Origin of the sequence: Sutcliffiella horikoshii, from assembly GCF_044809035.1 — a bacterium.
GTDB classification, from domain to species: Bacteria; Bacillota; Bacilli; order Bacillales; family Bacillaceae_I; genus Sutcliffiella_A; species Sutcliffiella_A horikoshii_G.
Genome location: NZ_CP085237.1, coordinates 3325196 through 3382866 on the forward strand (window position 1 = coordinate 3325196; position 57671 = coordinate 3382866).

General features: G+C 41.6%; 59 protein-coding genes and 1 other annotated feature (2 of these 60 running past the window's edge). Of the genes, 11 read left to right on the forward strand and 48 right to left on the reverse strand.

From position 1 onward, the window contains the following. Positions 1-867, forward strand: partial view of an aminopeptidase gene (locus LG307_RS17270; RefSeq protein ID WP_404444577.1) — the 3' portion only. The gene continues 249 nt to the left of window position 1, outside the view; only the last 867 of its 1116 coding nucleotides appear in the window; the start codon falls outside the window, past its left edge; its stop codon occupies positions 865-867. Between the two features lie 195 nt (positions 868-1062). Here LG307_RS17270 and murC read toward each other — a convergent pair whose 3' ends face one another. The 5 genes from murC to LG307_RS17295 all read right to left on the reverse strand — a co-directional run bounded on the left by murC (position 1063) and on the right by LG307_RS17295 (position 8069). Continuing rightward, positions 1063-2373, reverse strand: a complete 1311-nt coding sequence (gene murC / locus LG307_RS17275) for a UDP-N-acetylmuramate--L-alanine ligase (RefSeq protein ID WP_404444579.1) — start codon at positions 2371-2373, stop codon at positions 1063-1065. A gap of 326 nt (positions 2374-2699) precedes the next feature. After that, entirely contained in the window at positions 2700-3785 is a 1086-nt protein-coding gene (locus tag LG307_RS17280) for a nicotinate phosphoribosyltransferase (protein WP_404444581.1), read from the reverse strand. A 129-nt stretch (positions 3786-3914) separates the two neighbouring features. After that, positions 3915-6344: a DNA translocase FtsK gene (locus LG307_RS17285; protein ID WP_404444584.1), complete on the reverse strand. Its 2430-nt coding sequence runs from the start codon at positions 6342-6344 to the stop codon at positions 3915-3917. A 118-nt stretch (positions 6345-6462) separates the two neighbouring features. Continuing rightward, complete coding sequence (gene ytpR / locus LG307_RS17290; RefSeq protein WP_404450490.1) at positions 6463-7074, reverse strand: YtpR family tRNA-binding protein; 612 nt, start codon at positions 7072-7074, stop codon at positions 6463-6465. A gap of 185 nt (positions 7075-7259) precedes the next feature. Then, entirely contained in the window at positions 7260-8069 is an 810-nt protein-coding gene (locus tag LG307_RS17295; protein WP_404444587.1) for a DUF1444 domain-containing protein, read from the reverse strand. A gap of 661 nt (positions 8070-8730) precedes the next feature. Here LG307_RS17295 and LG307_RS17300 point away from each other — a divergent pair. Then, the gene (locus LG307_RS17300; RefSeq protein WP_404444590.1) at positions 8731-13116 is read left to right on the forward strand and encodes a S8 family serine peptidase; all 4386 of its coding nucleotides are present in this window, start codon (positions 8731-8733) and stop codon (positions 13114-13116) included. 57 nt (positions 13117-13173) lie between these two features. Here the strand turns inward: LG307_RS17300 and LG307_RS17305 are convergent, their stop codons facing one another. Both LG307_RS17305 and LG307_RS17310 read right to left on the reverse strand, forming a co-directional pair. Beyond that, positions 13174-13485, reverse strand: coding sequence for a thioredoxin family protein (locus LG307_RS17305; protein WP_404352112.1), 312 nt, complete (start codon positions 13483-13485; stop codon positions 13174-13176). 5 nt (positions 13486-13490) lie between these two features. After that, a complete protein-coding gene (locus LG307_RS17310; RefSeq protein WP_404444592.1) occupies positions 13491-14504 on the reverse strand; it encodes a PTS transporter subunit IIC in 1014 nt (337 codons plus the stop codon). 112 nt (positions 14505-14616) lie between these two features. On the opposite strand from LG307_RS17310, the gene LG307_RS17315 reads away from it, so the two are divergent. Next, complete coding sequence (locus LG307_RS17315) at positions 14617-16746, forward strand: methyl-accepting chemotaxis protein (RefSeq protein ID WP_404444595.1); 2130 nt, start codon at positions 14617-14619, stop codon at positions 16744-16746. 147 nt (positions 16747-16893) lie between these two features. Here the strand turns inward: LG307_RS17315 and LG307_RS17320 are convergent, their stop codons facing one another. Then, on the reverse strand, positions 16894-17412 hold the full coding sequence (locus tag LG307_RS17320; RefSeq protein WP_404444598.1) for a hypothetical protein: 519 nt from the start codon (positions 17410-17412) through the stop codon (positions 16894-16896). Between the two features lie 169 nt (positions 17413-17581). Between LG307_RS17320 and LG307_RS17325 the strand changes: the two genes are divergently transcribed. Further along, entirely contained in the window at positions 17582-18022 is a 441-nt protein-coding gene (locus LG307_RS17325) for a YtoQ family protein (RefSeq protein WP_404444601.1), read from the forward strand. Positions 18023-18033: 11 nt separating this feature from the next. On the opposite strand, the gene LG307_RS17330 is transcribed toward LG307_RS17325, so the two are convergent. Both LG307_RS17330 and LG307_RS17335 read right to left on the reverse strand, forming a co-directional pair. Beyond that, entirely contained in the window at positions 18034-18570 is a 537-nt protein-coding gene (locus tag LG307_RS17330) for a DUF84 family protein (RefSeq protein ID WP_404444603.1), read from the reverse strand. Positions 18571-18842: 272 nt separating this feature from the next. Beyond that, on the reverse strand, positions 18843-19913 hold the full coding sequence (locus tag LG307_RS17335) for a M42 family metallopeptidase (protein ID WP_404444606.1): 1071 nt from the start codon (positions 19911-19913) through the stop codon (positions 18843-18845). Between the two features lie 247 nt (positions 19914-20160). Here LG307_RS17335 and LG307_RS17340 point away from each other — a divergent pair, with 247 nt between their 5' ends. After that, positions 20161-20472 carry a PepSY domain-containing protein gene (locus LG307_RS17340; RefSeq protein WP_404444608.1) on the forward strand — a complete coding sequence of 104 codons (312 nt, stop codon included), beginning with the start codon at positions 20161-20163 and terminating at the stop codon, positions 20470-20472. A gap of 37 nt (positions 20473-20509) precedes the next feature. Here LG307_RS17340 and LG307_RS17345 read toward each other — a convergent pair whose 3' ends face one another. Then, positions 20510-21358 (reverse strand): MBL fold metallo-hydrolase, encoded by an 849-nt coding sequence (locus LG307_RS17345; protein WP_404444610.1) that lies wholly within the window; start codon positions 21356-21358, stop codon positions 20510-20512. Positions 21359-21452: 94 nt separating this feature from the next. Further along, a complete protein-coding gene (gene trmB / locus LG307_RS17350) occupies positions 21453-22094 on the reverse strand; it encodes a tRNA (guanosine(46)-N7)-methyltransferase TrmB (RefSeq protein ID WP_404444613.1) in 642 nt (213 codons plus the stop codon). Positions 22095-22237: 143 nt separating this feature from the next. Between trmB and LG307_RS17355 the strand changes: the two genes are divergently transcribed. Beyond that, a complete protein-coding gene (locus tag LG307_RS17355) occupies positions 22238-22516 on the forward strand; it encodes a YtzH-like family protein (protein WP_404444615.1) in 279 nt (92 codons plus the stop codon). Here LG307_RS17355 and LG307_RS17360 read toward each other — a convergent pair. The 6 genes from LG307_RS17360 to thpR form a co-directional block, all read right to left on the reverse strand. Further along, entirely contained in the window at positions 22511-23311 is an 801-nt protein-coding gene (locus LG307_RS17360) for a phosphotransferase (protein WP_404444618.1), read from the reverse strand. The genes LG307_RS17355 and LG307_RS17360 overlap by 6 nt on opposite strands. A 169-nt stretch (positions 23312-23480) precedes the next feature. Next, the gene (pulA, locus tag LG307_RS17365; RefSeq protein WP_404444621.1) at positions 23481-25631 is read right to left on the reverse strand and encodes a type I pullulanase; all 2151 of its coding nucleotides are present in this window, start codon (positions 25629-25631) and stop codon (positions 23481-23483) included. A gap of 105 nt (positions 25632-25736) precedes the next feature. Further along, on the reverse strand, positions 25737-26678 hold the full coding sequence (locus LG307_RS17370) for an NERD domain-containing protein (protein WP_404444624.1): 942 nt from the start codon (positions 26676-26678) through the stop codon (positions 25737-25739). Between the two features lie 15 nt (positions 26679-26693). Continuing rightward, complete coding sequence (locus LG307_RS17375) at positions 26694-27380, reverse strand: LrgB family protein (protein WP_404444627.1); 687 nt, start codon at positions 27378-27380, stop codon at positions 26694-26696. Next, on the reverse strand, positions 27377-27760 hold the full coding sequence (locus tag LG307_RS17380) for a CidA/LrgA family protein (RefSeq protein ID WP_404444629.1): 384 nt from the start codon (positions 27758-27760) through the stop codon (positions 27377-27379). The genes LG307_RS17375 and LG307_RS17380 overlap by 4 nt, the downstream gene beginning before the upstream one ends. Positions 27761-27784: 24 nt before the next feature. Beyond that, positions 27785-28342, reverse strand: a complete 558-nt coding sequence (gene thpR / locus LG307_RS17385; protein WP_404444632.1) for an RNA 2',3'-cyclic phosphodiesterase — start codon at positions 28340-28342, stop codon at positions 27785-27787. Between the two features lie 183 nt (positions 28343-28525). Here thpR and cysK point away from each other — a divergent pair, with 183 nt between their 5' ends. Next, positions 28526-29464, forward strand: coding sequence for a cysteine synthase A (gene cysK, locus LG307_RS17390; RefSeq protein ID WP_404444634.1), 939 nt, complete (start codon positions 28526-28528; stop codon positions 29462-29464). A 210-nt stretch (positions 29465-29674) separates the two neighbouring features. Here cysK and LG307_RS17395 read toward each other — a convergent pair whose 3' ends face one another. From LG307_RS17395 to LG307_RS17415, 5 genes are all read right to left on the reverse strand, one after another. Continuing rightward, the gene (locus tag LG307_RS17395; RefSeq protein WP_404444637.1) at positions 29675-30874 is read right to left on the reverse strand and encodes a collagen-like protein; all 1200 of its coding nucleotides are present in this window, start codon (positions 30872-30874) and stop codon (positions 29675-29677) included. Positions 30875-31087: 213 nt separating this feature from the next. Continuing rightward, positions 31088-32266 (reverse strand): MFS transporter, encoded by a 1179-nt coding sequence (locus LG307_RS17400; RefSeq protein ID WP_404444638.1) that lies wholly within the window; start codon positions 32264-32266, stop codon positions 31088-31090. A 108-nt stretch (positions 32267-32374) separates the two neighbouring features. Then, on the reverse strand, positions 32375-33790 hold the full coding sequence (pepV, locus tag LG307_RS17405; protein ID WP_404444639.1) for a dipeptidase PepV: 1416 nt from the start codon (positions 33788-33790) through the stop codon (positions 32375-32377). Between the two features lie 4 nt (positions 33791-33794). Beyond that, complete coding sequence (locus LG307_RS17410; RefSeq protein ID WP_404444642.1) at positions 33795-34007, reverse strand: hypothetical protein; 213 nt, start codon at positions 34005-34007, stop codon at positions 33795-33797. A gap of 124 nt (positions 34008-34131) precedes the next feature. Next, positions 34132-34263 (reverse strand): hypothetical protein, encoded by a 132-nt coding sequence (locus LG307_RS17415; protein ID WP_404444645.1) that lies wholly within the window; start codon positions 34261-34263, stop codon positions 34132-34134. 297 nt (positions 34264-34560) lie between these two features. Here LG307_RS17415 and LG307_RS17420 point away from each other — a divergent pair, with 297 nt between their 5' ends. Beyond that, on the forward strand, positions 34561-34782 hold the full coding sequence (locus tag LG307_RS17420; protein WP_010195377.1) for a DeoR family transcriptional regulator: 222 nt from the start codon (positions 34561-34563) through the stop codon (positions 34780-34782). A gap of 69 nt (positions 34783-34851) precedes the next feature. Here the strand turns inward: LG307_RS17420 and LG307_RS17425 are convergent, their stop codons facing one another. The 3 genes from LG307_RS17425 to LG307_RS17435 form a co-directional block, all read right to left on the reverse strand. After that, positions 34852-35565, reverse strand: coding sequence for a pseudouridine synthase (locus LG307_RS17425; protein WP_404444647.1), 714 nt, complete (start codon positions 35563-35565; stop codon positions 34852-34854). Positions 35566-35614: 49 nt separating this feature from the next. Then, positions 35615-37234 carry an oligosaccharide flippase family protein gene (locus tag LG307_RS17430; RefSeq protein WP_404444649.1) on the reverse strand — a complete coding sequence of 540 codons (1620 nt, stop codon included), beginning with the start codon at positions 37232-37234 and terminating at the stop codon, positions 35615-35617. Between the two features lie 77 nt (positions 37235-37311). Further along, positions 37312-37692: a hypothetical protein gene (locus LG307_RS17435; RefSeq protein ID WP_404444651.1), complete on the reverse strand. Its 381-nt coding sequence runs from the start codon at positions 37690-37692 to the stop codon at positions 37312-37314. A 127-nt stretch (positions 37693-37819) separates the two neighbouring features. On the opposite strand from LG307_RS17435, the gene LG307_RS17440 reads away from it, so the two are divergent. Continuing rightward, complete coding sequence (locus tag LG307_RS17440) at positions 37820-39097, forward strand: NAD(P)/FAD-dependent oxidoreductase (protein WP_404444653.1); 1278 nt, start codon at positions 37820-37822, stop codon at positions 39095-39097. Here the strand turns inward: LG307_RS17440 and LG307_RS17445 are convergent. Together LG307_RS17445 and LG307_RS17450 are read right to left on the reverse strand one after the other, a co-directional pair. Then, positions 39083-39205 (reverse strand): hypothetical protein, encoded by a 123-nt coding sequence (locus LG307_RS17445; protein ID WP_262372513.1) that lies wholly within the window; start codon positions 39203-39205, stop codon positions 39083-39085. The genes LG307_RS17440 and LG307_RS17445 overlap by 15 nt on opposite strands. Positions 39206-39368: 163 nt before the next feature. After that, positions 39369-39548, reverse strand: a complete 180-nt coding sequence (locus LG307_RS17450; RefSeq protein WP_404444655.1) for a sporulation protein Cse60 — start codon at positions 39546-39548, stop codon at positions 39369-39371. Positions 39549-39765: 217 nt separating this feature from the next. On the opposite strand from LG307_RS17450, the gene LG307_RS17455 reads away from it, so the two are divergent. Further along, positions 39766-40254 carry a hypothetical protein gene (locus LG307_RS17455; RefSeq protein WP_404444657.1) on the forward strand — a complete coding sequence of 163 codons (489 nt, stop codon included), beginning with the start codon at positions 39766-39768 and terminating at the stop codon, positions 40252-40254. Positions 40255-40332: 78 nt separating this feature from the next. Here LG307_RS17455 and LG307_RS17460 read toward each other — a convergent pair whose 3' ends face one another. The 7 genes from LG307_RS17460 to LG307_RS17490 form a co-directional block, all read right to left on the reverse strand. Beyond that, positions 40333-40971 carry a hypothetical protein gene (locus tag LG307_RS17460; RefSeq protein WP_404444660.1) on the reverse strand — a complete coding sequence of 213 codons (639 nt, stop codon included), beginning with the start codon at positions 40969-40971 and terminating at the stop codon, positions 40333-40335. Between the two features lie 67 nt (positions 40972-41038). Then, a complete protein-coding gene (locus LG307_RS17465; RefSeq protein ID WP_404444662.1) occupies positions 41039-42028 on the reverse strand; it encodes a nuclease-related domain-containing protein in 990 nt (329 codons plus the stop codon). A 424-nt stretch (positions 42029-42452) separates the two neighbouring features. After that, complete coding sequence (locus LG307_RS17470; protein ID WP_404429019.1) at positions 42453-42758, reverse strand: rhodanese-like domain-containing protein; 306 nt, start codon at positions 42756-42758, stop codon at positions 42453-42455. A gap of 107 nt (positions 42759-42865) precedes the next feature. Continuing rightward, positions 42866-45283 carry a leucine--tRNA ligase gene (gene leuS / locus LG307_RS17475; RefSeq protein ID WP_404444665.1) on the reverse strand — a complete coding sequence of 806 codons (2418 nt, stop codon included), beginning with the start codon at positions 45281-45283 and terminating at the stop codon, positions 42866-42868. Between the two features lie 52 nt (positions 45284-45335). Next, positions 45336-45582: a binding site (T-box leader), on the reverse strand. Between the two features lie 104 nt (positions 45583-45686). Then, complete coding sequence (locus LG307_RS17480; RefSeq protein WP_404444667.1) at positions 45687-46463, reverse strand: 3-hydroxybutyrate dehydrogenase; 777 nt, start codon at positions 46461-46463, stop codon at positions 45687-45689. Positions 46464-46491: 28 nt separating this feature from the next. Beyond that, positions 46492-47814, reverse strand: a complete 1323-nt coding sequence (locus LG307_RS17485; protein WP_404444670.1) for a GntP family permease — start codon at positions 47812-47814, stop codon at positions 46492-46494. Between the two features lie 234 nt (positions 47815-48048). Beyond that, positions 48049-49425 carry a sigma-54 interaction domain-containing protein gene (locus LG307_RS17490; RefSeq protein ID WP_404444672.1) on the reverse strand — a complete coding sequence of 459 codons (1377 nt, stop codon included), beginning with the start codon at positions 49423-49425 and terminating at the stop codon, positions 48049-48051. 133 nt (positions 49426-49558) lie between these two features. On the opposite strand from LG307_RS17490, the gene LG307_RS17495 reads away from it, so the two are divergent. Further along, positions 49559-51328, forward strand: a complete 1770-nt coding sequence (locus tag LG307_RS17495; protein WP_404444675.1) for a dihydroorotate dehydrogenase — start codon at positions 49559-49561, stop codon at positions 51326-51328. An 81-nt stretch (positions 51329-51409) separates the two neighbouring features. Here the strand turns inward: LG307_RS17495 and gvpU (LG307_RS17500) are convergent, their stop codons facing one another. From gvpU (LG307_RS17500) to gvpQ, 13 genes are all read right to left on the reverse strand, one after another. Then, entirely contained in the window at positions 51410-51805 is a 396-nt protein-coding gene (gene gvpU / locus LG307_RS17500) for a gas vesicle accessory protein GvpU (RefSeq protein ID WP_404444678.1), read from the reverse strand. 50 nt (positions 51806-51855) lie between these two features. Further along, positions 51856-52545, reverse strand: a complete 690-nt coding sequence (gene gvpU / locus LG307_RS17505) for a gas vesicle accessory protein GvpU (RefSeq protein ID WP_404444680.1) — start codon at positions 52543-52545, stop codon at positions 51856-51858. Between the two features lie 21 nt (positions 52546-52566). Then, a complete protein-coding gene (gvpT, locus tag LG307_RS17510) occupies positions 52567-53313 on the reverse strand; it encodes a GvpT/GvpP family gas vesicle accessory protein (protein ID WP_404444683.1) in 747 nt (248 codons plus the stop codon). 27 nt (positions 53314-53340) lie between these two features. Beyond that, complete coding sequence (gene gvpJ, locus LG307_RS17515) at positions 53341-53673, reverse strand: gas vesicle protein (RefSeq protein ID WP_223490830.1); 333 nt, start codon at positions 53671-53673, stop codon at positions 53341-53343. 31 nt (positions 53674-53704) lie between these two features. Further along, positions 53705-53989, reverse strand: coding sequence for a gas vesicle protein K (locus LG307_RS17520; protein WP_404444686.1), 285 nt, complete (start codon positions 53987-53989; stop codon positions 53705-53707). Further along, positions 53955-54230: a gas vesicle protein gene (locus tag LG307_RS17525; RefSeq protein ID WP_223490831.1), complete on the reverse strand. Its 276-nt coding sequence runs from the start codon at positions 54228-54230 to the stop codon at positions 53955-53957. The genes LG307_RS17520 and LG307_RS17525 overlap by 35 nt, the downstream gene beginning before the upstream one ends. A 16-nt stretch (positions 54231-54246) precedes the next feature. Beyond that, the gene (locus LG307_RS17530; protein ID WP_404444688.1) at positions 54247-55053 is read right to left on the reverse strand and encodes a GvpL/GvpF family gas vesicle protein; all 807 of its coding nucleotides are present in this window, start codon (positions 55051-55053) and stop codon (positions 54247-54249) included. A gap of 10 nt (positions 55054-55063) precedes the next feature. Continuing rightward, positions 55064-55318 carry a gas vesicle protein GvpG gene (locus tag LG307_RS17535; RefSeq protein ID WP_404444690.1) on the reverse strand — a complete coding sequence of 85 codons (255 nt, stop codon included), beginning with the start codon at positions 55316-55318 and terminating at the stop codon, positions 55064-55066. Then, positions 55319-56086, reverse strand: a complete 768-nt coding sequence (locus LG307_RS17540; RefSeq protein WP_404450491.1) for a GvpL/GvpF family gas vesicle protein — start codon at positions 56084-56086, stop codon at positions 55319-55321. A gap of 17 nt (positions 56087-56103) precedes the next feature. Continuing rightward, the gene (gene gvpN, locus LG307_RS17545; RefSeq protein WP_404444692.1) at positions 56104-57018 is read right to left on the reverse strand and encodes a gas vesicle protein GvpN; all 915 of its coding nucleotides are present in this window, start codon (positions 57016-57018) and stop codon (positions 56104-56106) included. Positions 57019-57043: 25 nt separating this feature from the next. Further along, positions 57044-57310 carry a gas vesicle protein GvpO gene (gene gvpO, locus LG307_RS17550; protein WP_404444695.1) on the reverse strand — a complete coding sequence of 89 codons (267 nt, stop codon included), beginning with the start codon at positions 57308-57310 and terminating at the stop codon, positions 57044-57046. 67 nt (positions 57311-57377) lie between these two features. After that, positions 57378-57638, reverse strand: a complete 261-nt coding sequence (gene gvpJ / locus LG307_RS17555) for a gas vesicle protein GvpJ (protein WP_404444697.1) — start codon at positions 57636-57638, stop codon at positions 57378-57380. 27 nt (positions 57639-57665) lie between these two features. Continuing rightward, positions 57666-57671 carry the 3' portion of a gas vesicle protein GvpQ gene (gvpQ, locus tag LG307_RS17560; protein WP_404444699.1) on the reverse strand. The gene runs 444 nt beyond the window's last position, so the window shows 6 of its 450 coding nt (coding positions 445-450); the start codon falls outside the window, past its right edge — the gene reads right to left on this strand; the stop codon is at positions 57666-57668.

Genomic DNA, 57671 nt, shown 5'->3' on the forward strand with positions numbered 1-57671 from the left:
GTCATGAAAAACATGGATGCATATATCGGCCTTCGTTCAGGAGACAATATCGCTGAACTTTCCGATGTTCCTGATGACAAGCAAAAAATCCAGGGCAGTACGGTTGGAAAGAAGGTTCACCGTGACATACGTGTACCAAAAACCAAATGGGTGGTTCTGCGCTATCCAAATGCCAGCATGGCACAGCTTGCAAAAATGAGTACCGAAGGGTTTGAGAACTTCTATTTTGATGTATGTAATCTTGATTATGGAAAGATGAGCAATGCCATGGATGCCCTTGTGGGATTAATGAATAAAACAGACAAGGTAAGAATTACTGGTGAGGGTACTGATTTAACGTTCTCTATTAAAGATATCCCTGCCATCAAATGCGCAGGCGAGATGAACATTCCAGACGGTGAAGTTTATACGGCACCTGTGAAGGATTCTGTTAACGGAACGATTACGTATAATACTCCATCTCCATACCAAGGCTTCACATATGAAAATGTGAAATTGACTTTCCGCGACGGCAAAATTGTGGAAGCAACTGCCAATGATTCCGATCGTATCAATAAGATTTTTGACACCGATGAAGGTGCACGTTTTATTGGGGAGTTTGCTATCGGTGTTAACCCATATATCCAACATCCGATGCAGGATATTCTTTTTGACGAAAAGATTGATGGAAGCTTCCATTTCACACCTGGTCAGGCTTATGAAGATGCTTGGAACGGCAACAATTCCGATATTCACTGGGATATGGTTATGATTCAGCGTCCCGAGTATGGTGGAGGAGAAATCTACTTTGATGATGTTTTAATTAGAAAAGACGGCAAGTTTGTCATTTCAGAGCTTGAAGGATTGAATCCGGAGAATTTAAAATAAACTTTTACCTTAAAACCATTCACATGGAAGTGTGGATGGTTTTTTGATTATTGCGTTAGACATCTTTATTGATTTGTCCCCTTCTCAAGACCTCTCTCTATCCATTTTCACGTAACTGAGGTCTTCATTTCCATTCGCCAAAATAAAAAACCGGCTTCCCCTCTACATAGAGGAATGCCGGTTTTCAATACTTTCTTATTCCACTTCGTGCTGAAGTGACTTCTCATACGCTTCCTGGAACTTCGTGATATCACCGGCACCCATGAAAATAATGACGCTGTTTTCATGCTTTGCCAATAACGCTGTTCCTTCTTCTGACAGGATTTCTGCACGATCTATCTTCTCTAAAAGATCATTAATCGTCAGTTTCCCTTGATTCTCGCGGGCTGAACCGAATATATCGCAAAGGTATACTTGATCCGCACCGCTTAAGCTTTCCGCAAATTCAGTCAAAAATGTCTGTGTTCTTGTAAAGGTGTGCGGTTGGAATACAGCAATGACATCGCGGTCAGGATACTTCTGGTTGGCAGCATCGATTGTCGCCCGAATCTCAGTCGGATGGTGGGCATAATCATCAATCAATACTTGCGTGCCTATTACTTTTTCAGAAAATCTTCTTTTAACCCCTTCAAAAGTAAGCAACTGACTTTGAATGACATCTACAGGGATTTCCTCATAGTGACACAAAGCAATTACAGCCAGGGAGTTCATGATGTTGTGGTCGCCATACCCATTAATTTTAAAAGTAGCATAATGGTTGTTGCGTACATATACATCAAATGTGGTACCTTCTGTCGACTTTTCCACATGACGTGCTTGAAAGTCATTTTCTTCCCCGAAACCATAATAGATTACTGGTACTTTTGCTTGAATTTTTTGCAGGTACTCATCATCTCCGCAAGCGATGATTCCCTTCTTCACTTGCATGGCCATCTCTTGGAAAGCGGAAAATACGTCATCAATACTGCCGAAATAATCCGGGTGATCAAAATCGATGTTCGTCATGATCGTGTAATCAGGGAAGTAGGATAAGAAATGTCTTTTGTACTCACATGCTTCAAATACAAAATATTCACTGTCTTCTACTCCACGGCCTGTGCCATCACCAATAAGAAAAGATGTAGGCTTTGCACCTTGAATAACATGAGAAAGCAACCCAGTAGTAGATGTTTTCCCGTGTGCTCCAGTAACGGCGATACTGGTATACTTCTCCATAAACTGACCCAGAAATTGAGGATAGCGAATAACAGGTATATTTCGTTCTTTAGCCGCTTCAATCTCCTCATGCGTGTCAGGAAATGCATTACCGGCGATAACCGTCATATCTTCCGTAATATTGTTCTTATCAAAAGGAAGGATCGGAATCCCTTTTTCTTCGAGTCCCTTTTGTGTAAAGAACCTCTTTTCAATATCTGAACCTTGTACTTGTAGGTGCATATCGTCCAAAATTCCGGCAAGTGCACTCATTCCTGATCCTTTAATACCAACAAAATGATAAATGGTCATGAAAAAACCTCCAACATTTATCTATATATAATTCGATTACTTTACTTCTGCAAACGAACTGAATAATAGTTTTTTATTTTTGTGCCCACGTAGTTTTCTCCGCATAGATAATCCATTATATGATTAGCGTCTAAAAATGCTAATTCCAATATTCCCTTAAGTAATAGGATTCAAACCATATGTAGAAAAGACTTTTCGTAACAACGACCTATTATAGCACTATTTATAGATTTCCTCTACCGCAGTGCCATGAAACGGTCAAGCAGAGGAAAAACTGATAGAACTTTTTTCTATCAGTTTCTCCATATATCATATCCTGATATACGTTAATCCACTTTTTCCAGTCGTTCATTAAAGCGGTATTTTCTTCCGGCCTTCGCTTGAGGTTCACCGTTCAGCACAACATTATCACCAGTAAATCCGATATGTATTTTAAGCAGGCTTCCACCTACACCATAGATATCGACTGGTACTTTCTGTTCTTCAAATTCCGCAATGCGTTGCTCGCTGAAGCCACCGCTTACCACAATCTTCACATGGGTGAAGCCTTCTTTATCCAATGCCTCACGCAATGCAAAAACAAGCGGTGCATTTACCCCGCGCGGGTCAAAGGTTCCGAGTACATCCTGATGACGGATGAAATGCTGGTCGATCATGGTTCTAGATGTATCAACCCGGACTCCCTTCAGCTTGTCTCCAAACTCTCTTGCCACTCGTAACGCATCCGTAATGACATCGTTGTTGTAATCGACTAATACCAACAAGTCATCTTCGGGGAATTTTGCATGATAAGCTTTAGAAGCTTCTACCACATCCCCATTAAATAATTGGATAAGGGCATGCGGCATGGTACCCATCCCTTTTTTGCCCCACCATTCATTCATCGCGTGGGTTGCTTGCGCTGTCGAACCACCAATATGCGCAGCATACCCGTCTCCAGCTTGTTGCGTAAAATGGTCATCACGGTCTCCCATGAAAATGACTGGCTTTTGGCCTGCAGCTTTTACTACATTATAGACATTCGTAGACACCGACGTTCTTCTGGCCAGGATACCATCAATAACTCCTTCTAAGAATCCAAAGTTTTGATAAGGACCTGTTATGGTTAGAACCGTTTCAAACGGCGCAATTTTATCTCCATCTTTCAAGGAGTAAATTTCCAGTGATTCCGGATCATCTGCGAAAGTCTTGATTAATGCAATTACTTCGTCTGTTCCGCATAAGACAGCATGATCTTTTTGAAAAAATTGCATGGTCACAATGTTATCTGGTTTAAATTCTTTAACGATTTCTCGTGTTTTTAAAAAATAGACTGCTGAGAACCAACCTTCTTTGACACGTTCATCAAATTTAAACGTACGGTTGGTCAGCCTTTTAATTTTACCTTGCAGCTTTAACTCAATTTCTTTCATCCTCTTAAAAGCTCCTTAAGACCCTGGTTTTGGGTTACTGTCTTGCCGGATATACCGACTCCTATTGTTTACTAGTATTAATAATAATAGAAGATTGTATCCATTTACAACAACTTCAGGTCTGGAGCATTAAAAGTCAGAATCTTGCATACTGACAAGCTCCTCTTCTGAAACAAGTACATCTCTTGGTTTACTGCCCTTTGGACCGGATATCACACCTTGGTCCTCCATCATTTCCATTAAGCGGGCAGCTCGGTTATAGCCAATCCGGAATCTTCTTTGTAAACTGGAAGTGGACGCTCCGCCTTGATCGATTACATATTGGCACGCCTCGATAAAAAGCTCATCTTCCTCTTGAATGGTGCTCTCTTTTAGCAATTCGCTCTGCTCAAATAAGTAATTGGGTTTTTGTTCTTTTCGAACGTGATTAACCGCTCTCTCTATCTCATCATCTGATACAAAGTTTCCTTGTACCCTGATAGGTTTTGGAGCACCATTTTCAAGCAACAGCATATCTCCGCGCCCCAGAAGACGTTCAGCCCCTCCAATATCGATGATAGTTCTCGAATCGACCTGGGAGGAAACGGAGAATGCAATCCTTGTTGGAATATTTGCCTTGATAAGTCCTGTTATCACGTCTACCGACGGACGTTGTGTCGCAATTAATAAATGCATCCCGCAAGCACGTGCTTTTTGGGCAATACGGCAAATCGCCTCTTCCACATCACTCGGAGCGACCATCATTAAATCAGCCAATTCATCGATGATGATGACCATATACGGCAATGTTTCCTGGTTATGCTTTTTCGCAGTTTCATTGTACTTTGCAATATCTCTAACGCCTGCATGGACAAATAATTCATAGCGCCGTTCCATCTCTTCCACTGCCCATTTAAGCGCCGCAGTTGCTGCCTTTACATCTGTGATAACCGGGCTTACCAGATGGGGAATGTGGTTGTAAGGTGTTAGTTCTACCATTTTTGGGTCAATTAATAAGAGCTTTACTTCATCTGGTGTACTCTTATATATCAAACTCATAATGATAGAGTTAACACAAACGCTTTTTCCCGATCCCGTAGCACCTGCAATCAATCCGTGCGGCATTTTCTGCAGATCCAACACGACAGGTTGACCTGAAATATCCAACCCTAATGCTACCGTCAATGGAGAGGTATTCTGGATAAAAGAAGGGTGTCGGATAATCTCCCTTATAAATACCGGCTTGCTCACACGATTTGGCACTTCTATGCCAATCGTGTTTTTCCCTGGAATAGGTGCCTCCATCCGGATATCCCGTGCAGACAGGCTCAGTTTGATGTCATCACTTAGATTGGTAATCTTATTTACCTTCACCCCAGGTTCTGGTTGCACTTCAAATTGGGTTACAGAAGGCCCTTGTGTAGCTTTTACCACTTTTGCCCCGACTCTGAAGTGATGCAAGGTTTCATCAAGCAATTGTTTTTGCGCTTCGACCCAGTCCTGGTCTCCCTGAGAATGTTGCGGCGGGATGGCAAGCATCGTAATAGGCGGCTTTCTGTAGTAGGGTTGGGTTACTTCCTCTTTGGGCATCACTTGCTGTTTTCTTTCTAAAGATCGTTTGTCCTGTTTGAGCATGATTACATTAAATGGAATGTTCTGTTTGGAGGAAGTCTCCTTTTTCAGATTCACTTCCGTTTTTTGTATTACTTTTTCTTCCTCTTTAGGTTCAGGTTCGATGTATTCCAAAGTTGCAGCGGATTCCTGTTTAGATGAAGCGACATCTTCCTCCGCTACATTAATACCATCCAATTCTTCCTTTACTTCAAGAACTGCAATTTCTTCAATATCTTCCATTTCTTGAATATCTTGAAGTTCTTCCCTTACTTCTTCCAATGAATCTACATGGATAGCTCTGTCAATCATCGAGCTAATTGGATTACCATTTTCAGCTCTATCCTCTAAAGAATCATTCTCTTCTATTAACTCATCAGTGAATGCCTGTACTTTTAGAGTATCTCTGTCGGTAAATGCTTCATCATTCACAGTAGAATAGCCAGCAAGCGGGTTTGATTGCTCTATTTCATTATCTATTTCATTAGAGAAATATTCTTTGCTTAACAGCTCAATCTCCGGTATATAATCTTCTTTCTTTTGTACTAGCGGACGTGATTTATACCCATAAATAGGGGACACCACTTCAGTAGGATGGAAAGGTTGTTTATTTTTGTTGGTTACTTTTTCAAATGCTTTTGGCTTGCTTGTTTTTTTAGCTGGCTTTATCTTCTCTGGTTCACTGCTCGTTGTTTCTTGTTTTACTTTTATTGGTTCTGTTTTACTTTGTTCTGATTGTTTGACAGGCTGATGAGATTCAGTTTTTTCTCTTTTTACCCGCTTTGTCTTTTGTTCTTTTAAACCTTCATCCGGTATAAGGGGAAAGCGGAATTTCCCAGTTGGATATTGATAAGCTATCTTTGCTGTTGGTTGCTTTTGCTTATTTTCCGGTTTCTTAGCGTAATCTTGCTCAATGGTTGTTTCTTCTTCATCACTTAGCTGAGCAAACAGCTTCTTAAACCAGTTCACATTCATCACACTCTTTCTTTGTTGTTCGTAACCCGTTATACTCTCTCTTTCAGGTTCAGTAGGCAAAAAACCACTAGAAAACATCTAGTGGTGAAAAACGAAAAAAGACATCTCGGGATTATCCTGAAAACGGTTGTCCCGCTTCATATTTATCAGCTTCTAGAACTAGGATGCCTTTTTCTGCCGGGGCATTTGGAAGATCCAGTTCTTTTGCAGAACAAATCATTCCTGAAGATGCAATGCCTCTAAGTTCAGCATCTCTTATGACTAGTCCACTAGGCATGACTGCTCCAACCTTTGCCACTACGACATACTGTCCGCTGTCTACATTTGGGGCACCGCAAACTATTTGAAGTACTTCTGTCCCTACATCCACTTTACATACACTTAGTTTATCTGCATTTGGATGTTTTTCTTTTTCGATCACTTGTCCCACGACAAATTTAGGGCTGAGGTCAGGGTTAAGTGATTCATTGACGCCGTTTTCTTTTAGGGCTTTGTTTAGTTCTTCTACAAGTTCTTCCGTCAGATTGACGGGGCCTTTGTAGTCGTTGACTTTAAAATATTTGGATGCGTTGAAGAGATTGTAACCTGCTATTTCTTTTGTTTCTTTATTTATAATCTTCGCAACGTCTCCAGTTTTTTCTACCATTCGGTTGTTTAAATTGATTTCTTTTATGTAGATTAGTAGTGTGTCGCCTATGCCTTCTTGGTTATAGTACACATTTATGGTCATGTTTTTCTTCCTTCCTATTCTATATTTAGTAACTCTCTAACTTCCAGTTTCCTTGCGTTCCAGGTGTTCGCTTTCCGCGGGAAGGTGTTTGAGCCTCCTCGCAACGCTTCAGGGGTCTCAACCAACCTTTTCTCCCCCGCTGGAGTCTCACACCTTGCACTTCAGTCAACTGGGGAAATCTATTTAGTTTTTTTATTGTCTTTTCCAAGGATGAATATTGGTTCTAGTTCTCCTTCTTCATATAGGAAGGATAACGCGGTAATTGGGATCTTGCCGTTTACGAAGAAGCTCATGGTCAATTCGGCAAGAATATCATATCCTACTTCATTTTGAATATCGGAAAGTATCAATACATCCTGGTGAGGAACTGATACAGTCATCGTCCCTGATACTTGATTTTTAAAGGAATCCAAGAAGGAATCATTTAAGATTCTGCTAGCATCGTATCCATCATTAGAACGGACAAAATAAAATGTATTACCAGCAACTACATCTTCTTTCATAGTTGTCGGCAATGACCTAACATTAAACATGGCCATTTCTTTGATGGTGTTCTTCGTTAAGTTTTCTCTTTGAAGAAGTTTCTCATCAATCAATTTGTAAGATTTTCCTAAATCTACCGCATAGTAAATTCTGGTTTCCGCTGTATGCTCATCATATACCAACGGAATATCATTGCTTGTCATTGGGAAGGAGGTAGACCGAATAACAGGATAAATATGGCGTTCAGCACCATTCAATTTAACGGGCATCTTCATGCTTGTTAGAGCTTCTTTTACGTAATATACGTATTCCTCTATGGCACTTAGGTCATTTGATTGTTCGTACTTAGAAAGCACACCCTGTAGTGAGATAGAAATCCCCTTTTTCGTTTCCTTATCCTCAACTCTTAAGGATTCTTTTTCTCGATCATATGTAAATACCCAATTGGGATGGGCTAATTTCTCTTCTATTAACTGTTTAATTTTTTGTACTGTCATTTTTCCCATCAAGAACAATCCTTTCTCTCTATTGCTTAACCTTTATTGTACAACAAATCACTGAAAGAATGTAATTGTCGAAGTTTGTTTTAGTAAAAGAAGGTCTAACATGTCATCTACTTACCTCCATTACTCTTTACATTACCTTCATACCCCTTTTTACCTACCATTCATCCTTCAAAAGACCTTCATACCTTTTTTCCAGGAGGAACATTGTACTCATATTCGCACCCTTTATTCTTCTAAGAATAGAGTGCCTAGTAGATTTTGCTTGTTTTTTCATATAGTGACATCCAACTAGACCAACTAGGACATTTCCACTATTCCCCATTTCCCTTATTACCTGCTCCATTTAATTAACTAAACCATACACGTAGAATTATTTTACATTTTTACTTCGTTTTGTCACTTTTTATCCAACCATTACCAAATTACTACTGTGAAAAATCTGTCTCCCACCTATGTACTATTTTTAGAATATTCTGATACTTTTCTTTCTTTTTCGACACTATTCTTCTACATACTTTATTAATCTTTAATTGTCACCGAGATACTCCTACATAATGCAAGACTCCACCTCCTAGAATGGCAGGCGGATACTTTTAAAGCAAAGGGGGGACATTCATCGGTTTTTTTGCATTTTCTAACCAATTTTAAAGGGGGATGTTGAATGAGTAGGAAGAACAAGCGTAATTTTGCTAGAGTATTCAGTATCATTATGTGTTTATTACTGATCGCCCCAAGCTTTAACCCTGGTACAGCTTCTGCACAAGGGAACAAAGCTTCCGTCTCTTTGGGTGAATCTAAAGAAGTGATGGCAAGTAAAATAACAGATCGCTTATCGACACAGTTTTCTAAAGATGGGGAAAAAGTTACCTTCCTAATCAAATTCAAAGAACAGGTAGATACGCAGGCAGTAGCTGCTAAAGCTGTGGAAGCAGCCAAGGTACAAAAGGCTTCTGCCGGACAAGAAAAACTGATGAAACGTAATGCTGTTGTCTCTGAATTAAGAGCAACATCCATCGAAACCCAAGCAAATGTAAAAGAGTATCTTCAAAAAGCGGTAGTAGATGGAAAAGCAAAGGACATCCAATCCTTCTATGTAGTAAACGGTATGGCCGTTACTGCTACGAAAGAAGTAATGGAAGAGCTTGCTAGATTCCCAGAAATCGAAAAGCTTCTACCAAACGAAGTACGTCAGTTGGATCCTGCAGCTGAAGCAGCTGCGACAACTGAAATTGAAGTAGAAGAAAAGCCTGCTGCTGGCCTTGAGAACATCGAGTGGGGTGTTGCCCAAATCGGTGCACCTCAGGCATGGGAAATGGGCGTTGACGGTCAAGGCACTGTCGTTGCAAGCATCGATACTGGTGTTCAGTGGGATCACCCTGCATTAAAAGAAAAATATCGTGGATTTAATGCGGCAACAGGAAATCCCAACCATGAATACAACTGGTTTGATGCTACTCCTGCAAACCAATCCACTCCTTACGATGATGACGGTCACGGTACCCACGTAACAGGTACAATGGTTGGTGCTGAGCCGAACGGATCCAACCAAGTTGGTGTTGCTCCTGGAGCAAAATGGATCGGCGTTAAAGCATTTACTCCATCCGGTGGTACGGACGCTGCCCTTCTTGCAGCTGGTGAATGGATTCTAGCTCCTAAAGATGCTAGCGGAACTCCAAACCCTGCAATGGCTCCGGACGTTGTTAACAACTCTTGGGGCGGCGGACCAGGTTTAGATGAGTGGTACCGTCCAATGGTTCAAGCATGGGTTGCAGCTGATATCTTCCCTGCATTCGCAGCTGGAAATACGCGCATCGGAAACCCTGGTGGTCCTGGATCTGTTTCCACACCTGGTAACTATCCGGAATCTTTTGCAACTGGTGCAACGGATGTAAACATGAACCTTGCTAGCTTCTCTTTACAAGGTCCTTCACCTTATCAAGAAATTAAGCCTGAAGTATCTGCACCGGGAGTGGGCATTCGTTCTTCTTTCCCTGGAAACAGCTATGGTGCTGCAAGTGGAACTTCCATGGCAAGTCCGCACGTAGCTGGTGTGGTTGCGCTACTTAAACAGGTTAACTCTAGTCTGACTATTGCGGACATCGAGGAAATCTTAATGACGACTGCAACTGCAAGAACAGATTCCAATTTTCCTGACTCTCCAAACAACGGATATGGACATGGGATCATCAATGCATTTGATGCAGTATCTTCCATCATTTCCGGTCTTGGAAAAATCAAAGGGCAAGTTGCGAAAGATGGAGAAGATGACGAAGCTCCAACTTTCGAACACACAGCACCTGCTGAAACGTATGCTGGCATGAACCTGCCTCTAAGTATTCACGTTCAAGATAATGTAAGTATTTCTTCTGTAACACTGCAATATCAAAACACTGCTGGCGAGTGGGTAGACCTTGCTGCAGAGCGTGCTTCTGGCTCTTACAATGACGCTACTTACACAGCATCCATCCCTGGTGATGACATTGGTGAACCTTCCGTATCTTATCGCTTTCACATTGTTGACTTCGGTGGCAATGAAGTAACAACAGATACGTACGAAGTAAGTGTTCAACCAGGTATCACGGTTGGCTACTCTACAGACTTTGAAACAGATCCTGTAGGCTGGTATTCTTTCGGAGCTGAAAACACATGGCAATGGGGCGTACCATCTGCTGGTCCTACTGGAGCTAACTCCGGTGAAAAAGTATATGGAACGAATCTTGAAGGCAACTACGGTAACCGTGCAAACATGACACTAGTGATGCCTCCTATCGATTTACCTGCAGATAGTAGTGCATACCTTCAATTCATGAACTGGTTCAACCTAGAAACACGTTATGATTTTGGTCACGTATTCGTATCTACTGACCAAGAAAATTGGACACAACTTCTACGCTTTGATGGGATCAGTGAAAACTGGACTGCAAGAGAAGTAGATCTTTCTGAATATGCTGGACAACGCATTTACATCGGCTTTAACGTGACAACAGACGGAAGCGTTGTACGCACAGGCTGGTATATCGATGATGTCGCATTATCAGCGGAGTCCAATGCAGCATCCGCTTCCACTCAGTTAGAAGTAACGAAAGAAGAGAAAGTAGAAGCAAAAGAGGAGCAAGTAAATCCAGATAAAATCCATCCGGTTGCTACTCCTGAAAAAGCAGAAGCTGTGAAAGAGGATGTTAACCCTGCGGTACTTCCATTACATGCACAAGTAACTGTACTGGAAACAAACCGCTCTGTTAACACAAATCCTGCCAACGGACAATACGAACTATTGCACGCAGCAGGCACATTTACAGTACAAGCAGAAGCATATGGCTATCACCCGGCTCAACAAACGGTTGAAATCGCTCCAGACGGAGAAGCAGTCGCTAACTTTGTATTGGAAGAAATGGCACGCGGAACAGTCAGTGGAACTGTAACAAACAGTGTCACTGGTGAACCTATTGCAAACGCAACTTTAATGCTGATTGAAGATGCAGCAGTTGCCCCTGTAACAACGGATGAAAACGGAAACTTCTCCATTACTGCATTAGAAGGCGACTATACACTACGTGTAATGGCTCCTTCCTACTATAGTGAAACTGTAGAAGTATCCATTGAAGGTGATGAAACGACTAACCTTGATGTAGAATTACGCCCATTCATCGGATACCCTGGTGAAATCGGCTATGACGATGGCACTGCTGAGAATGCCCGTGCATTCTATGATGCCGGAAACGGTTGGGCAGTAAAAATGTCTCTACCTGAAGGGCAAAACAGTGCGCTTGTCACTGGCGGATTATTCCGATTCTGGGATACTACATGGCCAACTCCTGGTGGTACAGACTTTAAAGTAGAGGTTTGGGATGCATCTGGTGCTGATGGAGCTCCTGGATCCAAGCTTGCTGGACCATTTGATGGAACGGCACTTCGTACAGGCGAATGGACAACAGTAGACCTAGCTGAGCATGGAATCATCGTAGAACAAGACTTCTACATGGTTTACATCCAGTCTCAACCAAATCCGAATGCTCCTGGTCTCGGAACGGACGAAGATGGACCAAACGCTGGCCGCAGCTGGCAATATGTAGGTGGCGCATGGTCTCCTGCTCCTGAAGAAGAAGGGAACTACATGATCCGTGCACTTGTTAACTTTGAAGTGACAGCTCCAACCATCACTTCTCCTGCAGATGGATCATTCACAAATGAAGAAACTGTAACTGTAGAAGGTAACGCTTCTCCGACTACAACTGTTCATGTGATGAACAATGGCGAAGAAGTTGCAACTACTACGGCAACAGAAGAAGGAACGTTTGCTGTAGATGTTACTCTATCTGAAGGAGATAATGTATTAACTGCTAAATCCTCTACTGAAACAGGCGAAACGGAAGAATCCGCTCCTGTAACAGTTGTTCTTGATCAGACTGCTCCTGAACTTGCCATTACAAGCCCTGCAGACGGTTCTAAAACGAACCGCGAAACAGTTACCGTAACAGGTACAGTAGCAGATGAAAATCTTGATTTTGTTAAAGTCAATGGAAAGAAAGCTTCTGTTCAAGATGGCACATACTCTCTAAGAGTAATGCTTGAAAATGGAGAAAATAACATTCGTGTTGTTGCTCAGGACTTAGCTGGCAACCGTACAAGACAAGATGTAACGGTGTATGCTAACTACGATGCTCCTGAAATTACTAACTTGAAGCCAACGGAAGACAAGCACTTAAGAGCTGGTGAATCTGTGAAGATTGAATTCAACAGTGAAGAAGGCCTTCGTGCAACATTCTCTATCCGTATGCCATTAACAAATGCTTCGATGATGATGCAAGGAAACGATGTAAACAATGAAGTAAGCAATGCAGTTGAACTTCCATTGATGGAACAATCTCCTGGCTATTATGTAGGATATTGGACTGCTACTTCTAGTGTCGTGGCAAGTGGAGCAGAAATCGAGGTTAAAGTATCAGATGACTTCGGAAATGTGACTCGTGCGATTGCAGACGGTAAGCTGTTTATCAATGATGGAAATGATGGTAGTAAAAAAGGTAAAAAGAAAAAAAATAACTAAGTAAATAAGAAGGAGCAGGCATTCACGGGACACCGTGATTGCCTGCTCCTTTGTAAATTATAACGAAGCAACAAATGCTTCAATCTCTTCTTGCGTTTTGCGGTCTTTGCTTACAAACCGGCCTGCTTCTTCTCCATTTTTAAAACCAACAAAGCTTGGGATTCCAAATACGCTCAATTCAGCACAAAGATCAATAAACTCGTCTCTATCCACGTAAATAAACGTATATTCATTAAACTTTTCCATGATTTCAGGCAAAACTGGCTCAATGACGCGGCAGTCCGGACACCAATCTGCAGAAAACATAAACACCACATTTTTCTCACTTTTCAATTGGTTGAATTGCTCTAACGATTGTAACTTTTCCATCAATATCACCCTCCAATATTAATTTTCATATCGCCTTCTTTAATGAACGCTTTCTTTCTCATCCATTCTGATATTGCTAAACTTACCACAGCAGGACCCAAAATGTGAAGCAACAAAACTTTTATTAAAACTGACACAGAGAATCCCATAGCGGCAAAGGTCATAATTTGTCCAACCAAACCGCTTGTCCCCATTCCAGCCCCCTCTTTTACATTTGTCATTTGGAAAAAGGTCGTTCCTAATGGCGCAAATATCATGCCTGCAATTGTAGGCGGTATGATAATCAGTGGATTTTTAATGATATTTGGCACTTGAAGCATGGAAGTTCCTATCCCTAACGCTAATAGCCCTGACATTTTATTTTCGCGGTAACTGCTTACAGCAAATCCAACCATTTGAGCTGCACATCCAATGGTAGCCGCTCCCGCTGCAATTCCTTCAAGTCCCAACATCATAGCAATAGCGGCACTTGAAATCGGTGCAGTCAATGCCCATCCCATTAAAATTGCTACTAAAATTCCCATTACAATGGGCTGCTGTTCGGTGGCCCACATAATGATAGATCCCAGCGAATTCATCCCTGCATTAATTGGAGGGCCGATAAAGGTGGCAACAAGGAATCCTGTCAGAATTGTTATAAATGGGGTGACTAGGATATCTACCTTTGTTTCTTTTGAAACAATTTTCCCCACTTCCGTTGCCAGTAAAGCCGCAACGAAACTTCCCGCAGGTCCGCCTAATTGCGCACCAGCAGCCCCTGCTATAAGGGCAGAAAACATCACCAAGGGAGGCGCCTTCAAACCATAGGCAACAGCGGCACCTATCGCAGGGCCCATTAAGCTCATCGCTAATATACCCATGTCTGTAAAGAAAGTCCATCCTGCCTGATCCCCGATTGTTTTAATAATCAAACCGATGATCAGCGAGGAGAAGAGTCCAAGTGCCATATAACTTAGGCCGTCAATGAGATAGACCCTTGGCGATAGTGTAACTCCTTTTTTATGTAGAAAAGATTTCATAATTCTCCCTCATCCCTTTTTATATTTCCTATCAGCCTTACATTAATAATACCGAATCATTGTCGATATATACTAGTAGATATTGAAGTCTTTTATGTTTTAGGGGGGTAACATGAAAACAATTAGAGGTAGAGTAAGATTTATTTTATTGGCTGCTATCACAGGACTCATCATTGTATTATTATTCAATTTCTTTTTTTACTTTACGCAATCTGCTGAAAAAGAGCAAGAAACGGCATTGTTTGAAGCGGTAAATGACAGTAAAGAAATCAAGTATGCTTTTTCCGATACCAGAAAGAACGAACAAGAATTTTTAAGAGTACCAAGTGACGAAACATCCGTTGCAATCAAAGAAAACCTAGATAGCATAAAGCAGGATGCATCCCGGCTACAACAGCAATTCTCTGAGTATGAGGAAATCGCCACTCGATTTAAACAAATCGAATCAGCTGCTTCTGACTATATGAACGAATTTGTACCACTTGAAGAATTATATAAAGAAATAGGCTATACGGAGTTTACTGGATTGCAGGGAGAAATGAATGGTACTGTCCGAAACCTGGTGATTAATGTTCGCGGAGCAAATCGCCAAGAATTAAATGCAACGATAATGAATCTTCGTCTATATGAACAGCAATATTTGGCCACTAAACAAGAGGCAAGATATAGAGATTTCATGAAAAGTGCGGAAACGTTTAGAGAGCAATTGGCAGAGACCGATTTGCCTGATTCTCAAAAAAATGGCCTAATGGACCTCTATAATCCATACGTCCAAGCGATGACCGACTTATATAATAACTACAATTCTTCATACAGCTTTGTGAAAAACTTTGAAGAAATCAGTAATGGTGTGGAGCAGAGCGTAAACGAAGTGGAAGCAGCAGTTATGGACCTGCAATCTACCATACAAGCAGACTCTAATGCAAAGCTGCAGACAATCATGCTAATAACATTGATAATTAGCGTACTATTGTTAGTGTTCTTAAGTACCACTGGCTATTTCTTAAATAGAAAAATAGCATCCTCCATCCATTCGTTAAAAGATGGAGCATCAAAAATCGGGGAAGGCAATTTTGCCTACAGAGTACCAATCACTACAAAAGATGAAATGGCTGACTTAGCTGTAACATTTAATTCGATGGCCGAAAAGGTACAGGTTTCGCTCTTAAAAGTTATGGAAGCGACTGATAAGCTTCAGTCCTCCTCACAAAATCTGGCTGCCATTTCAGAAGAGACGACCGCTCAATCCACAGAAGTGAATGAAGCCATCAAACAAGTGGCCATCGGTTCTAGTGAACAGGCACTTCATCTCGATGAAAGTACGGATATCCTAAAGCGAGTGAAAGCCGCCGTCGAACATGCCAACCAATTGAGCATCGACATCAAAACTAAAGCAGATCAAGCAAGAATAATGGGAGAAGATGGTCTAACCGTTGTAAAAGACCTTCATAACTCTTCCGAACAATTCCTTGAGCTTGCAAATCATCTAACGGAACGTGTCCAGCAGGCTACAAAACAATCACAACAAATTCATTCCATTGTTGCCACCATTCAGGAAATTGCTGAAAACACGGACTTGCTTGCACTCAATGCCGCTATTGAATCTGCCCGTGCAGGTGACGCAGGCAGAGGATTTGCAGTGGTTGCACAAGAAGTAAGAAAATTGGCTGAACGCTCCAAACATGAAGCCATGTCCATTAAGAAGTTAGTAACCGATATGGGCAAACAAATGGGCAAGCTTTCAGACGATGCACTGCAATTCAATGAGTACAGAGATCTGCAACAGGAATCGGTCAGTCAGACGAAAACATCCTTTGAAAAAATCGCAGGAAATGTTCTGGAAATCAACCATAAAGTAGATGATGTACAGGAAGCAATTGTCCATGTTACAGAATCAAACAAACAGCTTGAAGAAAAACTATCCGAAGTCCATTATATTTCAGAAGAAGCAGCTGCCACTTCTGAACAGGTTAGCGCTTCGAGCGAGCACCAAATAATTGCAATCGAACAAGTCAACGAAGCAGCGATCTCCCTTTCGGATATTGCCAATGAACTACAAGAAGAAGTAAGTCAGTTTACTGTGGAAGATGACAAAGTAATCTTTGAAGAAGAACTTGATCACGTAGAGGAAAACCTAGAGAACGAAGCATTAGAAGCTGACACCGAGGACGAAGAAACTCTAAATGAAAAATGGCTACACCAAGAAGCCGCCGCCTCAATCGAAGAAAGAGAGAATAAATAAAATTATACAATGACCAAGTTGATCGCAGTGGAAGGCGCGCAGACGCCCGCAGGCAAGCGAAGCGCCTGGAACGAAGATCAACTTTTTAGTGTAGATTTCATATTAAAAAGGTTTGCCCCTACCGACAGGCAAACCTTTTTTTGACACTTATTTTATTTCAACAGAAGAAACAATCTCCATCATGCTCTTCGTACTAGCTTCCATATTCCCTGTACCGGTAACCGTCGTCATCTTCACTCCGCCCAGACCTACTGTCACCTCATATAACTCCTCTTCCTCCCCATCAACCGGAGAAATCAGCAAGTAACCTAATCGCCCGTCTTCAGTGACTGTATGATCTACCTCTATATCAGAAAGATTCACCTTTGTAGAGTCATATAATACTTCTGAATCCTTTGGTTCAAAAGGGTTTACAAATAAGAGATAGGTCTGTTCATCCTGTGTAAGAACAATATTGTTCTCTGATTGCGAATCAATACTAAACTTCGGCGGCAGATGATAAGCAAATATATCTGTATCCTCAGATGTCTCTAGTGGCTGTGCTTTAAATGTTTCCTCAAAAGTATCAACAGATTTTTGTGTGGCGTCTTCAATAGAGACAGAGCAACCTGTTAAAGATAAAAATGATAAAAATAAAATAGAAATTATGGCTCTTCCGAAAGTCAAACTCTCCACTCCTTTTAGTACAATAAGACTAGAAAATACACATTAAACTTATCATACCTATAAATCTTTGCCCTTGACAAGGATAAGTTGGAATTATCACTTAATTCCCCTATTTATGATAGACTAGATAATAGTAAAATAACAAGAGGTACTATTTGGAGGGATTGTAATGAAATTTACTGTTTACCTTGCCGGTGAAATCCACACTAGTTGGAGAGAGGAATTAATAGACAAAGCACAAGCCCTGGATCTTCCTTTAGAATTTGTAGGACCCATGACAGATCATGAGCGCTCTGACAACATAGGGGAAGCGGTTATGGGGCCGCAGCCAAGTTCCATTGCAAAGGATGAAGCAGCATCTCAAATCAATAATCTTCGTACAGAATTATTGTTAAAAAAGTCTGACCTTGTCATTGCCCTATTCGGAGAGAAATATAAACAATGGAATACCGCTATGGACGCAAGTGCAGCCATCAGTCTTCAAAAACCGCTTATCCTGATTCGTCCAGAAAACCTTCACCATCCATTAAAAGAATTATCCAATAAAGCTAATGTGACCGTTGAAACAGTCAACCAAGCCCTTAAAGTCCTTACCTACGTATTAGAATAAAAGCAGGCCAGCTAAGCCTGCTTTTCCCCATTATATCTCCATTGCCCAACTAACAGCTTACAAACATGCTGAAACATTTCCAGCCTGGAAACAGCACCATCTGTAAAAATACCCAAAGCACCTTCATGCTTCCTAATATCTTTCCGCTGACAATACTCATCCATTAAGTCCCCAAGCTCTTTCCCTGCTAAGAGCTCCTCTTTGAAAGCATCAGGTAAAGGTATTCTAGCACCACCAGCTATGTACTCCCTGCCATCTTTAGAAACTAGCGCTCCCCAATTACAGACCATTACACTAGCGGATGGAGTAGAACCTAGAACCACCCCTCCTTCAAGTCCGATGGCGAAATCAGCGTCTTCTATTTCTATAAGTGCCGCTCTTGCACGATGCAATGCTCCTTCTATCGTTTCTTGATCTGTCATGGGCTGTGTACGCACCCCAGAGTCAACTTCGAGTGCAATGGTTTCAACGTCCATTCCATGCTCTCTCAGTACATCCTGTACGGCCCTATATTTTGCAGGATTTCTTGAACCGATTATCACTTTCATCTTTCTCTCACCTTTCAATTAAAATATATGTAAATGATTAGACTCCGCTGTTCCTTTCCGGAAATGCAAACACCTAGTTGATTGGAGTGGAAGGCGCGCAGACGCCCGCGGGAGGAAGGGTCAGGTGAGACCCCGCAACGGAGTGAGGAGGCACACGGACCGCCCGCAGGCAAGCGAAGCGCCTGGAACGGAAATCAAACGTATTAAATACTTTCATCTCTCCTAAAAAGAAAAACGATGAGGTTCCCCCATCGCTTCCCACCACTATATAATTATCGACTTCTGATTGAGTCTACGGTGGATTGATCCGCAGATTTTACAAGTTTAACAATCAGCTCTCTTGCTGCTGCATAATCATCCACATGGACCATGGAAGCATGTGTGTGGATATAACGTGAACATATACCCACTACTGCTGAAGGAACTCCCTCATTGGATGTGTGTACACGACCTGCGTCTGTACCGCCTTGAGAAATGAAATATTGGTAAGGAATGCTGTTAGATTCAGCCGTATCTAATACAAAATCCCTCATACCAGTATGTGTTACCATAGAACGGTCATAAATGCGCAATAAAGCCCCTTTACCCAAATGGCCGAATTCTTTTTTATCACCTGTCATATCGTTTGCAGGTGAAGCGTCTAGAGCAAAGAAGATATCAGGCTTGATCATGTTCGCAGCCGTTTGTGCACCACGTAGACCTACTTCTTCTTGTACAGTTGCACCGGAAAATAGGATATTTGGCAGTGCCTCGCCTTGCAGGTCTTTCAACAATTCGACAGCAAGCCCGCATCCGTAGCGGTTATCCCAGGCTTTAGCGAGGATTTTCTTTTCATTTGCCATCGGCGTGAATGGACAAACAGGAACAATCTGCTGGCCAGGCTTGATGCCGATATTAATCGCATCCTCTTTATTGTCGGCACCAATATCAATAAGCATATTTTTTATGTCCATTGGCTTGGCACGTTTCGCTTCGTCCAAAAGGTGCGGAGGAATCGATCCAATAACACCAATAACCGGGCCGTTATCTGTCATAACTTGTACACGCTGAGCAAGTAAAACCTGACTCCACCAGCCGCCAAGTGTTTGGAATCGCAGCATTCCGTTTTCGGTGATGGAAGTGACCATGAAGCCTACCTCATCCATATGTCCTGCAACCATGACAGTAGGTCCCGTTTCGTCGCCTCTTTTCACTCCGAAAATACCACCCAGGCGATCTTGTACCACTTCATCCGAGTACTTTTCCAATTCACTTCGCATAAAGCGGCGGACATCATGCTCAAATCCAGGTGCCCCTTGGAGCTCCGTTAACGTTTTAAATAGTGTCAATGTTTCCTGATTCAACTAAGTCATCTCCTTTATCCAAACTTATATGTAGAACTCACTTTTATACTTCGTTAGATTATCGAAATATTTTAACTATATTGTATCGAACTTTCTCTATTGTTTCCAGCTTTAGCATGACATTTATTTGTTTTACAAGTTATACTATTAGTAAGATAGGCAGAATCAATTCAACTCATCAGTTACTCCCATTTGAAAAGGCTTACGTAAAAAATTCAAGTATGATACATGGAAGGATGATACTTTTATGAAATGGAAAGCACTTCTAATCGGTGCTGGAATTGGTGCAGCAGCCGCATATCTTTTTACTGAAGCATCTAAGCAGCAAGCCATAAAACCTGAAAAAGCTCTAAAAATTGCCAAGGAAGCATTTAAAAAGCGCGGTCCTGTTGATGGCTCTTGGATACAAATGGTGCCGGAAACAATTATTCGGAATGACATGGCATACTCCATCTATAGAGGCGGGATTTCCCGAAGAATAGAGGATGTCTTGGAACAATATGAATTCATCGTAGACAAAAATTCGGGAGTCATATTAGATGTTAATCAATTAAAATAATCCTGTGCCTGGCAGAAAAAAACTGCCAGGCCTTTCTTTATCTGATACGGTCTATTTTTTCTTGTATTTCAAATGATTCATCCCATTTAACTGCGCGATAAAATGCATCATGATAAAAGGTAAACCATGCATTGCGTCTGATTCCTTCTTTAATCCATTTCTCTTTTGCTTCTATTGATGTCATCGGATAATCATCATAGGCAAGGACCCAAAGGGATGGAGAATGAGCGTGGGTCGGCATAAGATCTGCCATATGAAGGATGGTTTCCTCCCCTTGTGTCAGCTCCACGATAGAGTGTCCATCACTGTGACCGCCTGTATGAATCATTTTAATTCCTTCCATTATGGTTGTTTCCACCACGAATGTCTTCACCTGTTCTTCTATGCCCTGCCAATTCCTTTCCCAATACGTATTTATGGAACGAATATTAGGGTTTTTCATTTCCTTCCATTCCACTTCCGAAGCATAGATGGTGGCATTCGGAAATACAGAAACATATTTATTTTGTGTAGCATCCCATTTTGAGAGTCCGCATACATGATCAAAATGCAGATGAGTCATGATGATGGTATCAATGTCTTCTGGTGTCAAACCGAGTTTTTGCAAATCTTTTTCTACAGACGACTCTTCCGTTGCCCCGAAATTCCGCTTCTGTTTATCAGAAAGCTTTCCTTTACCAAGTCCTGCTTCTATCAGGATATTGCGTTCCCCTGTCCGAATAAGGATGGGATCCGTTCTTAGCTCTATCTGATTTTTGTCATTTACAGGGTACTTCTTTGACCACAGTGCCTTTGGTACAACGCCAAACATTGCACCACCATCAAGATGCGTCACTCCACCGTTCAACCAAGTCAGCTGCCACTTACCAAATGATAGCGTTTCCATTTTATACTTCTCTCCCTTTTTGAAAAAATGTTATGTATGAGTGTATTGTAACAAAAAAAGCGCCCTCTCACTAAAGAAAAGGACGCAGAGTCAATTATTCTGGATATTTAACTTCACAACGATATATAGGGAATCCCTTGCTAGAGAATTTTTCTTCATATTCCGTCATGATATTGCCTTCAAATTCACTGTTATGAAGGTCTAGACTGACATATTTCAAAAGCAATCCATACTCAGAGAAACTCATCAATGAATATTCAAATAATCCGCGGTTATCTGTTTTAAAATGAATTTCACCTTGTGGAACCATTATTTCTTTATAAAAATCCAAGAATCCTTTATAGGTTAACCTTCTTTTTTCATGTCTCGTTTTCGGCCATGGATCAGAGAAGTTCAAGTATACCCTGTCCACTTCACCTGCCTCAAAGTAATCAGAGAGCTTTTGCGCATTAACATTCAACAGTTTGACGTTTGGAATATCAGCTGCTACTGCTTTTTCCAATGCTTTTACAATAACACTTTCAAATAATTCTATGCCGATGTAATTAATGTCCTGATTAGCTTTTGCCATTTCCGTAACAAATGTTCCTTTTCCCGTTCCCACTTCAATGTGGATCGGATTATCGTTACCAAAAATTTCACTCCACTTTCCCTTTTGGTTTTCAGGATTTGGAATGCAATAATAGAAATTTTCCGCAATAAAATCTGCTGCCCACGGCTTGTTTCTGAATCTCATGTCGTTTGGTCACCTCGGTGTTTTATTAGTTTATAGTCGTTGACAGAAAAAAACCGATCGCGATGGACCGATTCTTTTGTCGTGTATAAGAATGATAAATAAACAAAGGCTAGTACATATATAAAATAAAGGAGTGCTGACACATGCCGTTAAATTATCATGATCAAATACATCTTCTAAAGGATATTTTGGCGGATCATCAAATTGATTGCTGTGGTTCTGTTGCTGAATATGAGCAGTTGGAGCGCGTCATCAAATCTTTAATGGTCAATAACGAAATTGATCATAATGTGAAAAATATCTTGCAGGACATCTATTCCTACAGTCAAGCTGGCATCAATTCCAGCAATGACCATGATCACAATCAACTGCATCAATCAAAATTCACCAACTGGATCGATAGCATCGATCAATACTCATAGTTCAACCGGTAAAAGTCTTTCCAAATAGTTCAACCAGTTTTGTTTCTCTTTTTCAATGTCTTTATGGTGATACCATTGTACAGATAGAATTGTCTGGGCTATCACGTACCAATGCATACGGTGGCGCAAATCGTCTGTCAATGGTATCCCGTAGGTGGAAAGCCAGTCATTCCACTCCTGCTCTGGGATATACCAGTATAATAACATGCATAAGTCGATGGCCGGATCCGCTATAACGGCACCATCCCAATCAATGAGGAAAAGCTCCTGATTATCGGAAAGCAGCCAATTATTATGGTTCAGATCGCAATGACATACTACCTTATCTTTGAACTGGACATTTTTAATTTCCTTTGTCAAAAAGTCGAGTGATTTTTGAATCACATCCAAAGAATAGAGATCTAACGCCATCCCATTTTTAATATCTTCTAGGATTGTCGATGGCTCCACAGGTTCTTTTCCCAAACGAGTAAGCATATCTAGCAACTCTTTGGAGTGGTGAATCTTGTGAAGAAGCTGAGCCACTGTTTCCATATTCATATCGTTTGGTTTGAGCTCTCGTGCACTTATCCAGTGCTGAGCCGTAATGACATCTCCATTTTCCAGGCGTTTTGTCCAGACCAGTTTTGGGACGATCCCCTCTGCTGAAAGAACAGCCAAAAATGGCGATGAATTTCTTTTAAGGAAGAGCTTTTTCCCTTCATTCTGAGCGAAATACGCATCTCCCGTTAAACCACCCGCAGGACTGATTTTCCACTCATCACCTAATAAATGTTCCAACCATTTCACCTTCAATTTCAACACAACTTTTCATTATCAAATATTAGAAAAGCGCAAGCGCTATATAAGAATTTTCATGTTAACATCTTTTTTAAGCAAAAAAACAGCTATTGAACAATTTCACAATAGCTATCTTTTAAATTTTATCGTTATTTCCCAATTAAATCAAGTCCTTGTGTAACAATTAATATTGAGCCAATACAACCGTGCTGATCGGAAGCACTTGTAATTCGTTATTCACTTTGCGGATCGGAGAATCGCCTGCAGTCAGGCCCTCGACAAGGACATCCCACTCCCCTGGCAATGGAAGTGCAATATGTTCTGTATTCGTCCCGTTATGAAGAACAACAAGAAAATGGCTGTACTTTCCATATTGTTTTACATCTTGAAGATGATACATGAGCATATTTCCTTTTTCAAGCGGAAAGCGCACATGTCTTTTTATTTCCCCCACAGTAGATAAGCGTAATGCTTTATGTGCTTTACGCAGAGTGATGAGACCGCACACATACTCCACATTCTCTGTGTAACGTTTTTTTCTTTCCCAATCCAAGCTGTTGACGGAATCTGGAGATTTATAACTGTTTTCCTCCCCGCCTTTAGTCCGGAAAAACTCTTGCCCTGCATGAAGAAACGGGATGCCTTGAGACAAGAGAATGACCGAGGTAGCAAGGCGGTGTCGTTTTATTCTTGTTTCTTCATCTTCATGACTATTGCACACGGTTATTTTATCCCACATGGTGTGGTTATCATGGGATTCAATATAGTTGATTGATTGGGTAGGCTCAAGGAAAAGTCCTTTATGATTCGGATCAATTTGTACACTGCCGGCAAGTGATTGCTTCACAAGATTTGTTTTGTGGGTATTACCAAGAGCAAATCCCCTGTCAAACAAGTTAAAGGTACTGCCTTTGATAGAATCGCGCACCATGTCATTGAAGAAAGAGATCCCAGGCATCTTTTTTGCATTAAGGATCATAGCCTTACGGTCGGGTGCTAAAGGGGTATTCAATTCCCACCCTTCCCCAAGAATAATGGCTCCAGGTTTGATGATGGATAACGCCTCTTTTACTGCATTCATTGTCTGAATATCCAATATCCCCATCAAGTCAAAGCGGAAGCCATCTACATCATATTCCTGCAACCAATATCGAATCGAATCTAAAATAAATTTGCGTACCATTTTACGTTCAGATGCAATGTCATTCCCTACTCCAGTGCCGTTTGAAGGCATTCCGTGCTCATCATGTCGAAAGTAGTAACCAGGCACTATTTTTTCAAAAGAGGAGTCCTCGCGTATATACACGTGATTATAGACGACATCCATAATCACCCTTAGATCTTTTTGGTGCAGAGTGTTAATTAGATTTTTAAGTTCCAATATTCTCGAGTAGGGATCACTCGCATCCAGCGCATAGCTTCCTTCCGGCACATTGAAAAGTAGCGGGTTATATCCCCAGTTATAGGTTTTGTCAGGTTCTGCTTCATCCACTCCGCCAAAGTCATTCAATGGCAATAATTCAATGTGCGTTACGCCAAGTTTTTGGAGATAAGGAACGCCTGTGATGCCGACATCGGACTCTTCTGCCGGATCTTCTGTAAAAGCAGCGTATTTCCCTTTATGAACCATCCCGCTTTTCGTGTGGGAGGAAAAGTCACGAACATGCAATTCATATATAATGGCATCTGTCGCATCTATAAAAGGAAGCATCGGCACTTTTGGAACGTTTATTCTTTCTTTGTCTATAATTACAGCCGCCTCACTATTTATCGTAGAGGCAATAGCATAAGGGTCGACTGCTTCCCTCCATACAAGGTTCACACATACGAGGTATGTGTATTGAAATCCTTCTAGATCTCCCTGCACAGTGATACGCCATATCCCTTTTTCCTCACGTATGAGGCTATAGTGGATGTCCTCCTTGCTTTTTGGAGCAACAAGCTTTATTTTCACTGCTGATGCCGTCGGAGCCCATAGGGTGAACATTGTTTCGCCCTTCTGATATTGGGCTCCCAGATCATCTTGGTCATAAAAGAAAGCTTCATCAAATGCCTCGGAGCGGATAACCGCACCAATTTGCAAATCTGTTTTTCTTCCGTGTTCATCTATGACCCTATACTTGGAACCAATCAAGACAGGGGTATTTGTTTTGCATATATACTTAACCGTGTTGGGGAGCGTTTTTCTATCTATTATCTCAAGTGGAAATGTAGTTTCTTGGTTTGTTAGGGTAAAGAAAGCTGATTCTCCGTTGTAACTTCCGTTAGGTAAAAGAATTGTAATCTTATCCATCTCATCTAAATAGGCTTCAAATTCTCTTTTGATGAAAATCATGCATTTCCCTCCCTGTCTTGTAAAGTTCGCTACTTTTAAAACTTGCCATTCTATATGTTATTCAGCCGCAGTGCCGAGCTTGACATATATTCATACGAATCTTCATTATTGCCATTCAGGCCTATCGATATAAGTAGACTGGCAATGTGAAAGTAATGCTCCGGCTGCTTTTAGCTGACTGTGTTTTAACGGGTGATTATTGGCCCGCATCTTCTCAAACCATTTTTCATATGTACGTTTATCAACTACCTGTACATCTGTCGGACCATCAGAAATATCAATATACCCTTTTGGATGCAATAAAAGCTTTGTTACAGGCAGGCTCACATCATATTGCGGAAGGATATGTTTAATGATCGATCCCATCCTGTTTAAACTAATCGTAGGGTTTACCAGCTTTCTTTCCTTTTCCTTCTCACGGATCGACCAAAAACGGTCATTATTGCCTAATACCACACTCTCTTCTTGTTCATCCATATAATAAAGAGCAAGGATTTCATTTGGGGTAATGAGGATGATTTCAAGTTCCACAGGGGCCTGTTTGACCAAAAAGATCGGTTTATACATGACAAAAAACGTATCCGGAAACCTCTGCAAAAAAAACTTCAGTAACGTTTCTCGTTTATAGTTTTTTTGAAGGTAAGACATCTCCCTGATTGTCGAGCTTGCCCATTTTAACTGAACAGGAAGAATGGAATCAAGAAACTGCTGTTTTCTCTCTTCAGGTGTTTTACTCCCTGTGACAGGCGGAAGTTCCCATTCTTCATCATGAACCGCATCTGCCGTAACGACATTACCTGTGAACAATTCTTCCTCTTGTTCCTTCTTTCTGAAAGACTTCATCAAACTGATCAGCCTGCCCTCTTTTGATGAGGCTGCTTCATCGAGTATATGGTGTGGAGGATTCTCTGAATCTACCGGTCGTCTCAACATTTCTTCATATGTTTTCCATTGTTGCTTTTTCAGCCTGATATATTGATTGGGATAGCGATATATATCGGCTTCATAACGGGTGATATAATCTTGTAATTTTATTAATTGTGCCAAGGCGGTCACTCTTTTCTATAATAGATAATGAATAGCTACGGGTAGTACTATAGCGTATAGTAAAGCGGATAGTGTCATGCTGATGGAGCTGAACGCTGCTTCCTCTTCACCATATTCCATGGCTTTGGCAGTCCCAATACCATGTGCCGCACACCCAAGACCCACTCCAACTCCCAAGTAATGGGTTATCCCAAGAAGCTTCATCAATACCGGGCCAAACATTGCACCAAAGATTCCGCTTAAAATGACCAGTGCTGCTGCTAAACTTGGTATACCACCGGTAAGACCTGCAATTTCCATAGCGATTGGAGACGTTACAGACTTGGGAAGAAACGAAGCGGAGTAGATGGATGGGAGATCTGCCACCTTTACATAGATAAATCCAGTAACCATTCCAACAACCACTCCAGATAGTAGACCAGCAATTAAGGGGAGCCGATAACGGATAATTTTTGCCCTTTGATGGTATAAGGGGTATGCAAGCGCGACTACTGCCGGTCCTAGCAATTCTTGTATCCACCAACCTCCAAGCATATATGTATCATAAGATATTTCAGTCAAAAGCAATCCAATAATAATTAATAGAGTCGTAGTTGCAACAGGATTGAATATCGGCAAAGGAAATCGAATATAGATATGTCTCATCGCAATAAAAACCAAGCAGGTGATAAGGATGAAAAAGAAGCCTGTCCAACTATTCATCGTTCACCACTCCCTGCTGCCTCTGTCTTTTTATCGACCTTTGCTGCCGTTTTTTGAGCGACAAATCCTGAACACATTAGAACCATCATTGTTCCTACAAAAAGAGCGAGCAACATAATGAGGCCATCTAATCCTGAAAGAAAGGAAAAATGGTTCATAACCCCCACTGTAGCAGGTACAAAAAACAACGGAAGATAAAAAAGCAGCACATCCGCTCCCCCCTGCAAGTGTCGTTCCTTCACTCCCCCCGCCAAGAGTAAGAAAAACAACAAAACCATTCCGATAATACTGCCAGGGACCCCAATGTCAAATGTACTTTGTATCATTACTCCGATTTTGTAAAACAAGTAAAATACTGCTATTTGAATTAATAGTTTCATTCCCTTCATTTCCTGATCCTACTCCTATACTAATGAAAAAATTTCCTTTTCTTCATATTTTGGCAATCTGTTAAGATGTGTCTCATACAAAATAAGTTCGTTCACATCAAAGGTATCTTTTAGTGAACTGTGACGAGGCAGGGTGCTTGGATCGATGGAGCCTGGTCCCTTCCACTTTCTTGCAATGGTAATATGAGGATGAAACGGCCGGGAGTCCAGTTGAAGTCCCACCATTTCACAAACGTCATAGACTGATTTTCGAATCAGATTCAACTCTGTTGACTTTTCCACGCCGTACCAAAAAATTCGTGGTGACTGAGGATTCCCGAATGTGCCAAGGTCACTTAAAGTGAGAGATAAACGCTGATGCTCTGTTGCTGTCTTTGAAAGCAGGGTGCTCAATTTATCTTTTTGACTTTCTTCCAAATTCCCCAAAAATGCGAGAGTAATATGGAGATCTTCCGGATGCACCCATCTAGTATACGGAAAGTGACCTTTTAATTCCTTCATATATAAATGAAATGTTTCCTTTAACGTTTTTGGTAGAGGGACAGCTATAAAATAATGTGTCTGTGTCGTCATTTTCTCACCCTTCTTATTTTACCAGATATCTTCTATCGTCTTGAATATAATCTTAGCACCAAACAGACGATATAGTTAGTTTATTCTTAATCCCTTAATAAGCCATGTGCTTAGTCCGTTATATTGTTTTATGATACAATACGGATTATTAGAGTCATGTATAGAGAAAGGTTGTGCGTAGTTGTGAAGGTTGTTACAAATATGGCAGATCTTATTGGAGATACGCCACTTGTTAAGTTAAATCGTATCGTGCCAGAAGGAGCGGCTACCGTTTATTTAAAATTGGAATTCCAAAATCCTAGCGGCAGTGTAAAAGATAGAGCTGCATTCAATATGATCATCCAGGCAGAAAAGGATGGCCACATCAAGCCCGGTGCAACCATCATTGAACCGACAAGCGGAAATACCGGTATTGGCTTGGCGATGAATGCCGCTGCAAGAGGATATAAAGCCATCTTAATTATGCCGGATACCATGTCCAAAGAACGTATAAATTTATTAAAAGCATATGGTGCAGAGGTAGTATTAACTCCGGGAGATGAAAAAATGCCAGGTGCTATCAAAAAGGCGCAGGAACTGGTAAAGGAAATCCCTAACAGTTTTATGCCGATGCAGTTTGAAAACCATGCCAATTCAGATGCACATCGAAAGTCAACAGCACTTGAAATCATTGATGGGATGGAGCAGATCGGTAAGCCATTGTCTGCTTTTGTGGCAACTGCCGGCACCGGCGGGACCATCACCGGGACAGGTGAGGAACTAAAAAAGCATTATGAAGGATTGACTGTCCATGTTGTGGAGCCTGCAGGATCACCGGTATTGTCAGGTGGAAAACCAGGTAAGCATAAGCTTGTAGGAACGAGCCCAGGATTTATCCCCGACATCTTGAACCAGAAAGTATATGATGAGATTTTTAAGATTAAAGATGAGGATGCATATGAGATTACACGAAAGCTTGCACGTCATGAAGGTATCTTGGTTGGGCCGTCATCAGGGGCAGCCTGCTACTCCGCGATAGAGGTGGCGAAGAGATTGACGCCTGATAATGTAGTAGTTTGTATCGCCTGTGATACTGGAGAGCGTTACTTGTCGACTGATTTGTTTGAATTTGAGAGTAAGTAGTAAGTATAGGAACCTGACTAGGTAGAGGTCAGCAAAGTTTACTTAATTTTATGAAGTTCCTATAAATCTATTTTGGGAAAATTCGAAGTAAGCCCTCCATTTAAAGAAGGGCTTTTTTTCTATTTTAAATACATAGACTATAATCGAAAACCACGAACCATTTAGAAAACAAAGGGGACCAATCACGTATTATCTGACAATTTTTCAAACCTAGCTTAATTTTTTTATGACAATTGAAGCGTTTACGTTCGGTTGAGTTCCTCCTATAACAGAGGCAAGGCCAACTGCTGCAGCTGAAGAATGATTATGAAGGCTCAAAACATCACCTGCTGCTAAGGTGATAATAGCCTGACCATTGTTTTGTTGTGTACCGGCACCTGCACCATAGACTGTTTGTAAAAGCGGTGCAGCATTTACAAATAGTGCAAATTGGTTGGGCTCTGTACCTGACACTGAGAAAGTAACCTCGTAGTCACCTTGTTCTACAACCAGGATGTTAGGGCTGCCTACAGCATGAACTATTCCTATTGTAGTAACTCCATTTGAATCAAATAGTACTGGAGCTTCAATGGCTACCGTTTGAGGAGTTAAGTTATAAATATACCCGTATTGGGACAACCCACCTTCTGGCCCCTGTGGTCCTACTGGCCCTTGCGCTCCTGTTGCCCCCTGTGGTCCCGCTGGTCCTTGTGCTCCTGTTGCTCCCTGTGGTCCCGCTGGTCCTTGTGCTCCTGTTGCTCCCTGTGGTCCTGCTGGTCCTGCTACTCCTTGTGCTCCTTGTGCTCCCGTTGCTCCTGCTGGTCCTGCTACTCCTTGTGCTCCTGTTGCTCCTGCCGGTCCTGCTGGTCCTTGTGCTCCTGTTGCTCCTGTTGCTCCTGTTGCTCCTGCCGGTCCTGCTGGTCCTTGTGCTCCTGTTGCTCCTGCCGGTCCTTGTGCTCCTGTTGCTCCTGTTGCTCCTGCTGGTCCTGCTGGTCCTTGTGCTCCTGTTGCTCCTGCTGGTCCTGCTACTCCTTGTGCTCCTGTTGCTCCTGCCGGTCCTGCTACTCCTTGTGCTCCTGTTGCTCCTGCTGGTCCTATTGCTCCTTGTGCTCCTGTTGCTCCTGTTGCTCCTGTTGCTCCTGCTGGTCCTTGTGCTCCTGTTGCTCCCTGTGGTCCCGCTGGTCCTTGTGCTCCTGTTAGCCCCTGTGGTCCTGGTGCTCCTGTTGGCCCCTGTGGTCCTGCTGGCCCTGGTGGCCCACCTGCCGGCCCTTGTGGCCCTACAGGTCCTTGTGGTCCTGCTGGCCCTGGTGGTCCTGGTGGGCCTGGTGGGCAAGAGCAAGGTATTTTGCAACATTTAGAACAACCAATTTTTTTAATTCTTTTATCGTGTTTAGAACAAGAATTGTAACTAGACTCTATATACAAACCCATAAATTATTCCCTCCGTAAAAATAGTTATATATCTATTTAATGATAAAGTTATTTTTTTGCTTGTATAAACGCCTATATTAAATGAAGTTAGGCGGAGCTTAAAAATGAAGAGAATGTATGAGTATTCTGCGTAAGTAGCCTGGGTCTTTTTTTAGTGGAAAAAGAAAAAGCCGCCTTCCTCTATCCAGAGAAAAGATCGGCTCCAATTTATGTTTAAGAAGCCCTCACAAGCTCCTTCTTATCCGCCTGGTTAATCATCATAATGAAAACAAGGCCACACATTGTCAATATTCCAAAAAACAGATAAACATGTGCTACAGAATAATACTCTACAATAAATCCTCCAAGAAACGTACAGAACCAGCTTCCAAGTCCATTCCCGACAGCCGTATATAAGGAGACTGCTGTCGCGCGCGCAGAAGTCGGGGCGATGTCACGGACAAATTGCAACGCTGCCGGAATAAAAAGCCCGACAGAGAAACCTTGCGCAATGGTTGTTGCATAAACCACATATAATGGCGGTTCAAAGAAATACAACACCCAACGTATCATCGCGATCGTCGCTGCACTAATCATGATTGTATGCAATCCGAAACGACCAATCCATTTTCCAGCCACTCTCATAAAAGGCGCCTCACTACCAGCCGCCAACAAGAAAGCAATCCCGACTCCCGTTACAGTACCCCCAATATCTGTAATGAACAAGCCAAAATAAAAATTATTGGCAAACACCGGCCCGAAAATAAGAAAGGTCGTGACAAGGAACATCACAAATTTCGGCATCTTCATCAGTGTTCCTATGCCATCGCGGACATTTACAGTGACCGGCTGGCTTTCCTTAGGTAAAAAGGTAGATACCACTGTGCCCAACAATAATGCTATTGCAAATGTAAAGAAGATAACTTTTAAGGAGAAGAAATCGGAAAGCCATCCTGCAATCAACACCGCCACTGCAAACCCGATTGCCCCCCAAAGTCTGATGGACCCGTAATTTCCTTTCGTCCTTTGAACATAGTTCAAGGTAATGCTATCAGAGATGGGTACAAGGGCACTTTGAGTTACAGCTAACAAAAAGGCCACCGCCAACAGACCTAAATAGCTTCCCATAAAGGAAAAAGCGATTCCGGTTACTGCTGTCAGGAACAACGTCCAAATAAGTATCTGCTTTGGCTTTTGGGTATAGTCGCTAAAGACTCCCCACAACGGCTGGACAAAAATCATCACAACCGGACTAATGGACATAATCATCCCGATTTGTGATCCACTTAATCCCACATCTTCTTTCAAATATACGGTCAGCAACGGAAAAAGTGCACCAAAGCTGAAAAATGTTAAAAAGTAAAAACTGTAAAAATAGCGAGTTGTTTTGTCTTTCATAGAAGCAGTGCTCATGATATATCCTTCTTTCTTCTTGTCAAATAAAGGAAAAAGTAAAAGGTTACCGCCCCTTAAGGGAAGTAACCTTTACATTCTACCACAATTATATTTGGGATAAATATGTTATTTCGCTAATTCATAGATGGCTTGGGCATAGATGGCAGTCGCCTTGATGAGATCCTCAATGAAGATGTGCTCATCTTTTTGATGGGCTACGTCCTCCCTGCCAGGAAAAAGTGGACCAAAGGCAACCCCTGCTTCCAGTGACCTCGCATATGTTCCGCCACCGATGGACAATAACTCCGCTTTCTCACCAGTTTGCTCTTCATATACCTTTTGCAACGTCTGAATCAGCTCGTGATCCTGCGGTACATGGTGGGCAGGAGCAACATTGAATTTGTTTACTTCAAAGCCATGTGCCTCTGCTTCTTTACGCAACTGCGCTTCTGATTCCTTTGTATCGCAAGTTACCGGAAAACGAATGTTTACACCTAAAGTGCCGACAGATGTTTCACGGTCATAACGGAAAAGACCTGTATTAATGGTTAGGTCGTCGGTAATCTCATCGTTGAAATGGATGTTAAGCTTCTTACCGCGAGAATCAAATGCAAGCTTTTCACTGATAAAGCCGACATAGGATGTTCCTCTTGCATCCAGCTCTACAGAATGAAGGAAGGACGCCAAGTGGTAACCTGCATTCGTACCATTATCCGGCTCCATCGCGTGGGCCGATACTCCTTTGATGTTAAGGAACAAGGCATTTCCTTCCTTCGTATAGCCACCCTCAATTCCTTTTTCTGAAATGTATTCATTAAAAGCGTGAGTGATTGCGTCCATTTTTTCTGTCACTTCAAGAGATGCTTTTGCATGATCCGGCACCATGTTCAATCGGCGACCAGAATCAAACGTTAATAAAGTGTTCTTTGCAGATGCCGTCTCCCCTTTGAAATTTAACCGGAGCTGGATATCCCCTAATCCTTTTTCTGCATAGATGATCGGGAAGTCCGCATCAGGTGCAAACCCCATTGTTGGCATCTCTTCGTGTTTAAAATAATGATCCACGCACTGCCAGCTGCTTTCCTCGTCTGTACCGATAATGATGCGCACGCGTTTGGACAGAGGAAGGTGTAGCTCTTTAACTATTTTCAGTGCATAATAAGCCGCCATGGTCGGTCCTTTATCATCCATCGCTCCGCGTGCGAAAATTTTACCGTCACGGATGGTGGCGCTGAACGGTTCATCTGTCCAGCCATCCCCCTCTGGCACTACATCAACATGACAAAGGATACCCAGCAGTTCTTCTCCTTTGCCATGTTCAATATGTCCTGCATAATGGTCGACATTTTTAGTAAGGAAACCGTCTGCTTTCCCTTTATGTAATAAATATTGAAGCGCCTCTTCTATTCCTTTTCCAAAAGGGGCCTCAGAGCTAGCTTCCTCTTCATTCAAAACACTATTGATCTGTAAGAATTCCTGTGTATCCTTTAGTAGGGATTCTTTTCTTTTTTCCACTTCTTCCAGCCAATTAATTTTCGTCATATTATCACCTCATTAGAAAATGAAAAAGTATATTCATGATGAGCACAAATCCTACCAACCCGACAGCAGGATAGTACAGCCATCTTGTTACAAGGTCTTGATAGTGCTCTTGAACCAGCTTCTTCCCCTTGTGCATGTTTAAAAAGGGGTGTCCCACCAATTCATCATATACTATATTTAACCATTCTTTCAGAAAAAAGAAAAACGCCATAAACAAGCCGAATGTCATCCATTAGGGTAGATACCCCATAACTGCAATGGTAATTACAATCAATTGCATATCATAAATCATAGCTCCGACGAATATTAATGTAAGGAAAACATAGACCAAGTTCTTCCAGTTAATTTCCTGCACCGTTTGGACCAATCAGTCCTACCATCTCACCTTTTGAAACCTTAAAATTAATATCCTGCACGACGGACATCTCATCATCATACCCTGCTTTATCTAACTGTAATGTGAGTAATTCCATAGTATTTCGCTCCTCTCTCTTAATTTATACGGTGTTTTAGGTCGAAAGTTTCACATTTTTCTAATAATTACTAGCAGAAAGTTGTCGAGTAGTGTAAAATAATGTATATAGTCTCATGTTTTTTAAATTTTCTCTTAACACAATAAAGACTAAATGTTAATATTGTGTAAATTGCATCATTATTCTAGAATTTTTTCCACACAATCGTGTACAATATAAACTAACTAAATACCTAACACCTGTCATCAAGAATTTAGCGAGTAGTACCATGTTAAATACCGGATAAGGAGTGGTTTTTTGAAGCCTTCAACTAACCGTATGCTAACCCGTATTAAAGCCGTCTACATGTTTATTCATGAAAAGGGAACTGTCTCTACACAACAGTTGGTCGATGAATTTGGGATTACACCCCGAACCGTCCAACGTGATTTGAATGTGCTGGCATTTAATGACCTGGTTCAAAGTCCAACGAAAGGTAAGTGGACTACTACGCAGAAAAAAGTTAGGTTGACTTCATAAGATTACATATACAGAAAATCACACAATAAAGCCCCATTCCTTCTGATCCGGAATGGGGCTCTTCATTATTTATTTTCGTTGTTGCAGGAGTTCAAGCTCTTCTTCCGTTAATTCACGGTACTCTCCAAGTTCAAGTTCCTCGTCAAGCTTCAGTTCCCCCATGCTAAGGCGTTTCAAATAAGTTACTGTTTTACCAACCGCTTGGAACATCCGTTTCACCTGATGGAATTTCCCTTCAACAATCGTTATCTCAATTTGTGATTCTGGACCGGTTTCAAGAATTTTCAGCTCAGCAGGCAAGGTTTCATATCCATCATCAAGTGTGACACCTTGCTGGAATGCTTTCACGTCGTCTTCCGTCACCTCGCCATCAATTTTGGCATAATAGGTTTTTGGCACATGCTTTTTCGGTGACAATAGCTGATGAGCAAGCTGACCGTCGTTTGTCAAAAGAAGCAGTCCTTCTGTATCTTTATCTAGGCGTCCAACTGGGAATGGTTCAAAGATTTTATCCTCTTCTTGCAAGATATCCACCACAGTTTCCTGACGGTGATCTTCTGTTGCAGATAAAAGTCCTGGCGGCTTGTGCATCATCAGATAGATAAATTCACGATATTCCACGATATCATCGTGTACTGTTACTTCCTGTACTTCCACATCCACATGCTGCTTTGCATCCTTTACCACATTACCATCCACTTTAACTACACCCGTTTTAAGCAGCTTTTTCACTTCTTTTCGTGTACCGAAGCCACTATTTGCCAGCATTTTATCTAATCTCATATTGTGCCGCTCCTTTCATAGGGAAAGAGGCCCCTTTGACTCGAGACCTCTATCCTCTTTCTTTTCTATTTAAAAATGAAAAACGATTTCCGAACAGGTACATCAACAGGTTACTTCTGTAGCTGAGGAAGAAGTAGATGCCTGCTCCGACAATAGCACTTACTCCGACTACTATGATTGCCTCCAGACGCCCTTCACTGTAAGGAACAAAGCCTCCTAACAATCTCAAACTCACTAGGACTGCCACAATCATAATGACGTTGAATATTGTCATAAGAAGACCCCGTCTAAGCACCATGGCATAATCAAATTCAGTAAACTTCTTGATGGCCCATAAGTTGACTGCAACACTCGCCGTGTAACCAACTGCCGTTGCAACAATCGATCCTTCAGGTCCCATTAAAAGAATAAGCGGGTAATTGAGGACCAATTTAAAAACCATTCCGCCAGCTAACCCAATAACCGTATAGTTCTGCTTATTAATTCCTTGTAAAACAGATGCAGTAACGGTAAACAATGCTAAAGGTATTGCAGTAGGTGCATACCAAGTTAAAAGATAGCCACCAAGCTCACTATAGCTGAAGAATGCAGCATACGCAGGTCCCCCAAGAAGGGAAAGTCCGATACATGCTGGCACAGTCAAGTAAAGCAGAATTTGCAACGTCTTGCTCAGCTGTTTTTGCAACTCATGATGCTGATTATTATAAAATGATTTAGTAATGGCGGGAAGAAGACTTAATGCAAAAGCAGTTGCCAACGTTATTGGAATCATAATCAACTTCTGACCGTAGTTGTTGATAATACCAAATGCGGTGTCTGCATACTTAGCTGTGTACCCCGCCCATACCATGGCTTTATTAAAAGAAAATGTATCTATCAATTGGTAAAGAGGCATTGCCAACCCGACAAACACAAATGGCATGGCATAGGAAATTAATTCCTTATACATATCTTTATAAGAGATATCCACTGTATCGGGGTCTTTTTCAAGCATGGAGTCCAGATTCTTTTTCCGACTAAACCAATACCATACTAGTATGGCAAGACCTCCAATGGCCCCGATAAACGCTGCAAATGTTGCAAATCCAATGGCGACTGTCATATCTCCATTTAATACTTCCAATACAACATATAGACTACCCAAAAGAAAAACAATTCTTACTAGCTGCTCCACAACTTGAGATACGGCTGTCGGACCCATCGATTCATATCCTTGGAAAAAGCCGCGAATCAAACTCATGATCGGAACCACTAACAATGCGACACTTACCATTCTGACAACAAATGTAACATCATCAAACGTATGTACCCCTTCTTCACCGCCTAAAATAATAGGCGTAAGGTAAGGCGCCAACAGGAATAATGTTAAAAACGAAACAACCCCCGTCAAGCTCATCACCATAATGCCCGAACGAAATAACTTCCTTCCAACACTATACTCTCCCAAAGCATTGTACTTTGCGACAAACTTGGATACCGCCAATGGGACACCAAGGGTAGCAATACTTAGGAATACCGAATATAAAACATATGCATACGAATAAAGAGCTCCCCCATCATCACCAACCATGGCATGAAACGGGAAAATGTAAACCAGTCCTAAAATTCGTGACAGCATCGTTCCCACTGTCAAGATCAAGGTACCTCTTAATATATTGGATGTTGACATAAAATCCCTACCTACTATTTGTAACTTTTTGTCTAACCTTTGTATTTTATCACATTTCTTATTTCGGAAACACTATATTACCATCCCGCAAGCAAACTTCTAGTTAGTGAAATCTTTGGAAAAGATAGATATGGGGTGTCCTCTTTTATGTTCTCCAGGTGCTCAATTGTTACTATTAAGGAGAATTCGCTGTATGCATCTGCATCAAGCAAGAGCACACCGGCTTCTTTTTGACTGAAAATAAGCCCGAATTCTTCTTGATTATTTAGGCTGATACAAAGAACGTAAGCATTCTTCTCTTTTTCATAAAGCCAAGTATACGAGAATGTATGTATATTAGTGGTCATCTTTAAAGGTATGGTTGGGACGGAAAGCAACAGGACTGGGGTTCCATTCTCCTCTGTCCAGCCTCCGTCATACGGAATATGTGCTTCTGAAAGATTTGGTGAATATGTCATGGGCGACCCCTTTTCTTTGATTTGTAATCTACTAGAAATCATACGGAATGTTACTCTTTTTGTCCAACAGAAGAATAGAGGGTATAATAGGCAACATGCAAGCAAAATATAGTTGGTTGGTGAAAAAATGAAATACGATGTGATTATTATAGGCGGCGGTCCATCAGGGCTTATGGCCTCCATCGCTGCAGCAGAACAAAAAGCAAGAGTACTACTGATAGATAAAGGAAATAAACTTGGTCGAAAACTTGCCATTTCAGGAGGCGGGCGCTGTAATGTGACAAACCGGCTCCCTGTAGACGAAATCATCAAACATATCCCGGGTAACGGGAGATTCCTATATAGCGCATTCTCAGAGTTTAATAATGAAGACATCATCAAGTTTTTTGAAAAGCTTGGGATAGAGTTGAAAGAAGAAGATCACGGCCGCATGTTTCCTGTCTCAGATAAAGCACAAAGTGTGGTTGACGCGTTATTGAACAGGATGAAAGAGTTGCGGGTGGAGATGCGGACCAATACTTCTGTGGAAACAGTGGAATATGATGAGGAACGTACACGTGGCGTGGTATTGAAAACAGGGGAATTTCTGGAATGCAGTTGTGTAGTAATAGCCGTTGGGGGAAAATCCGTGCCACATACCGGTTCAACTGGTGATGGATACCCTTGGGCACGCAAAGCCGGGCATACGATTACGGATTTATTCCCTACAGAGGTTCCGTTGAATTCACAAGAAAAATTTATCCGTGAAAAAAGATTGCAAGGATTGTCCTTGCGGGATATTGCTTTGAGCGTTTTAAATCCTAAAGGAAAAGTGGTTAAAACACATCAAATGGATATGATTTTCACGCATTTTGGTGTATCCGGTCCTGCTGTACTTCGATGCAGCCAATATGTTGTCAAAACGATGAAGAAATTCGGTGTGAACCGAGTGACGATGAATTTGGATGTCATGCCTTCCTTGAATGAAGAACAAGTATTTCAACAGCTTAACAATGCCTTAAAGGACGAACCAAAAAAAGCCATCAAGAATGTCCTTAAAGGGCTTGTACCAGAGCGTTATTTATTGTTTTTGTTGGAAGTATGCGGAATAGATGAACAGGAGATCGGCGCGACTTTAGCACACGAAAAAATTAGGGAACTTGCAAAAATGTGCAAACAGTTCCGTTTTGAAGTATCCGGCACCCTTTCCATTGAAAAGGCATTTGTAACCGGAGGCGGCGTTTCGGTGAAAGAAGTCCATCCAAAAGAAATGTCTTCTAAAATGAAAGACGGATTATATTTTTGTGGAGAAGTACTTGATATCCATGGATATACTGGTGGTTATAATATCACCTCGGCCTTGGTGACTGGAAGACTCGCAGGCTTAAACGCCGGGAAAAAGGCGGCAAGCCTACGTCGTTACTAGTAATACGAATGACATTACAAATGCTAGTCCTACTCCATACATGCCAAACTCGTTGATAAATGATTTACTTTCTTCTTGAAGTACCTCGTTTTGTGTGTGGTGGTTCATGTGAATACATCCTTTCCTTTTTTATGTTTTGGTTGTTGTTTATAAGACCTGTTACTAATTAGACGAGTAGTGTTACTAAAATGTTTCAATTATTTATAATTTGTTTCGAATAATTATCTATACCCACAAAAAAGAACCTGATAAACGTCTTTTAGGGAAGTTTTCAGGTTCTAAATATTACCATTGCTGAGAAGCAATAGATCTGTTCTTCCTCATCATTAATACACCCGACTTGATACTTAATGTCGATCACATCCCTGTCAGACAACCCTTTAAGAAAATCATTAACAGCTTCCTCCAGATCTCGCTCATGCTCCTCATCAAACACCCTAATCTGCACCACCCCCGACACCCTCCTCATTATAGTTTTATAGAGCTTGTTTTTATTACTATGTATAGGTGGAATGATCAGATTTTATACTTGTGTTTGAGGGAAAATGGAGAAAAAGAGAAGAAAAAAACCCTTTGGGGGTCAGACCCCCAAAGGGTTTTTGCTCTTTACGTTGAATATAATAGAGTTGGAGATTTTTGTGGATATACGGGGTAGGATGTGATTGCATTTGATGAAGGTTGTGTGGAAGAAGCCTGTGATGGTTGGCGGGTTGTTGGTTTTGTGTTTGGTATGTGCGTTTGTGTATCATGGGGTAAGCTGGGGAAATACGAAGAAATATAACGAAGAGCTTGATGCTTATTTTTATGCAGTGGATGATGGGGAGTACTTCACCATAACAATACGTTTAGAAGACACCTTACGAGATGAGCGGAACTTTCTTGTCATTGATAATCCATATGATGATTTATATATCGATTACCGTAGCTTGATTTCCTCCAACATAACTCTAGACTCTGAGCGTTCCTCTCGCGGCAGCATAGTGTTTGAGATAAATGATTACGAGAATCGCACTTATACGTTTCGCTTTATTCGGAAAACAACTGGAGAGACCGCGTATGATAAAGCCTTCCCACTAATCTACATTTACTCAGAAAAGGATTGGATGGTAATGCAGGAAACTTCAACTATTCCTATAAGGCATATTGAGCAAGAGTAATTGGCAACCCAACTAAATAGTAGTTTCACTGAAATATAGAAGGAGCTTCGATGTCATTGAGCGAGCCTCCTTCTATGGTTAGAATCCAAGCAACTGCATGCTTCCAATGTATATGGCGATTGCTGCGATAATCAGTGAAATTTTGTTGAATTTAAAGAATGAGATAGGTGGTCTTTTCTCACGAAGGTCCCCCACCACTTCCTTTATGAAATCCTTATCGGCGAAATTTTGGAACTCCACCTCTAAACCACTTGTTTCAAGATCCTTCCACTTTATTTTGATGGTTTGATAAGGATCATCAAAATAATACATCGTGATGTAGTTGCTACTAATATATTCTTCATTTGCTTTGACATCTTTTTTATATGAATATCTTTTATCGTCAAGATTCCTCTCTAAAACATCCATGACATCTTGTGGTACATATTTCTTTATATGTATTTCGTCTTTTTTTCTTTGCATGACCATTATGGAAAATGGCACAAGTACGGGACTTAGCGCCAAAAAGAGCGAGTTAATGTCCCAATATTCATTAGAAGTCGTGTACACCAATAAGCCAAGTGTTAGGACCCCTGTCATTAGTATCCCTTGAAATCTATTACCGGTGGAGATCTTTGAAACTCCTTTTTGTTGAAAACTTGTAATTGCGTCCATGATGAGTAATGCACCTATCATAAGAAGAAAAAGCGGAAATATGTTTTGATCGATGTAATCCATTGTTGGTGTGGCCTCCTACCTGGCTGATGGTCTGTATATTAATATACGGATGAGATTGGGAATGGTTTCAAGTTTTTGGTAGGAGTGGGGTGAGGTTGTAGGTGCGGGATTGAGTATTGCCTGTCCCTTGTAAATTCATATTTCTTATAAGGACTCTGATGATGTGATTATTTTCAATGCGTAAAAACCTCTTTAATTCGGACATCGATATTTCCGTATTGATTAGCAGGGCATAATCTATAAGAGCTATGATATGGGCTTCAGCTGAAAGCAGGAAACAATTTGGACATTTCCATTTGCCATGGATTCTTTGCATCACTACATTCGGTGTGCAATTTTGGCATAATACTCCAGTAATTATGTCTGACGGGAAGACCTTGTATTTTCCTATTGGTGAGCTTTGTAGAGGTGTATGGTCTTTAATTAGTAATTTTGAAATTTTATTGAGAGTTTTTTTATCGTAATGGCTGTTAGAATGTTTTCTTATTAATGGGGTTACTCTTCCTGATAAAGCAGGACTTTTAATTACATGTTTTTCTACAATACTTGGGGAGGAAAGGACCCTAACAATTACTTTAGGATTTGTTAACACAACCAACTTTTCACAAGTTGCATCAGGCAGGTTTTTAAGTTTCATCCATGCCTCCAATTTATAACACTGATTGCTAACTTGAAGAATGGGATCCTGTAATGCTTTTAATGGTTTATCCTCTACTTCTTGAATGAGTTGATGATTTTTGGGATCGAAGTGAATGATGCCACGTAAGTATTTCACCTCAAGAAGTAGATAGAAGTTGGAAAATAAAATAAGAGTATCTATTTGGAAATGACTGTCTCTGTATGGAAGCCTAATATCATGGAAGATGTAAAAAGGAGTGTCTGTTTCAGGGAGGAGTTTAAGATAATAGTCTAGAGCCTGTTCACCATATATACCTGCTTCTTTTATGCCTAGTTCACTTAATATTTCTTCATACTTTCCGTGGTTTGTGCGTACTCTTCTCTTCATTGCCCTTAAAATGAGAACTCTTAAAGGTGTTTCTCTGTGTTTTATTATCAAAAGATCACCTCTACTTTGGTTTGTTTATAGTATTAGACATCATTCTACAATATTCCTCCTTCTTCTCAAGAGAAACTTCGGGGACTGCTCGATTAAGGTGTATTGCAAGCTGTTCTTCAGAGAGGATTGTGAGTTTTCGGAGAGTTATTGTGAGTTTTTTAGTGCTGATTGTGACTTTTTAACCCTCTATTGTGACTTTTTCACCTGTTATTGCGATATTTCGGATTTCGGCAGAAATACCAGCCCCAATATCGTCCAGCCCACCCTCTTAATTACCTATTTTTATAAAAACCCAGTTACCTACTTTCGGAAAAAGCAATAAGCCAGACCAGAAACCCTCTTTTACCAACTTTCATAAACCCAAAAAACCACCAACCAGCGGCCCCTTTCTCGCCCACTGGTCAGTGGTCTCACATGACTTAATTTATTCTGTTTCCCCTTCCCATTCTAGCATGCCGCCGACCATGTTGCGGACTTTGTAGCCTTGGTCTTGCAGGTAGTGGCAGACGTTTTCGCTGCGGCGTCCGGAGCGGCAGATAATGATGTATTCTTTGTCTTTGTCGAGCTTGTCCAGGTTTTCTGGGACATCGCCCATGCGGATGTGTTCTGCTTGTTTGATTTTGCCCATTTCGATTTCTTCGTCTTCGCGGACGTCAACTAGGTGAAGTTCTTCGCCAGCGTCAAGTTTCTTTTTCAACTCATCAGTGGAAATTGTTTGGATTTCGGACATGTGTGAAAACCTCGCTTTTATGTAGTGTAATGCTAATTACCTCTATTTTAACAAAAAGAAAACAAGACTACCAATTCGGAAGTTGGCAGTCTTGCAATCCATGCTATTTAGTTCGCTACGATGTTTACAAGTTTCCCTGGAACAGCGACGACTTTGCGTACTGTCTTGCCTTCAATGCTTTCTTTTACAACGTCATCGGCAAGGGCGATTTCTTCCATCTTTTCGCGTGTTGCGTCAGATGGGACGTATAGTTTCGCTTTTAGTTTACCGTTCACTTGGACAACGATTTCGACTTCATCTTCTACAAGTTTGGATTCATCGAATGTTGGCCACGCAGCGTATGTGATGGTTCCTTCGTTGCCTAGTTTCTCCCAAAGCTCCTCAGCGATATGCGGGCAGATCGGAGAAAGCATTTTTACGAAGCCTTCTACATAATCTTTCGCAATGGTGTCCGCTTTGTAAGCTTCATTGATGAATACCATCATTTGCGAGATGGCCGTGTTGAAGCGTAGGCCATCGTAGTCTTCCGTTACTTTTTTCACGGTAGCATGGTATGTTTTCTCAAGTGTATCTTCTTCCGTTACCTCTGCAACTTTGGAGCTTAACTTGCCGTTTTCTTCTACAAACAATCTCCAAACGCGGTCAAGGAAGCGACGAGATCCGTCAAGTCCGTTGGTAGACCATGCGATGGACGCTTCAAGTGGACCCATAAACATTTCATAAAGACGAAGAGTGTCGGCACCGTGCGATTCCACGATCTGATCTGGGTTTACGACATTTCCTTTGGATTTACTCATTTTTTCGTTATTTTCGCCAAGGATCATTCCTTGGTTGAATAGCTTTTGGAATGGCTCTTTTGTTGGAACCACACCGATATCATATAAGAATTTATGCCAGAAGCGAGCGTATAGCAAGTGAAGTACTGCGTGCTCTGCTCCACCGATGTAGATGTCAACAGGCAACCATTCTTTTAGTTTTTCAGGATCAGCAAGCTGTTCGCTGTTTTTCGGGTCGATATAGCGCAAGTAGTACCAGCAGCTTCCGCCCCATTGCGGCATTGTATTTGTTTCACGACGGCCTTTTTTGCCTGTTTCAGGGTCAACTACATTTACCCAGTCCTCAATAGCTGCAAGCGGGGACTCGCCTGTTCCGGATGGACGGATTTCCGTTGTTTTTGGTAAAACTAGTGGAAGCTGATCTTCCGGTACCGCTGTGGTGGTGCCATCTTCCCAATGGATGATTGGAATCGGCTCGCCCCAGTAGCGCTGGCGGCTGAACAGCCAGTCACGAAGGCGGTAGGATACTTTCTTTTCGCCTTTTTCATTGGCAGCTAACCATTCAATCATGTTGGAGATTGCTTCTTCTTTTCCAAGACCGTTTAAGAAATCAGAGTTAACGTGTTCACCGTCACCTGTGTAGGCTTCTTTCGTAACATCGCCACCTGCAACCACTTCAACTATTGGAAGTTCAAACTTTGTTGCAAATTCCCAGTCGCGCTCATCATGAGCAGGTACTGCCATGATGGCACCAGTTCCGTAGCTCATTAAAACGTAGTCGGCAATCCAGATTGGTAATTTCTCGCCGTTTGCTGGGTTTACAGCGAATGCACCAGTGAACTCACCGGATTTTTCTTTGGAAAGTTCTGTACGTTCAAGGTCGCTTTTGCTTTGAACTTTTGTGATATATGCTTCTACCGCGTCACGTTGTTGATCAGTTGTGATTTTTTTCACTAACGGATGCTCAGGAGCCAATACTGCGTAGGTTGCACCGAAAAGTGTGTCTGGACGAGTGGTGAAAACGGTGAAGTTCTCACTCGTTCCATCAATGGTGAAGTGTACATTCGCACCTTCCGAACGGCCGATCCAGTTGCGTTGCATATCCTTTAAGCTTTCCGGCCAATCCAATTCGTTCAAGTCTTCCAATAGGCGGTCTGCGTATTCTGTGATTCTAAGAATCCACTGTCTCATCGGACGGCGTTCCACCGGGTGACCTCCACGCTCGGATTTCCCGTCGATTACTTCTTCGTTTGCCAAAACCGTACCAAGTGCAGGACACCAGTTTACAGGTACTTCATCGACATATGCCAAACCTTTTTCGTATAGCTTCAAAAAGATCCATTGAGTCCACTTGTAGTACTCAGGATCAGTTGTATTCACTTCCCTGTCCCAGTCATAGGAAAAGCCTAGGGACTTGATTTGTCTGCGGAATGTATTGATATTTTTTTCTGTAAATTCTGCTGGGTCGTTTCCTGTGTCCAAAGCATATTGCTCTGCAGGTAGACCGAATGCATCCCATCCCATTGGATGAAGGACGTTTTGACCCTGCATACGCTTCATGCGGGAAAGGATATCTGTTGCTGTGTAACCTTCCGGGTGACCTACGTGCAGACCTGCGCCGGATGGGTAAGGGAACATGTCTAGTGCGTAGAATTTCTCTTTTCCTTTTTCTTCGTGCGTTTTGAATGTTTTGTTATCTTCCCAATACTTTTGCCATTTTTGTTCAATGGACTGATGTTGAAATGACATCTTTTTTTTCCTCCTGTTAACTCAAATAAATACAAAAAACCCCTCATCCCAATAAAGGGACGAGAGGTTTGAATATACATAACCTACCGCGGTACCACCCAGATTATTGACACGGCATAGCCATGACAATCACTCGAATCCTTAACGCGGATGATACGGCGAAATATTACCGCCTTCAGATGAAGGGTTCACACTTGCTACTCCAAGGCGAGTTCATGTCCGATCGTTTGTTGACTTCCACCACCCGTCAACTCTCTATGCTCGTTTCGTACACTACTGATCCTTTTCAACGTATAAGTTTTAGTTGTTAGTTTGTATTGTAAAGAATTTGTTTGAAAACTGCAAGGGGTATTTTCCCTAATAATCATTATAAACGATTTTCTAAAATGTATACTGCCTCCCTTTATTGTACGGTATAGCCACCATCTATAACGACTGCCTGGCCGGTAACTCCACCAGCTGCATCACTGCTTAGGAACATTGCGTAATCAGCAATTTCTTTCACTTGAAGCAATCTGCGCTGCGGGACCAGCGGGTAGATGACCTCTTCTAATACCTTTTCCAATGGTACCTTCCGGGTTTCAGCCAGGTCTTTCAGCTGGCCACGAACGAGAGGCGTATCCACATAGCCAGGGCATAGTGCATTGACAGTGATTCCATCTGCGGCTCCCTCTAAAGCAGAAACCTTTGTCAGTCCGATGACGCCGTGTTTAGCACTGTTATATGCTGCCTTCCCGGCAAATCCAACTAAGCCGTTGATGGAAGCCATATTTAAAATCCTTCCGAATCCTTGAGCTTTCATCACAGGAAAGGCATGCTTTGTCGCGACAAATGGCGCAACGAGCATCACTCGAGTAAGGAGCTCAAACTTCTCAGTCGGGAAGTCCTCCAACATAGAGACATACTGCAGGCCTGCATTATTGATTAATACGTCCAATCGTCCGAACTCAGAAACGGTTGCATCAATGACAGATTTCAATTCTTCCTCTGACGTCACATCACAACGCAATCCACGTGCAGTCAATCCAAGGCGGTTCAATCCTTCTCCCGCCTCGACAACATTCTCTTCATGTAAATCTGTCAACACGACCTTAGCTCCAGCTTCGGCAAATTGTTTTCCTATTTCGTATCCTATTCCTTGGGCTGCTCCCGTAATGAGAACAACTTTATCTTTAACCACTGCTCCAAACTCCCTTCGAAAAAAAATATTAGATTCCTAGTCCCATTGAGAACAACGCGATCGCAATAGCCAATCCAATCAACGGAACGATGACTGTCACAGCAGCAACCGGTCCATATGCCGCCTGATGCGTTTCACCGCAAATTGCCCGGACGGTTGTTACTACATAACCGTTATGCGGCAAGGAATCGAGCGCACCAGAAGAAATGGCAACTGTTCGATGGAGCGCCTCAGGATTGACGCCCATGTCCATGTAATGCGGCGCAATCAACGGCAAGGCGATTACCTGGCCACCAGAAGCAGATCCTGTCATCCCAGCGATGACGCTGACTGCAATTGCCGCCCCGATAAGCGGGCTTCCCGGGATATTAGTCATCGCCTCAACGACCGTGCCAAATGCAGGAACCGCTTTGGCAACTCCACCAAATCCGACAACTGCCGCCGTGTTACCAATGGCAATCAAAGCACCCATCGTCCCCTCGGAAATTGCGTTCCAGAAGTTTTTGAAGTATTTTCTACCTAGAATGTAGGTTGTAATGATTCCTCCAAGTAATGCTACGATGAGGGCAGATTGCTTCAAATCATCGTGGAAGTAGAATGAAATAACCAACACTACAACAAGAGGGATAAAACTCAAAAACGGATTAGGCAAAGGCCTCTCACTATCCATTGTCGGATCGCTATCTCTCGAAACAAACGTCTCTCCGCGTCCTACTGCCTTTGAAATCATACGCTTCAACCACCAGTAACCGAAAATCATCATAAACACTGCAACCAGCGCACTAACTTCCCAACCTGCATAAGGACTTGTGCCCAAGTATTCAATCGGAATCCAGTTTTGGATCTCAGGAGACCCTGCAGATGTCATTGTAAACGTAACAGAACCAAATGCCAGTGCCGCCGGAATGAATCGGCGCGGCAGGTTAGCCTGTTTGAACAAGCTGATTGCCATTGGATAAACAGAGAATGCCACAACGAACAAGCTTACTCCCCCGTAAGTCAAAATGGCACAAGCTGCAACAATGGCCAGAACAGCAAATTTCATGCCCAGTTTATCCACAACTAATCTAGAAACAGAATCTGCCGCTCCGCTGTCCTCCATCACTTTTCCAAAAATGGCACCAAGTAAGAACATTAGGTACCAGGAAGTCACAAAGCCGGAGAACCCTCCCATATAACTGCTGACAAAGTTTACTTCCCCTTCACCTACTAGCTGTGGAAATAGCGGCATTCCACTTAAAAGTGCCACAAATAGTGCAGACAATGGACCAACTACTAAAAGGTTCATGCCTCTCATCGTTAAAATAATTAATAATGCCAAACCACCGATAAGACCGATCATGCTCCACATCTTTCTTTCCCCCTTTTTCTTCTTTTGGTAAACGCTTACAAAATAACGCAAACTTTTTACCAATAATTTTTACGTTCCGTATTCATTAATGCAAGAAGCGTGCCAACTTGAAAGTTTAATTGTTTCAATATTTTGAACAAAAGGTTTTCCAGGAATCTGGACAAAATCAGATGAACTGCCATAAACAAAGGAGTCCAGATATCTGGAATGAATTCCGAATATCTGGACTCTAGATCAACCTGATTGTATTCCATGCTTTTTTAACTTTTCATAAAGGCTTGATTTACTTATGCCCAGTTGCTTTGCTGCCACCCATTTATCATTTTGAGACTTTTCCAGAGTTTGAATAATGGCCTGTTTTTCCGCATCCTCTAACGTTTCCTTCAATGGTTTGGAACCAATTGGAATTGAATAGGAATCCCTCAAGTAGTCAGGAAGCACTTCCACTGTCAGCTTTTCATCTGTGGATAAATGAACGGCGGCTTGGATGACATTCTCGAGTTCCCTTATATTCCCCGGCCAACGGTATCGCGACAGTGCAACAAGGGCATCCTCTGTTACAGATGTAATCCTCCTGCCTGTCCGCTTACAGATTTTCTGAATAAAATGCTCTACAAGCAATGGAATATCTTCCGTTCTCTCTCTTAGCGAGGGAATCTGAAAAGGAATAACATGAATGCGGTAATATAGATCATCCCTGAAGCGCTTTTCTTCCATCATTTTCTCTAGCGGTCGGTTAGTCGCTGCTATAACACGCACATTTACTTGTATTGGCTTTACAGCACCGACCGGCTCCACTTCACCTTCTTGCAACGCACGCAAAAGCTTGATTTGCATCGGTAGGGACATGTCTCCGATTTCGTCCAGAAATAATGTCCCTCCATCGGCAAGCATAAACTTTCCCTTTTTCCCGCCTTTTTTTGCACCTGTAAAGGCTCCTTCTTCGTAACCGAACAACTCTGATTCCAAAAGATGCTCTGGGATGGCTGCACAATTCAGTTTAATAAAAGGCATATGACTTCGGTTACTTAACTGATGGATGCTATGCGCAAACAGCTCCTTGCCTGTTCCGCTCTCTCCGCGAATCAGGATGGATACGTCACTTGCGGCAATCTGCTTTACCTTCTCTTTTAACAGTTTAATAAGCTTTGAGTTTCCGATGATATCCTCTAACGTGTATTTCACACCTGTCTGCTGCTCGTATTCCTGCAGATAGTTTCGAATTCTGCCAAGCATGCTTTTCACATGACTGTTCATCTTGTCCCATTCACTCGTGTCCCTGAAAATCACCGTCCCATATGCACCTATTACTTCCCCGTTTTTATTAAAAATCGGCACACGATTGGCGATCATGTAGTTTCCCTTTATATATTGAAGATCGGCAAGCTCTTCCTTTCCCGTCTTAACCACTTCATGCATTCGTGTGTTTTCAATGACTTCCGTTACATGTCTACCAATGACCCCTTTATTGTCCACCCCGATAAAATCACAATAACTATCATTCATGTAGATAATTTTACCTTCATAATTGACCACCACGATCCACTCAAACGCATTGGCAATAATCGTATCCATCATTTCTTCTGTTAATAAGCTTTCCTTTACGCCCATCCTCTACCCCTCCTGCATAACTAAACTAAATATATCACAAAAATCTGACGATTATGAGAGCGATTACATAATCATCTATAGTACATTTTTGATAGAATAGAAGTATCTAACAAATGATCGTGAGGAATGCATCATGCCGGATTGGTCTTATCATGGAATATTCAGACCTTTACTAAAAAAAACACCTCCAATATGGTCGCGGGAATTTATTCACCGTGGAATGAATTTAGTCGCTTCCCTTCCATTTGGCGTTGGCGGACATATTATTAATTTTCTTGGCAGGGAAGAAAGCTCCCCCCTTTTAGAAAAAAAGCTAATGGATATCAGCTTCCAAAACCCAATTGGATTATCAGGAGTAGTAGATCCAAACCTCAGTGGCACACGGGCATTCTCAAACCTTGGATTTGCTTTTTTGGAGATTGGGCCAGTAACATGGGAACAGACAGGGAACAGGGAAACTCCAATAGTGAAAGAGGACACCCAGTCCATTTTCTTTCCAAATGAATCGATAGGTTTTCAAACAACCATGGATAAGCTAAAGAAGGTTCCACCTAAACAACCATTTCTGATTAGGCTTCAGGGTAGTCACCAGGAAATAAAAGTAATGGCTGAAGGATTGGAACCATTTGCTGCAGCTTTCATTGTGGAAACACCTGAAATGATTGACATAGGTGTTTCCAATAAAACTGTGCTTCTCTCTGTAAAAAATATAAATAGCCTCTCGCTAACACAGTTAGATTCTTTTTCTGGAATAATTGTGGAAGAAACGAATGGATTTGAAAAGCTTAAACAGGATATCGTCCAATTATTATCTCTTGGATGGAAGAAACCAATCATTAGCTCAGGGGGGATTCAAGAGCCCGCGCAAGCTCTTGAATTGGCTGAAGTAGGAGCAGATTTGTTTATGGTTAAAGAGGGCTATGTCTTCTCAGGACCAGGACTACCCAAGCGGATTAAGGAAGCGCTTTTAGATAAAGAGAAGATTTCCTCTCCACCACAGGAAGGATGGTTTTCCTATTGGCTTTTCGGCTTGTTCATACTTGCTGGCGGGCTGTTGGCTCTACTTTTCAGCATTACATCCATCATTCTTCCATATGATGAACACTTTCTACGCATGAAAAAAGAGGAAATATGGATCTTCAATGAACGAGTCATGCTATTTATGGCACATGACCGGATGACCTTGGCAGGAACGATGATTTCAGGTGGAATTGTGTATATGCAACTGGCTAAACATGGGGTCAAAAGAGGCATGAAATGGGCAAAGCAGGCAATTGATCTTGCCGCCATAGTCGGTTTTCTGGGGATTTTTGCATTTATCGGCTACGGCTATTTCGACTGGCTGCACCTAGCGTTTTGGTTAATCTTACTTCCTTTCTACCTTCACGGTTATAGGAAGACAAAACGAATATCCGGTACCCCATCCTCTCCTAATCGGTATAATCACAAAAGTTGGAGAGTCGGAATCTATGGTCAGCTGGCTTTTGTAATATTAGGATTTTCTTTTGTGATGGGAGGAGTGATTATATCTAGCATTGGGGTATCTTCTGTATTTGTCGCAACAGATATTACATATATTTGTATGCCCCCTGAGATGCTTGACAGCTTCAACCAAAACCTTATGCCTGTTCTTGCACATGACCGGGCCGGTTTCGGGAGCGCTCTTTTAAGTGTCGGCCTTCTCGTATTGACTCTATCACTCTGGGGTTTCCAGCAGGGAAATCAATGGGTCTGGTGGACTTTCATGATTGGAGGATTACCGGCTTTCATTGCCGGTATTTACATTCACTTTGCTATTGGGTATACCACGTTCATGCATCTGCTGCCGGCCTATTTTGCTCTAGGATTATATGTTTCAGGATTACTATTGTCCTATCGTTTTCTACACAAAACAATAGATTGACCTCCATGTAAGTAGATCCATTTAAGAAAGCAGCTGTCGAATTCTACCGACAGCTGCTTTTTTGAGCCAATTTTATATAGTTTAAGAAGCACTATCTGATATCCTTCCTAAGAAAAAACCGTCAACTTCGCTTAATTTCCCTCTCCAGAGAATTTTCCCTTCTGAGGGAGTGGGTTTACTGTCTCCACAATAAACCTTCGTATTTTTTAAATGGATGAAATTTGCTTCTGCACTTTTGCTAGATTCAAAGCTTTCTCCTGTAGCTGCAAGTTGTTCGCTTATCTTTTGGGCAATTTCATTTCCATCTTCAAAGGTCTCACTCATCGTTTCAAAGTAATCTTTAGCTGATATAAGAGTACCTGATATAACTGCACCGTTTACATTCAAACTAATATCCAGGGAAAAATCATAACTATTGGCTGCTTGCACAAAAAACTCTAAAATACTGTCTTTTCTGGCACCAAGTTCATTACTCATTCACACTTCTCCTTTCATCAGCAGAAAAGATAACCAAACCATTTTTTGCGTTATTCGGATTTGGCTGCCTTTTTAGCAGAAGCTTTCTTTTTGGTTTTGGTAGAACCAGATTTAGTCCCTGAACGTTTTTTCTGACTCTTTTCTTTCTCTTCATCATCATTGGATGTTTCTTCGCTTGAATCCTTCTTTTCATCAGATTCTGTCTCAGCTTCAGACTGATCCTCTTTTTTATTATCAGGGCTAAGTTTAGCTATCATCTCTTCTAATTTTCCAATTCGGTCTGTCAGTTTACTATTCTTCTCTTTCAATGATTGGTAGTCGCCATTGTCTGATTCTTCATCATCATCTTCTGCGCTGTCTGGGATACTATCTAAATAGAACCCGTTAATATCACTAAGCGCCCCTCTCCAAAGTGCTTCTCCCTTGGAAGGTGTTGATTTACTGCTGCCACAAAATACTTTTGCATCTTTAAGATGGATGAAGCTTGCTTCCATGCCATCATCTGAATCGATTGCTTCTCCTGCTTGAGCGAACTTTTCACTAAGTTGTTGAGCAACCTCGCTGCCATCCTCAAATGTTTGGCTCAAGCTAACAAAATAGTCCTTGGCCGAAACAATAGTTCCTGTAACAATGGCACCATTTACATTTAATGTGATATCAATGGATACATTATGCTTGTTCGTTGCCTGGACAAGGAAAGCAAGAATATTGTCTTTCCCTGATGCCTGCTCTTTCATCATGTTATAAGCTCCCTTCAATCATTAAGATGAAGTATCGTCATCACTTGATAGCGTAGTCTCATTATCCTCTTCCTCTTTTTTCTTCTGTGATTTAGAAGATTTCTTAGCAGTAGAGCGCTTCTTTTTCGCTTTACTTTTCTTTCCTTTTTCTTCCTCATCATCGTTACTATCATCTTCTGATTCATCATCTTCTGATTCATCATTTTCTTCATTTTCCTCTTCATCGTCTGTTTCTTCTTCGTTGTCCTCTTCTGCTTCTTCTGAACTATCGCCAGCTTCTTTATCTTCTGATAGTTTTGACAGCATTTCCTCTAATTTCCCTAATCGGTCAGTAAGGTTTTTATTTTCTTCTTTCAATGATTCGTAGTCCTCATTGGTAGAATCCTTTGAGGACTCTTTAGTTGCAGCCACTTCTTTCTCATTTGAAGCATCTTCATTGGAAGCATCCTCTTCAGACTCATCTTCCATCGTATCTTCCTTTTCTTTATTAAATAAACCTTTTGCGGATCCCTTGATAGAATCATAAGCTTTCTTGGATTTTTCCTTGGCAGTTTCTCCAAAGCTGGAGCTTTTTGTTTTAAGAGCCTCTGTATCAATACTATTCATTAGTTTTTTTCCGTTTTCCGCAGTAGCTAAATAACCGACAGTTGCCCCGATGATTCCTCCGGCGATGGAACGAGTGATTGGACCTGCAAATGAAGTTCCTTCCTTACTGGTGTTTTGTTCCTCTGTTTGATTTTCTGTAGTGTTTGTTTTGTTTTCTGACATAATTAAAACCTCCTATTTTTAGTTGTTTTAGTAGTTGAATTCAGTAGAATTAATTCGGTTGGGACTTAACTTTTTTTCGAGAGATTCAAGTCTCTCCAATAACATTTTATTTTCCTCTTCCAATGCCTTGGTGTTGTTATCCACCGCTTTAGAGCTTAGATAAGGATCCGTTTCCCACCAATCCATGCCAATCTCTTTTGCTTTATCAACGCTGGCGACAATAAGTCGTATCTTGATGGTCAATAGTTCTACATCTGCAATACCCACCGTTATGTCACCGGCGATCACGACACCTTTGTCTAAAATTTTCTCAAGCACATCCACTATCGTACTTGATTGTCCAGTCGTTTGAACTGCCATTATATGAACCCTCCTTAGGGTAACGATGTTTTTATAGCAAGCTTCCTAGAGGTCCAAGGTCCAGATTCAAGTCGTCTGCATCAAGGCCGAAGATTTCTTTTAGTTCTTCCATCTTTTCCTCCAGATTCATCAAAGCTTCACCTAAGTCTTCAATCTGCTCATCGGTCAAGGTTCCGCCTTCCACACGTCGCATGGCATGGCGTTCCACGATTTGCCTCAGCAGCTCCACCACAGTCAAGACAAGTTGAGCTAATCCATGTTCCGCTTTATCAGGATCTAAATTAATTCTTCCACTTGTCGGGTTGGCCTGTTGCATGTATTAATCCCTCCCTTTGATGATCAAATTCTACGGAAGATACCGTCTTGCCATTTCCCTGCTGTGCCTGAACCAGGGATTCTACAGATGCAATCAAGACACGAAGATCCAAGTAAACAAGATCGACGCCCGCTATGGAAATGACCAAATCCGCTTTTATTGCCACACCTTTATCAAGTATGACGTCTAGAATATCTATTAAAGCTATATCCTTGTTTTCTATCGAATCTCTATGGGACATAATTAGTCATCCTCACTTATGAAAAGCTTGAAAAGTGATAAGCAGGCCATGGTCCGGTCGGTTCAAACTGCCAGCCCATATCCCCCATTTTCTTTTCAAATTGCTGGATTTCTTCCAAAAACTGATCCACTTTTGAAGAAGAAATAAGATAGACGCTATTCCAGGTCATGTTTTCTTTTCTGCCTGTCACATCTTTGCTCCAATTCCTCTTTACATTCCCTTGCAGAACAAAATCCTTAAGATGTGTATGAATCCTTTCACTCACACGATCCTTTTCGTTCTCGACTTCATCATCAATCAATTTATCAAGTTTTTTCTTTTCAAAAAATTGTTTCCCTTTAGATAATTGACTGATTTCTTCTCTACGCTGTTCTATTGCGGGATTGCTCTGGCTTACTTGCTTTTTTAACAATTCATCGTTGCAATATATTTTAAGATTCCATTCTTCATTGCCTTCTAGAAGCGCAAAGGTGTCTGTCATCTTGGAATGGTTTTGCTGCACAATATCTATTAGACTAGTTTCGTTTTTATATAACGTACAAAACTTTAAAGGTATCACAGTATATAATTTCGATAATCCCATTACTGTCTCATGATGATGAAATGCTTTTTCTTGCAGCCATTCCATATCACTATTGATTTTCTCTTTGATGATTTCCTCTGAATACTCATTTGCATCCAGTGAACATACAATAGCGGTTATTTCCCCTATTGATATGGTGTAAATATCACCTATTCCATCAAAACCTTTTATGGATGGAACTGGCTGGCTTACTGATTCATTAGATGGGATTAGCCCATATAGATAAATTAATTCCCCCATACTCTAACCCTCACTTCTTTTTGGTCAAATGCTCCCATTGTTCCATTTCCAAATTCTTGGCTACTTCGTAACGGTGCAACAGTTCGGCTTCCTTCTCTTTGTATGCATCATCCGGTATTTCACCAAGTTCATACATCATCTGCAATTGAATGAGCTTTTTTTGAATGGTTGGAAGGTCATACAGTTCTTTGTCCGCTTCCTCTTTCACTTTCTCGCCGATTTTAATGACAAGATTGATAGGTGCAGCTACAATTTTATGGAGCATTTAAGCATCCTCAACTGTTAATCTGATATTGACAAAGTTGTAGGCCGGCCATGGACCACTGTAATTAAAATCAACCTTATCCTTCCATTTATCATGTGCTTCATTCACTTTCTGATCAAACTCTTCTTCTTTATCCCTATCAATAAGAAAAGAGGCGTTTAACAGCATCTTCTCCCCAATAGGGTCATTCACTTTAGATGCTTCTGCTGTATCCTTCAATGGTTGGAAGATTTCAGCCTGCATCTCTTCTTGGAGGGAGATGAATAGTTTTTGAGCAGCCTCACCTAATTGGATTCGCTCATAGTAGCTTGCTGCTTCCGATTTCCCTCGGACCTTCTCTGCCATTTTCCCCATTTTTTCATTACCACCAGCCAGTTCTTCCAGCCATTCTTTTTTGCCAATTACTTTTAAGCCTAATTCGATTTTTCCTTTGATAGCTGGGAAAAGTTTTTCGAATTGAGGATATAAGTTTTCAAGCAGGACGGCTACATCTTCTCTGGAATGAAAAACATTACCGAAGCTTACAGGAATGACGGTATCATTTTGTTTCATTACAAGGGAAATCGCTTGCTGATGCATCATCAGGTTTTCTTTATTTGGATGGTAGATTTTCATCGGCACTTCTGCAGCTACCATGGCAGAGTCTTTATATGAAATGGTAAAGAGTTCTCTTTTCTCCCCTTCCAATTCAATATGACCAAATTCCTCTTCCGTTTCAGTTTGAATTCCACAAATGATATAAATACCCATTTTTTCTTCTTGGCTCATCATAAGACTCTCCTTTATTACTCAGTGACCTTCATATTTTCACAGGCCGTCAAGATCATTTCTTCTGCTTCTTTCAGCGGCTGTTCGCCATCCAGACAACGACTTAATGGATGTCCGAGTATATCCTTACAGAGCAGCTTGAAATCTTCATTTTTCCCGTTAACTGGAATATCTCCCTCAGATGCCAACTTTGCAATCATCAAGGAAGCCCTTAAGCTGGGACCGTTCTTTTTGCATGATTTACGAAGTTCTGCTACAAGAGAAGTAATGGCTTTTGCTTCTTCTTCTCTCATATCTACTTTCTGCGAAACAATCTTTGCCTCCCTATCCACCTCTTTATAATCAACATGGATAGTAATCAACCTGTCCAGTAAAGCGTCCTGTGTATGAAAAACGCCTGCATATTCATCTGGATTGCTTGTGAAAATCACTGCAAAATCAGGATGAACAGGCACAAAAGGTTCCGTCAGCTTCGACCCATACAATGGAAGGATACCTTCCTCCAAAATGGATAGAAAGATGTTATTTGTCGTTGGTTGAGACCTGGTAAATTCATCATACACAAGCGTGTATCCGTTCTTCACAGCCTCCAACAAACGTCCGTCCCTCCACGTTTCTGTCACATTTTCCTCTTTCTTATAGACAGAACGGATATAGTTATCTACAACCTTTTTCGTTGTATATCCTGTAAAATCACCAATCAGGTCCTTATTGTTCAACTCATGGTTTCCGTGGATGAGCATGACAGGCTTTTTCCTCTTCTTTGCAAGCGCAAGTGCCATGGAAGTTTTACCTGCACCAGAAGGGCCTGTAAAATGAATAGGATATCCGGCCTTAAGATAATGCAGTGAGCGAGAAAGCAAATCCTTCGTTTCCGAGTCTTGAATTAGTGCCCGTGGATCTTTCTTGATTTTTTCTTTTAAAACCGTCACTCCATTCCCTCCTACTCACCGCGTGCTATCCCTCGTGTTTAATGGAACTTCTATACCTGATATCACGCCTTTTATATGAAACGACCTCTTTGTCTTTATTTAAGTGGACGTCATATATACCAAGCATTTCATCTTTTGCGTACTTTTTCATATATTCCTTTTCTTCAATCACTTCCACTGTAAGCTTCCAGCCTTCGTTGTCACTTTGTTCAACGGAGGTGATTTTATGAAGGGGGGCTACGAATTCGTTGAAAAAATCAGCGACATTCCCCATGATTCTTTTAATTTCCATATGGACCTCCTGCATAAATAGAAGGGAAAGCCTAGGAAGTATCGCCTGGCTTTTCCCATTCTAGTATCTAAATACTAAAGCGCGGGCTTCGTTCATTTTGCTGTTCAGGGAGCCCGTTTTCTTGCACTTCGTCACGAAGTAATCCAACCGCTTCTGCGTATCGTAACCATGTATCTACGCTGGCAATTACCACTCTTGCCTCGACCGTCAGGATTTCAATACCAACCACCGAAACCCTTACGAAGGCATCAATGACGATCCCTTTATCCAGTATGCGGTCAATAACCTCTGCTAAACTTGAACTGTCTGTACTTTTTTGAACGGACATACTTCATGTCTCCTTTCATCCTGTCCATCAAGA

Excerpts from the sequence above, each read along its gene's own strand:
- murC (WP_404444579.1), bottom strand. The coding sequence starts at position 2,373 with ATGACCATTTATCATTTTGTTGGTATTAAAGGATCAGGAATGAGTGCA.
- LG307_RS17280 (WP_404444581.1), bottom strand. The coding sequence starts at position 3,785 with ATGAAAGAAATTGAGTTAAAGCTGCAAGGTAAAATTAAAAGGCTGACC.
- LG307_RS17295 (WP_404444587.1), bottom strand. The coding sequence starts at position 8,069 with ATGGGAAAAATGACAGTACAAAAAATTAAACAGTTAATAGAAGAGAAA.
- LG307_RS17300 (WP_404444590.1), top strand. The coding sequence starts at position 8,731 with ATGAGTAGGAAGAACAAGCGTAATTTTGCTAGAGTATTCAGTATCATT.
- LG307_RS17305 (WP_404352112.1), bottom strand. The coding sequence starts at position 13,485 with ATGGAAAAGTTACAATCGTTAGAGCAATTCAACCAATTGAAAAGTGAG.
- LG307_RS17310 (WP_404444592.1), bottom strand. The coding sequence starts at position 14,504 with ATGAAATCTTTTCTACATAAAAAAGGAGTTACACTATCGCCAAGGGTC.
- LG307_RS17315 (WP_404444595.1), top strand. The coding sequence starts at position 14,617 with ATGAAAACAATTAGAGGTAGAGTAAGATTTATTTTATTGGCTGCTATC.
- LG307_RS17325 (WP_404444601.1), top strand. The coding sequence starts at position 17,582 with ATGAAATTTACTGTTTACCTTGCCGGTGAAATCCACACTAGTTGGAGA.
- LG307_RS17330 (WP_404444603.1), bottom strand. The coding sequence starts at position 18,570 with ATGAAAGTGATAATCGGTTCAAGAAATCCTGCAAAATATAGGGCCGTA.
- LG307_RS17340 (WP_404444608.1), top strand. The coding sequence starts at position 20,161 with ATGAAATGGAAAGCACTTCTAATCGGTGCTGGAATTGGTGCAGCAGCC.
- LG307_RS17345 (WP_404444610.1), bottom strand. The coding sequence starts at position 21,358 with ATGGAAACGCTATCATTTGGTAAGTGGCAGCTGACTTGGTTGAACGGT.
- trmB (WP_404444613.1), bottom strand. The coding sequence starts at position 22,094 with ATGAGATTCAGAAACAAGCCGTGGGCAGCAGATTTTATTGCGGAAAAT.
- LG307_RS17355 (WP_404444615.1), top strand. The coding sequence starts at position 22,238 with ATGCCGTTAAATTATCATGATCAAATACATCTTCTAAAGGATATTTTG.
- pulA (WP_404444621.1), bottom strand. The coding sequence starts at position 25,631 with ATGATTTTCATCAAAAGAGAATTTGAAGCCTATTTAGATGAGATGGAT.
- LG307_RS17375 (WP_404444627.1), bottom strand. The coding sequence starts at position 27,380 with ATGAATAGTTGGACAGGCTTCTTTTTCATCCTTATCACCTGCTTGGTT.
- LG307_RS17380 (WP_404444629.1), bottom strand. The coding sequence starts at position 27,760 with ATGAAACTATTAATTCAAATAGCAGTATTTTACTTGTTTTACAAAATC.
- thpR (WP_404444632.1), bottom strand. The coding sequence starts at position 28,342 with ATGACGACACAGACACATTATTTTATAGCTGTCCCTCTACCAAAAACG.
- LG307_RS17395 (WP_404444637.1), bottom strand. The coding sequence starts at position 30,874 with ATGGGTTTGTATATAGAGTCTAGTTACAATTCTTGTTCTAAACACGAT.
- LG307_RS17400 (WP_404444638.1), bottom strand. The coding sequence starts at position 32,266 with ATGAGCACTGCTTCTATGAAAGACAAAACAACTCGCTATTTTTACAGT.
- pepV (WP_404444639.1), bottom strand. The coding sequence starts at position 33,790 with ATGACGAAAATTAATTGGCTGGAAGAAGTGGAAAAAAGAAAAGAATCC.
- LG307_RS17415 (WP_404444645.1), bottom strand. The coding sequence starts at position 34,263 with ATGGAATTACTCACATTACAGTTAGATAAAGCAGGGTATGATGATGAG.
- LG307_RS17425 (WP_404444647.1), bottom strand. The coding sequence starts at position 35,565 with ATGAGATTAGATAAAATGCTGGCAAATAGTGGCTTCGGTACACGAAAA.
- LG307_RS17430 (WP_404444649.1), bottom strand. The coding sequence starts at position 37,234 with ATGTCAACATCCAATATATTAAGAGGTACCTTGATCTTGACAGTGGGA.
- LG307_RS17435 (WP_404444651.1), bottom strand. The coding sequence starts at position 37,692 with ATGACATATTCACCAAATCTTTCAGAAGCACATATTCCGTATGACGGA.
- LG307_RS17440 (WP_404444653.1), top strand. The coding sequence starts at position 37,820 with ATGAAATACGATGTGATTATTATAGGCGGCGGTCCATCAGGGCTTATG.
- LG307_RS17445 (WP_262372513.1), bottom strand. The coding sequence starts at position 39,205 with ATGAACCACCACACACAAAACGAGGTACTTCAAGAAGAAAGTAAATCA.
- LG307_RS17460 (WP_404444660.1), bottom strand. The coding sequence starts at position 40,971 with ATGGATTACATCGATCAAAACATATTTCCGCTTTTTCTTCTTATGATA.
- LG307_RS17470 (WP_404429019.1), bottom strand. The coding sequence starts at position 42,758 with ATGTCCGAAATCCAAACAATTTCCACTGATGAGTTGAAAAAGAAACTT.
- leuS (WP_404444665.1), bottom strand. The coding sequence starts at position 45,283 with ATGTCATTTCAACATCAGTCCATTGAACAAAAATGGCAAAAGTATTGG.
- LG307_RS17485 (WP_404444670.1), bottom strand. The coding sequence starts at position 47,814 with ATGTGGAGCATGATCGGTCTTATCGGTGGTTTGGCATTATTAATTATT.
- LG307_RS17490 (WP_404444672.1), bottom strand. The coding sequence starts at position 49,425 with ATGGGCGTAAAGGAAAGCTTATTAACAGAAGAAATGATGGATACGATT.
- LG307_RS17495 (WP_404444675.1), top strand. The coding sequence starts at position 49,559 with ATGCCGGATTGGTCTTATCATGGAATATTCAGACCTTTACTAAAAAAA.
- gvpU (WP_404444678.1), bottom strand. The coding sequence starts at position 51,805 with ATGAGTAATGAACTTGGTGCCAGAAAAGACAGTATTTTAGAGTTTTTT.
- gvpU (WP_404444680.1), bottom strand. The coding sequence starts at position 52,545 with ATGATGAAAGAGCAGGCATCAGGGAAAGACAATATTCTTGCTTTCCTT.
- gvpT (WP_404444683.1), bottom strand. The coding sequence starts at position 53,313 with ATGTCAGAAAACAAAACAAACACTACAGAAAATCAAACAGAGGAACAA.
- gvpJ (WP_223490830.1), bottom strand. The coding sequence starts at position 53,673 with ATGGCAGTTCAAACGACTGGACAATCAAGTACGATAGTGGATGTGCTT.
- LG307_RS17520 (WP_404444686.1), bottom strand. The coding sequence starts at position 53,989 with ATGCAACAGGCCAACCCGACAAGTGGAAGAATTAATTTAGATCCTGAT.
- LG307_RS17525 (WP_223490831.1), bottom strand. The coding sequence starts at position 54,230 with ATGTCCCATAGAGATTCGATAGAAAACAAGGATATAGCTTTAATAGAT.
- LG307_RS17530 (WP_404444688.1), bottom strand. The coding sequence starts at position 55,053 with ATGGGGGAATTAATTTATCTATATGGGCTAATCCCATCTAATGAATCA.
- LG307_RS17535 (WP_404444690.1), bottom strand. The coding sequence starts at position 55,318 with ATGCTCCATAAAATTGTAGCTGCACCTATCAATCTTGTCATTAAAATC.
- LG307_RS17540 (WP_404450491.1), bottom strand. The coding sequence starts at position 56,086 with ATGAGCCAAGAAGAAAAAATGGGTATTTATATCATTTGTGGAATTCAA.
- gvpO (WP_404444695.1), bottom strand. The coding sequence starts at position 57,310 with ATGGAAATTAAAAGAATCATGGGGAATGTCGCTGATTTTTTCAACGAA.
- gvpJ (WP_404444697.1), bottom strand. The coding sequence starts at position 57,638 with ATGTCCGTTCAAAAAAGTACAGACAGTTCAAGTTTAGCAGAGGTTATT.